The following is a 56,855-nucleotide window of genomic DNA, read 5'->3' as shown; positions in this document are numbered from 1 at the left end:
ACCCTCCTCGCCCGCATCGCCGAGCAGGCGGGTCTGCCGCACGAGGAGACGCTGACCGGCTTCAAGTGGATCGCCAGGGTCGAGGGCCTGCGCTACGGCTACGAGGAGGCGCTGGGCTACTGCGTCGACCCGGACGGCGTACGCGACAAGGACGGCATCACGGCCGCCCTGCTCCTCGCCGAGCTGGCCTCCGGGCTGAAGGAGGAGGGCCGTACCCTCCTGGACCTCCTCGACGACCTCGCCGTGACCCACGGCCTGCACGCCACCGACCAGCTCTCCGTCCGCGTCGAGGACCTCTCCCTCATCGCGGACGCGATGCGCCGGCTGCGCGAGAACCCCCCGGCCGAACTGGCCGGCCTGCCGGTCACCGAGGCCGAGGACCTGACCCGGGGCACGGACACCCTGCCGCCCACCGACGGCCTGCGCTACACCCTCCGGGGCGCCCGCGTCATCGTCCGCCCGAGCGGTACGGAGCCCAAGCTGAAGTGCTACCTGGAGGTCGTCGTCCCGGTCACCGCCCGGGACGACCTTCCCGCGGCCCGCACCGAGGCGGCGGCCCTGCTGACCGCGATCAAGCGGGACCTGAAGGCGGCGGCCGGCATCTGAGCGACCGGCGTGGGGACCACACGCCGGGGAACGCGCCGGAGAACGCGCGGGAAAGCACGCGGAAAAGCACCGGGAGGGGCTGCCGGATCCGGCAGCCCCTCCCGTCGTACCGCCCCTCGGTCGGTCGAGGTCCCTCAGCCGAGCCCCAGCAGGACCGCCAGCAGCACGGCGCCGGTCACCGAGGGGGCGATGATCTCGTAGGCCCACCGCACGCTCACCTCGCCCTGCGCGCTCGCCTCGCTCCCACGGCTCTCGTGCAGCTCACGCAGTTCGTCCATCGAGCGGTCGGTCTGCGCCCGCTCGACCGGCCGGTCCGAGACGCCCGCGGCGGAACTCCCGCGCCGGGCCGCGCCCCCTCCCAGGGAGGCCTCGGCACCCCGCCCCCGGCCCTCCGTGGCCCGCAGGTCCCGCCGTGACGCCCGCTTGCGGGCCCGCAGCGACACGGGCAGGGCCCACAGCTGGTACTTGCCGCCCTCGTCCGAGAAGACCTCGTTGGTGTAGCCGGAGCGCAGCGAGACCACCTGCCCCCAGGGCAGCGTGATCGTGCGGAAGGGGTTGCGGACGCGCAGCCGGTCCTCGTTGGCGTACACCGCGGGGACCAGGGTGTAGGCGGCCACCAGGGGCACGAGGAACAGCAGCGCGGCGAGCGCCAGCCACGGGGTGTCGCCCTCACCGACGACCACGGCGTCGACACCGAGCCAGCAGGCGAGCCCAAGGATCAGCACGCCGCCGACGAACCCCGAGGTCGACCGGTAGACCCGGTCGGCGTACTTGGGCTCCGACGCCGCCGGGCCCTCCGCCGCCGACGATCCCTCCGACGCCGCTGAAGCCGCTGAAGCCGCTGAAGCCGCTGCCGGAGAGTCCGCGGGTTCCGAAGCCTCCGGGGACTCCGACGCCGCCGAAGACTCCGACGGTTCGGAGGAGGTGGCGGAGCCGGCGGACTCGGCGGGTTCGGTGGACTGGGCAGGCTCGGCGGGCTCCCGGTCGGACGGCTGAGGCTCGGGGGTCGTCATGCCCCCGATTCTGCCCGACGCCCACATCCGCGCAGGCAGGCGGTGGGCGGGGACAGGGGCGGGGCCCGCACCTGTTTCCTGAACCGGCCGAGGGGCTGTACAGCCGCTACGCGCGTAGATATGCTCGGCTGGTGACCATGTCCTCCACTGCACCCACCTCCCCCCAGCCCTCACCGGCACCCGAGCGGGGCGGTGCTCCCGCCGCGCTGAGTGACGTCACCGCGTCCGACAGCGCGCTGCGCCGCTTCCTGCACGGACTGCCCGGCGTCGACGCGGTCGGTCTGGAGGCGCGTGCCGCCTCTCTCGGCACCCGCTCGATCAAGACGACCGCGAAGGCGTACGCCATCGACCTCGCCATCTCGATGGTCGACCTGACGACGCTGGAAGGCGCGGACACCCCGGGCAAGGTCCGGGCGCTCGGCGCGAAGGCGGTCCGCCCCGACCCGTCCGACCGTACGGCCCCCGCCGCGGCCGCGGTCTGCGTCTACCCCGACATGGTGGCCACGGCCAAGGAGGCCGTCGCCGGCTCCACGGTCAAGGTCGCCTCCGTCGCGACCGCCTTCCCGGCCGGCCGCGCCCCGCTCACCGTCAAGCTGGCCGACGTCCGGGAGGCCGTCGCCGCCGGTGCCGACGAGATCGACATGGTCATCGACCGCGGCGCGTTCCTCGCGGGGAACTACCGGAAGGTGTTCGACGAGATCACCGCCGTGAAGGAGACCTGCGGGACGAGCGCCCGGCTGAAGGTCATCTTCGAGACGGGCGAGCTGTCGACGTACGACAACATCCGCCGGGCGAGCTGGCTCGGCATGCTGGCCGGCGCGGACTTCATCAAGACCTCGACCGGCAAGGTGGCGGTGAACGCCACGCCCGCGAACACGCTCCTGATGCTGGAGGCGGTCCGCGACTTCCGCGCGCAGACCGGGGTCCAGGTCGGTGTGAAGCCGGCCGGCGGTATCCGCACCACCAAGGACGCGATCAAGTTCCTCGTCCTGGTCAACGAGACCGTCGGCGAGGACTGGCTGGACAACCACTGGTTCCGCTTCGGCGCCTCCTCGCTTCTGAACGACCTGCTGATGCAGCGCCAGAAGCTGGCCACCGGCCGCTACTCCGGCCCCGACTACGTGACGGTGGACTGATCACCATGACCAAGAAGACCAAGAAGACCAGGCAGGCAGCCGTCGAGGCGGCCGCCGAGGCCGACGGGACCACCGCCGCCGCCATGTCGGCAACCCGGACCACGCAGAGCGCAACGGCCACACAGACCTTGCAGGCCACACAGACCAGGCACGCCACGCCGAAGCGGCCGTCCGCGTTCGAGTACGCACCGGCGCCCGAGTCCCGCGCGGTCGTCGACATCGCCCCGTCCTACGGCCTGTTCATCGACGGCGAGTTCACCGAGGCGGCCGACGGCCGGGTCTTCAAGACCGTCAGCCCCGCCACCGAGGAGGTCCTCTCCGAGGTCGCGCAGGCCGGTGAGGCGGACGTGGACCGTGCGGTGAAGGCGGCCGGGAAGGCCTTCGCGGCCTGGTCGGCGCTGCCGGGCGCCGAGCGGGCCAAGTACCTGTTCCGCATCGCCCGGATCATCCAGGAGCGCAGCCGCGAGCTGGCCGTCCTGGAGACGCTGGACAACGGCAAGCCGATCAAGGAGACGCGGGACGCCGACCTGCCCCTGGTCGCCGCGCACTTCTTCTACTACGCGGGGTGGGCAGACAAGCTCGGGCACGCCGGGTTCGGTGCGGACCCGAAGCCGCTGGGCGTGGCCGGCCAGGTCATCCCCTGGAACTTCCCCCTCCTCATGCTCGCGTGGAAGATCGCCCCGGCGCTCGCCACCGGCAACACGGTCGTCCTCAAGCCGGCCGAGACCACTCCCCTCTCCGCCCTGTTCTTCGCGGACGTCTGCCGCCAGGCGGGCCTGCCCCGGGGCGTCGTCAACATCCTTCCCGGATACGGCGACGCGGGCGCCGCCCTGGTCGCCCACCCGGACGTGAACAAGGTCGCCTTCACCGGCTCCACGGCGGTCGGCAAGCAGATCGCGCGGACCGTCGCCGGAACGCGCAAGAAGCTCACGCTCGAACTCGGCGGCAAGGGCGCCAACATCGTCTTCGACGACGCCCCGATCGACCAGGCCGTCGAGGGCATCGTGAACGGCATCTTCTTCAACCAGGGCCAGGTCTGCTGCGCGGGCTCCCGCCTGCTGGTCCAGGAGTCGATCCACGACGAGCTGCTCGACTCCCTCAAGCGCAGGCTCTCCACCCTGCGCCTGGGCGACCCGCTGGACAAGAACACCGACATCGGCGCGATCAACTCCGAGGAGCAGCTCGCGCGGATCACCTCGCTCGTCGAACAGGGCGAGGCGGAGGGCGCCGAGCGCTGGTCGGCGGCCTGCGAACTCCCCGAGAACGGCTACTGGTTCGCGCCGACGCTGTTCACCGGCGTCACCCAGGCGCACACGGTCGCGCGGGACGAGATCTTCGGCCCGGTGCTGTCCGTCCTCACCTTCCGCACCCCGGACGAGGCCGTCGCCAAGGCCAACAACACGCCGTACGGCCTGTCGGCGGGCATCTGGACGGAGAAGGGCTCCCGCATCCTGGCCGTGGCGAACAAGCTCCGCGCGGGTGTCGTCTGGTCCAACACGTTCAACAAGTTCGATCCCACCTCGCCGTTCGGCGGCTACAAGGAGTCGGGATTCGGCCGCGAGGGCGGCCGCCACGGCCTGGAGGCGTACCTCGATGTCTGAGAAGACCGGCAAGAACGTGAAGACCGACACGGCCGACACGACCGAAACAGCCGACACGGCCGGCGGGACCGAGCAGCGGCGGCTGAGCGTCTTCAAGACCTACAAGCTGTACGTCGGCGGGAAGTTCCCGCGTTCCGAGAGCGGCCGGGTGTTCGAGGTGACGGATTCAAGGGGCAACTGGCTGGCGAACGCCCCGATGTCGTCCCGCAAGGACGCCCGTGACGCGGTGGTCGCCGCCCGCAAGGCGTTCGGCGGCTGGTCGGGGGCGACGGCGTACAACCGCGGTCAGGTCCTCTACCGTGTCGCGGAGATGCTGGAGGGCCGCCGGGAGCAGTTCACCGCGGAGGTCGCCGACGCGGAAGGCCTGTCCAGGGCAGAGGCCGCGGCGCAGGTGGACGCGGCGGTCGACCGCTGGGTCTGGTACGCGGGCTGGACCGACAAGATCGCCCAGGTGGTCGGCGGCGGGAACCCGGTCGCGGGCCCGTTCTTCAACCTGTCCTCCCCCGAACCGACCGGCGTGGTCACGGTCCTGGCGCCCCAGGAGTCGTCCTTCCTGGGCCTGGTCTCGGTGATCGCCCCGGTGATCGCCACGGGCAACACGGCGGTCGTGGTGGCCTCGGAGAAGTCCCCGCTGCCCGCGCTGTCGCTCGGCGAGGTCCTGGCCACCTCCGACGTGCCCGGCGGTGTGGTCAACATCCTGTCCGGCCGTACGGCGGAGATCGCCGCGCCGCTGGCCGCGCACCAGGACGTCAACGCGATCGACCTGGCGGGCGCCGACGAGGCGCTCGCGAAGGAACTGGAGATCGCCGCGGCCGACAACCTCAAGCGCGTACTGCGTCCACAGCCTGTGGACAACTGGACGGTGACGCCGGGCACCGACCGCATGACGGCGTTCCTGGAGACCAAGACGGTCTGGCACCCGACGGGTTCGCTGGGCGCCTCGGGCTCCGCCTACTGACGGAGAAGCCGCCGCAGCCCGGAGAGCCGCGCCCCGTCCGGGAGGGGCGCGGCTCTCCGGATGCTCCGGGTATTCCGTATGTTGCCGGTGAACACGCCGTGGCTCAGCCGCCCAGCATTCCGGTCGCCTGCCCGGCCACCGGAACGCCGTCGACCGACTCCGCCTGGGCCACCGGGCCGGTCAGGTCCTGGGAGGACACCGGCTTGAAGTCGGCGACCTGAGTGCCGACGCCGTTGTCGAGCGGGTCGACGCCCGTACCGGCCAGCGGGTTGGGCTTCAGACCGGAGACCGGGCCCGCGACATGGCCGACCGTGCCCGTCAGGGGCTGGACACCGGCCTGCGGGTCGACGGCGCCGAGCGACGCGGGACGCGTGGTGCGCGGCTCCTGGGATGCCTCCGAGTCCACCGCTGCCGCCGTCGTCGCGCTCGCCCCCAGGGCCACTCCCGCGGCCGCCAGGGCGACCAGGGCGCGCCGGGCGGCCGGCTTCCGGGGTGCTGCGTGTCGGGCCATCGCTGCTTCCACCTCTTGCCTTCGCCGATCACTCCCAGCAAGTAACCGGGTAGGTGCGCAGCGTAGTTGAGATGTGGTACGCGCCTCAAAACGGACCCGCACGGTCGTACAACACCCGTTCGATGCCTCAGACTGGTGTCCCGTGAGTTCCCAGTCGCCCTTCTTCGCGCGTGTCGTGCTGCTCTGCGGCCCCTCCGGCTCCGGCAAGTCCCTCCTCTCGGTCCGCTCCGGCCTGCCCGTGCTGCGGCTCGACGATTTCTACAAGGAGGGTGACGACCCGTCCCTGCCCCTCGTGGCGGGCAGTTCCGACATCGACTGGGACCACCCCGACTCCTGGGACGCGGACGCCGCCGTCGCCGCGATCGACCGGCTGTGCCGTACGGGTCGCACAGATGTGCCCGTCTACGACATCGGCCTGAGTGCCCGTACGGGCACGTCGCACGTGGACTTCGGCACCGCCCCGCTGTTCATCGCGGAGGGCATCTTCGCCGCGGAGATCGTCACGCGCTGCGGCGAACTGGGCCTCCTGGCCGACGCGCTGTGCCTGAGCCGGGGTCCGGTGAAGACCTTCCGTCGCCGCTTCCTGCGGGACCTCAGGGAGGGCCGTAAGTCCGTGCCGCTCCTGCTGCGCCGCGGCTGGCGGCTGATGCGGCTGGAGCGGTCGATCGTCGCCCGCCAGACCGCGCTCGGCGCCCACGCCTGCGATCGCGACGAGGCACTGACCCGCCTGGCGGCCGCGCAGGGCGGCAGCGGGCGGGCCGAAACCGGTACGGCCGCGGCTCATACGCCCGCGCCGCGTACGCCCGCACAGTCGGCGTAGCCCACACCGCGCCGGCCCGACCCACCGCACACGACCCGCCGCGCGCGACCCACCGCACACACAGAAGCGGGACCGGAAGGCCCCCCGGCCTTCCGGTCCCGCTCCCCTGTGCTCCCCCGTATCCCCTTGTCCCCTCGGGCTCCCCCCGGATCCCTTGCGGCTCCCCCGCTCCGCGGTGACGTCCCCCGACGTCCTCGCGTCCCCCGTTACTTGTTCCCCCGCATTCACCCGGTTCCCCTGGGATCCCCCGATCCCCTCGGTTTCCCGTCTCCCCCGTGCCCCCGTTTCCCCCGTGCTCCCCCCGTACCTTCAGGCGACCAACTCGCCGAAGGCGTCCTCCTCGTCACGGCCGAAGCTGAGAACCTCGTCGCCGCGCAGCCGGCGGAGCGACCGCCAGATGCTCGACTTCACCGTGCCGACACTGATGCCGAGGATGTCCGCGATCTCCGGGTCCGTACGGCCCTCGTAGTAGCGCAGGACCAGCATGGTGCGCTGGAGCTCCGGCAGCCGGGCCAGCGCCTGCCACAGCACCGCGCGCAGCTCGGTGCCCCGCATCGCGTCCGTGTCGCCCACCGTCTCCGGCAGTTCCTCGGTCGGGTATTCGTTCAGCTTGCGGCGGCGCCACGCGCTGATGTGCAGGTTGGTCATGGTGCGGCGGAGGTATCCGCCGACCGCGGCCTTGTCACTGATCCGGTCCCACGCCCGGTAGGTCGAGAACAGGGCGCTCTGCAGCAGGTCCTCGGCCTCGAAGCGGTCGCCGGTCAGGTGATAGGCGGTCGCGTACAGGGAGGCACGTCGCTCCTGGACGTAGGTGGTGAATTCCACCTCCGACAGCGAACGGCGCTCCCCCTGCTCCTCCCCGTACGCGTTTCCCCCGTGCGTTTCCCCCGTGTTCCCCGTGCCCCCCGTGGGCGCGTCGATCACCGTCATGAAGCCGGTGTGACGCCCGGTGCCGCGACCGCACCCCCGTTTGGTCGCGGCACCGGCCTTCTCGCCACCCCGGTGCACGTCGTGCAGACGCGTGACAACTGCGCTGGTGCTGATGCCGTGCAGCGTGTTCATCTCGCGCCCCCCGTCGTGGACTTCCGGTGTGTTCGCCTTGCGGTGCCGCTCGCTGTCCTGCTGATGACGAAAATCTTGCCCGGGCGACTTCATCGCCGTGTCCGCCGACTGTCACAGGCCTGTCACAGGAGCCGTCCGTGGCGCGGAGCCGTCGCCGCCCACACCTTCTTCACACGCGTCGGTGCACGTAGCCGCTCTTATCCGGTCCCAACGGGCATCTGCCCCCACGGGTCGGACAGGGAGCCCTCCATGGGCCAGAATGATGCTGTGCCTTCCCTGTTGCTGATCGAGGACGACGACGCCATCCGCACGGCCCTGGAGCTCTCACTGACGCGCCAGGGTCACCGCGTGGCGACCGCTGCCAGCGGTGAGGACGGTCTGAAGCTGCTGCGCGAGCAGCGGCCGGATCTGATCGTGCTGGACGTGATGCTGCCCGGCATCGACGGATTCGAGGTGTGCCGGCGTATCCGGCGCACCGACCAGTTGCCGATCATTCTGCTGACCGCGCGCAACGACGACATCGACGTCGTGGTCGGCCTGGAGTCCGGCGCCGACGACTACGTGGTCAAACCCGTGCAGGGCAGGGTGCTGGATGCCCGGATCCGGGCGGTGCTGCGCCGCGGGGAGCGGGAGTCCAGCGACTCGGCGAGCTTCGGCAGCCTGGTCATCGACCGTTCGGCGATGACCGTGACGAAGAACGGCGAGGACCTGCAGCTGACACCGACCGAACTGCGCCTGCTGCTCGAACTGAGCCGGCGGCCGGGCCAGGCGCTGTCCCGGCAGCAGTTGCTGCGGCTGGTGTGGGAGCACGACTACCTGGGCGACTCGCGGCTCGTGGACGCCTGCGTCCAGCGGCTGCGCGCCAAGGTCGAGGACGTGCCCTCGTCCCCGACCTTGATCCGTACGGTGCGGGGCGTGGGCTACCGGCTGGACCCGCCTCAGTGACACAGAAGCACCAAGAGCACCAAGAACACCAGGAGCGCCACGGCGGGTCCCGCGGCTGGTCCGCGGCGCGCAAGGGTGTCTGGTCCCGGCTGCGCTTCACCAGCCTGCGGCTGCGGCTCGTCGTCGTCTTCGGGCTGGTCGCGCTCACCGCCGCGGTGTCCGCGTCGGGCATCGCGTACTGGCTCAACCGCGAGGCAGTGCTCACCCGCACCCAGGACTCGGTCCTGGGCGACTTCGAGCAGGAGATGCAGAACCGGGCGGGTGCGCTGCCCGAGCAGCCGACGCAGGAGGAACTGCAGTACACCGCGGGACAGATGGCCAACAGCAGCCAGCGGTTCTCGGTACTGCTGATCGCCGAGGACCCCGAGGGCCGTACCGTGTACGGCGGTTCGGGCGGGCTGAGCGGCTTCTCGCTGCAGGACGTGCCGGTCTCGCTGCGCGAGGCGGTGAACGAGCGGCAGAAGATCACCTCGACCAACAAGTACGCGTACCACCTGTACTGGCAGCGGATCGTCGACGATGGCACCCCCTACCTGGTGGCGGGCACCCGGACGATCGGTGGCGGGCCGACCGGTTTCATGCTCAAGTCGCTGGAGCCGGAGGCCAAGGACCTCAACTCGCTCGCCTGGTCGCTGGGGATCGCCACCGGGCTCGCGCTGATCGGCTCCGCGCTGCTGGCGCAGGCCCTGGCGACGACCGTGCTGAAGCCGGTACAGCGGCTCGGGACGGCCGCCCGGCGGCTCGGCGAGGGCAAACTGGACACCCGGCTGCGGGTGTCGGGCACGGACGAACTGGCCGACCTGTCACGAACGTTCAACAAGGCGGCCGAGGCGCTGGAGAAACGGGTGGCCGACATGGCCGCCCGGGACGAGGCGTCCCGCCGGTTCGTCGCGGACATGAGCCACGAGCTGCGCACCCCGCTGACCGCGATCACGGCCGTGACGGAAGTCCTCGAGGAGGAGCTGGAGTTCGAGGGCGGCGGCATCGCCCCGATGGTCGAGCCCGCCGTACGGCTCGTGGTCAGTGAGACGCGGCGGCTCAACGACCTGGTCGAGAACCTGATGGAGGTCACCCGCTTCGACGCGGGCACCGCCCGTCTCGTCCTCGACGACGTCGACATCGCCGACCAGATCACCGCCTGCATCGACGCCCGCGCCTGGCTGGACGCGGTCGAACTGGACGCGGAGCGCGGCATCCACGCCCGGATCGACCCGCGCCGGCTGGACGTGATCCTCGCCAACCTCATCGGCAACGCGCTCAAGCACGGCGGCTCGTCGGTGCGGGTGTCGGTGCGGGAGGAGAGCGGGGACGAGGACGGGAGCGGAGGCGACCCCTCGGACGGCGCGGACGGTACCGAGACAGTGGCAGGCGAAGTCGCGGGCGACGGGGCGGATCCCGGGACCGGCACCGAAGACGGAGGCGGAGGCGGAGGCACGGTGATCATCGAGGTGCGGGACCAGGGTCCGGGCATCCCCGAGGACGTCCTGCCGCATGTCTTCGACCGCTTCTACAAGGCCAGTGCCTCCCGGCCGCGTTCCGAGGGCAGCGGGCTCGGCCTGTCCATCGCGCTGGAGAACGCCCATGCCCACGGCGGCGAGATCACCGCAGCCAACGCCCCCGGTGGCGGCGCGGTGTTCACGCTGCGGCTGCCGCGCGACGTCTCCGCGCTGATGGAGGAGGAAACCGAGGGCACAGAGGACGCGCGGGGGCGTGCGGGCGGCACTTCCCGGAAGGCCGGCGGTGGCAGGGGCGGCGCCCGGCGTGGGAACGCCGAGGGGGACGCCCGATGAACGGACGACCGATACGCATAGGCCGCTTCCCCGGGCTGCTCGGCGTCACCGCGCTCGGCGTGCTGCTCGCGGGGTGCGGTATCCGGGCCACCGAGGTGCCGACCGACTTCGGTCCGGCGCCCTCCCGGGTGCGCTGCTCGCAGACCGAGGCGGACGGGGCCTCACCGCCCGCGCAGGGCCTGCCGGTCCAGGTGTTCCTGCGCTGCGGCTCGTCCCTGGTGGCCGTCGACCGGACGATACGGATGCCGGAGGGAGCGGCGGACTCCGGGCAGCGGCGCGCCCAGGTGGCGCAAGGGCTGCTGGACCAGCTCTCGGCGTCTCCGACGCCCGCCGAGAAGGAGGCCGGGTACACCACGAACGTACGGGGCGGGATGACCATGAGCGGTCCGCGGCCCGGCGATCCACAGGACGCGTTGCGTCTGAGCGCTCCGCCGGAGAGCCTGACGTCCTACGCGCTCGCGCAGATCGTCTGCACGTTCTCCGACTCGGCGGCGGCCGAAGGGGACGGCTCGGTGGTTCTGGGCGGCCAGGACGACGAGCGGGCGCGCCGCTACCGGTGCACGGACGAGGTCCGGGCCCGTCCGGGCAGCGCGGAGCCCCCGTCCACGGCGGTCACCGACGGGTGAGGCTCCCCGGGGTGCGTCGGGTGCGCTCCGGGCACGTACGCGGCCTGTGGCCGCCCTGCGCGCGGCACTGTGGCGCATGCCTCACCCGACCGGCGGGGTCCCACGCGGAACCGATCCCGCCAGGGGCCGCGTCTAGGGGTTCGTGCAGCGTCAAGGCCCCGTCGGCGGCACCGCCGCGTTCCGTATCCGTGTGACAGGAGGGCTCCTCCTGGCCGCGTATCTCGTGTTCGTCGCCTGGTGCACGCTGCGCCCGCTGAACGTCCCCTGGGTGATGCCCTCCAATCTGCGTCCCTTTCACGGCATCCGGGCGGACTTCGCGCTGGGCTGGGCGACGGGGGCCCGCCGGGTCGCCGAGGGCCTGGCGCTGTTCGCACCGCTCGGTGTGCTGCTGCCGATGACGGGGGGCAGGCTGACCGTCTCACCGGTGGGTTCGCTGATCCGCACCATGACCGCGGCGGCGCTGTTGTCGCTGGGCATCGAGATGCTGCAGACCGGGGTGCCGGGCCGGGTCGTGGACGTCGACGCGCTGATGCTGAACACTCTGGGTGCGGCCCTCGCGCATGCCGCCCTGGTGCCGGCGGGCCGCGCCTGGCTGCGCCGCCGGGCCCCGCACCGCGCGGGGGCGGAGATCTACCGGGAGGAGCCGGCTCAGGGTCGGACCCCGACGATTGCCAGGGTCGGAATCGCTCCCTGGAGTGACGCTTTGCCCCCTTCGTCTCCGTAATGTGGAGTGCACAGGAACAGCCGCACGGAAGCCGGCCGGAACAGCCCCGGGCCCGGATCCGGGCCCAGGCCCGGCACCGGCCCCGGAGTCGTTCGCGGACCTCCGGCGCCCGTGGGCCACTCGGCAGCACGACCACGAAGGAGTTCACGATGTCCCGCCTCGCCCGTCCCACCGACAACCGCGTGATCGGCGGCGTGTGCGCCGCGCTGGCCCGCCGCTTCGGCACCTCCGCGACCACGATGCGGGTCGTCTTCCTGGCCTCGTGCCTGCTCCCCGGTCCGCAGTTCCTGCTCTACATAGCGCTGTGGATCCTGTTCCCGTCGGAGCACAAGGTCCGGACGAGCACCTGGTGAGGCCCGCACCCTCCCCGTGAGCATGACTATGGGGCGCCCCCGGGCCGTGGGCGCCCCATAGGTCGCGGTTCCGCCGGGGACGGGCCCGGGGCGGGACGGTTCTGCGGACGTCAGCCGATGGGGAAGCCGTTGACGGAGCCCTGCAGCGGCACGCCGCCGAGCAGGCCGGTGACCGGCTGCGCCGGGCCGGCGGCGAGCTGCTGTCCGGTCTCCACCGCCTGCCCCGCTTCCGGCAGCGCGCCGGAGAGCTTCTCCGCCGGAAGGGTCTGGGTGGCGGTGTCCAGCGCCGGAAGGGCGTCCGGGACGGCCGGGGCGGCGGTGGCGGCACCCGCGCCGGCGGCGGCGAAGGCGGCGCCGAGCGCGACGACACCGAGGGTCTTGGCAGCAGACTGCTTCATGAAGATGTTCCTCGAAATGGGATACGGGGATGTGAGCGGTTCGGTGACCGTAATCAGACGGAACCACCGACCGCAAACACCCGAATGCAGAGGAATGGTGAACACCACCCGCATTCCCGCTGCCCGAAATTCTCCCGCTCACCCTTCCAGGCCGACAGAACCGCTGGTGGAGGCGGTCTGCCGGAACAGCCATTCGGATTTCAGCTCGGCATAACCGGGCTTGATGACGTCATTGATCATGGCGAGTCGTTCATCGAAAGGAATGAACGCCGATTTCATTGCATTGACGGAGAACCACTGCATGTCGTCGAGCGTGTAGCCGAACACCTCGACCAGGTGCTCGAATTCCTGACTCATGCTCGTGTGCGACATGAGCCGGTTGTCGGTGTTCACCGTGGCCCGGAAGTGCAGCCGGCGCAGCAGGCCGATGGGGTGCTCGGCGTACGAGGCCGCCGCCCCGGTCTGGAGGTTGGAGCTGGGACACAGCTCCAGCGGGATGCGCTTGTCCCGGACGTAGGAGGCGAGCCGGCCGAGTTCGACGGTGCCGTCGTCGCGTACCTGGATGTCGTCGATGATGCGCACCCCGTGCCCGAGCCGGTCGGCACCGCACCACTGGAGAGCCTGCCAGATGGACGGCAGTCCGAAGGCCTCGCCGGCGTGGATCGTGAAGTGGTTGTTCTCGCGCTTGAGGTACTCGAAGGCGTCGAGGTGCCGGGTGGGAGGGTAACCGGCCTCGGCGCCCGCGATGTCGAAGCCGACGACGCCCAGGTCCCGGTAGCGGTTGGCGAGTTCGGCGATCTCCAGGGCGCGGGCCGCGTGCCGCATGGCGGTGAGCAGCGCGCCGACGCGGATGCGGTGGCCGTCCTCCCTGGCCCGCCGCTCCCCTTGACGAAAGCCCTCGTCGACCGCCTCGACGACCTCTTCGAGGGTCAGCCCGCCTTCGAGGTGCTGCTCGGGCGCGTAGCGCACCTCGGCGTAGACGACACCGTCCGCGGCCAGGTCCTCGGCGCACTCGGCGGCGACCCGCACCAGGGCGTCCTGGGTCTGCATGACGCCGACGGTGTGCGAGAACGTCTCCAGATAGCGTTCCAGGGAACCGGAGTCGGCGGCCTCCCGGAACCAGAGGCCGAGCTTGTCCGGGTCGGTCTCGGGGAGTGAGGAGTATCCGGCCTCGCGGGCCAGGTCGACGACGGTGCCGGGGCGCAGGCCGCCGTCGAGATGGTCGTGCAGCAGAACCTTGGGTGCCCGGCGGATCTGGTCCGCGGCCGGGGTGTTCGCAGTGCTCTGGCTCGTCATCTCGGCACTCTAACTCCTACGCGCGTAGATCACCCGGCGTACGAATGCGCCGATATCCAACGGTGACCGCACGGCAGGGTGGCGTACACCGTTGTTTCTGACACTGTTCTGCCATGGCACAGCAAGCGACGCCGGTTCGCGGGGCACGGCTGGGGAGGGCGCTCGGCCCCGAGCCGGGGGCGGTGGGCGGCGTGGTGGTGCTGCTGCCCGGCGGCGATCCGGTCTCCGGCCGCAGGCCGTCCCCCTTGGTGGCGACCGCCTCCGTACGCGCGCTGGGACGCCGTCTCGGCCGCGCGGGCCGGACCGAGGGACTCGCCGTCCATGTCGTCCACTACCGCTACCGGGGCTGGAACGGCGGCGAGGCGCATCTCGCGCGGGACGCCGCCTGGGCCGTCGACGAGACCGTACGGCGCTACGGGGACGTTCCCGTGTGCCTGGCCGGCCTGGGCATGGGCGGCAGGGCGGCCCTGCACGCGGGCGGCCACGAGGCCGTCGCCTCCGTGCTGGCGCTGGCCCCCTGGCTGCCCGGGGAGGACGCGCCCGCACCACCCGAACCGGTGAAGCAGCTGACCCGACGGCAGGTGCTGATCGTGCACGGCACACACGACACACGGAGCGACCCCGAGCTGTCCTTCCGACTGGCGGCGCGGGCGAAGAAGGCGAACCGGGACGTCTGCCGCTTCGAAGTCCACGCCGACGGGCACGGGTTGCGCCAGTACCGGGACGAAGTCCTCGCCCTGTGCGAGGACTTCGTGATGGGGTCGCTCTTCGGGCGGGCACTCTCGCGTCCGCTGCGGGACGCCCTGGCGGCACCTCCGCCGCTGGGGCTTCGGATGCCGCTGGCCTCGGGGTTCGGTTCGTCGTCACGGCGATAGGCGACCGGCGTACGACGGCCGCCGCACCACGACCGGCTACCGGCGTTACGGCGGCACAGCATTACGGCGGCACGACGGTACGACGGCCACCGGCGGCAAGGCGTTACGCCGGCGGGTAGCCGTAACGCCCCGGGGTGGTGGTCAGTCCGGGAGCAGGCGGCCGCGGCGCGACAGCAGGAACTGCTTGAAGGCCGTCACCGGCGGGGTGTCCGGCCGCTCGGCCAGCCAGGCGACACCGATCTCGCGGGCCGCCCGCGGGGAGGTGACGGTCAGTTCGACCACTTCGGGGCGGGGCACCGCCGGCGGGGGCAGCAGGGCGACGCCGAGTCCGGCCGCGACCAGGCCCCGCAGGGTCTCCGCCTCCTCGCCCTCGAAGGCGACCCGGGGCCGGAAACCGGCCTGGGTGCAGAGGGCGTCGGTGATGCGGCGCAGGCCGTAACCGGGTTCCAGGGTCACGAAGGCCTCGTCGGCGGCCTCGGCGAGGCGGATCCGGCGGCGGCCGGCGAGCCGGTGGTCGGCGGGGACGACCAGGCGCAGTTTCTGCTCGTCGAGGCGACGGGCGACGAGGTCGGGGGCGTCCGGGACCGGGGAGGTCAGGCACAGGTCGAGCTCGCCCGCGCGCAGGCCCTCCAGCATGGCGTCACCGTGGTTCTGGACGAGGCTGAAGCGGATGCGCGGGTGGTCGGCGCGGAAGGTGTGCAGCAGGCCGGGCACGGTCTCGGCGCCCATGGTGTGCAGGAACCCGAAGGCGACCTTGCCGGTGGCCGGGTCGGCGTCGGCCCGCACCTCGTCGGCGGCTCGCCCGATCTCGGCGAGGGCCCGTTCGACGGAGACGAGGAAGGCTCGGCCGGCGGGGGTGAGGGAGAGCGTACGGCCGTGACGGGCGAACAGGTCGACGCCCAGGTCCTGTTCGAGGCGGACGACGGACCGGGAGAGCGTGGACTGCGGGATCTGCATCTCCTGGGCTGCCCGGGTGACATGCTCCGTGCGGGCGACGCCGGCGAAGTGGACGAGACGCGGTGCGAGTAGCGCGACGATGTCTTCTGTGTCACTGGACGGTGACAGCCGGCCCTGCGACCTCTGTTGATGCTGCATGGGAACGATTATGGCGATTCCATGCATTGGACGGATGAGCGGAGCCGTCCGTAACGTCGAAGCATGTCTCCCGCCAGTACCAAGGCGTCCACCACCGTGGACGCCCGCACCCCCGTCACGTCCCCGGCCTCTCCCTCCTCTCCTCCCCCGAGCGCGCCGGGCGGTGCCGACTCCCGCATGTCCCCGGGCGGCCCCGGTTTCCGCCGGATGAGCTTCGCCCTGTTCCTGGCGGGTGTGGCGACCTTCGCGCTGCTGTACTCCACGCAGGCCCTGCTGCCGCTGATCTCCGGCGACCTCGGGGTGAGCGCGGGCGACGCGAGCTGGACGGTGGCGGCGGCCACCGGCGGTCTGGCGGTGTTCGTGCTGCCGATGAGCGCACTGTCGGAGCGGTACGGACGCCGTACGGTCATGACGGCCTCCCTGGCCGTCGCGGTGACCGTCGGGCTGCTGGTCCCCTTCGCCCCGTCGCTCGGCGCCCTGGTGGCGCTGCGGGCGCTCCAGGGCGCGGCCCTGGCCGGGGTGCCCGCGTCGGCGACCGCGTATCTGGCGGAGGAGGTCCGGCCCAGGGCCCTGGTGACCGCGATCGGACTGTTCGTCGCGGGCAACAGCGTCGGCGGGATGAGCGGCCGGGTCATCACCGGCTGGGTGGCGCAGGAGTGGGGCTGGCGGGTCGCCGTCGGCGTGATCGGGGTGCTCGCGGTGGCGTGTGCGGTCGCGTTCCGGCTGCTGCTGCCGGCGCCGAAGCACTTCCGTCCGGGCTCGCTGCGGCCGCGGGTGCTGCTCGGCACGGTCCGCGACCATCTCGCGAACCCGCTGCTGCGGCGCCTGTACGCCATCGGCGCCATGTTCATGACGGTGTTCGGCGGGGTCTACACCGTGATCGGCTACCGGCTGGCCGAGGCGCCCTTCTCCCTCCCCCAGGGCATTGTCGGCTCGATCTTCCTGGTGTACCTGGTCGGCACGGTGGCGGCGTCGGCGTCGGGCCGGCTGGTGGGCCGGCTCGGCCGCCGGGGCGCGCTGTACGCGGCGGGCGGCACCACCGCGGCGGGCCTGCTGCTGTCCCTGGCCGGCTCCCTGCCCCTGATCCTGCTGGGCCTGGTACTGATCACCGGTGGCTTCTTCGCGGGCCACGCGGTCGCGTCCTCGGCGGTCGGACGGACGGCCACCCGGGGCCGCGCCCAGGCGTCGGCGCTGTACCAGTCCGCCTACTACGTCGGCTCCAGCGTGGGCAGCACGGTCGGGGCGCTCGCCTTCCACTCGGGCGGCTGGGCCGGGACGGTGGGGGTCGGTCTGGTGGCGGTGGCCGGCGTCGTGACCATCACGGTGCTGGGCACCCGGGCGGCCCGGGTGGAGCGGGTGGAGCGGCGCGGGCTCGCCCCGGCGTGAGGCGGCCCGACGGGGCCGGCAGCCGGGAAGCGGGCGGAAGCTTTCGTTCCGCCCGCTGAATTCGCTTCCCCGACCTGCACGTTCGTCGACTCGGGGGCCGCTGTCAGTGGGCTGCGGTAGCTTCCGAAGTGCTGGGTGCGAAGGCGCGCCGCAGACAAGCCACAGGGGTGGGTGGACGATGACGAACGGCACGGCGACGACGACCGATCTCGACGCCAGGCTCGAGGCGCACCGCGTCGAGCTGACCGGGTACTGCTACCGCATGCTCGGCTCCTCCTTCGAGGCGGAGGACGCGGTGCAGGACACGATGGTCCGTGCCTGGCGCGGCTTCGACAGGTTCGAGGGCCGTGCCAGTCTGCGCTCCTGGCTGTACCGCATCGCGACCAACGTCTGCCTGGACATGCTGACGGCCGGCAACAAGCGGGCCCGCCCGATGGATCTGACGGAGTCGACCCCGTTGGCCCGCGCGGCCCTCTCGCCCCGGCCGGACCACACCTGGCTGGAGCCGATGCCGGATTCCCGGGTGCTGCCCGAGACCGCCGATCCCGCGGAGGCGGCGGTGGCCAAGGAGTCCGTGCGGCTCGCTTTCATGGCTGCGCTCCAGCATCTGCCGCCCAAGCAGCGGGCGGTGCTGCTGCTGCGCGAGGTGCTGGCCTGGAAGGCGAGCGAGGTGGCCGAGCTGCTCGGCACCTCGGTCGCGTCCGTCAACAGCGCGTTGCAGCGGGCACGGGCGACGCTCGCGGAGCGGCGGCAGCCGGGCGCCGAGGCGTCCGTCTCCGACCCGCTGGACGAGGAGCAGCAGAAGCTCCTGGAGCGCTATGTGGCGGCGTTCGAGGGGTACGACATGTCGGCGCTGACGGCGTTGCTGCACGAGGACGCCATCATGACGATGCCGCCGTTCGACCTGTGGCTGACCGGCCCCGGAGACATCACGGGCTTCATGACGACGCTGGGGGCCTCCTGTGCGGGCTCGCGGCTGCTGCCGGTCCGGGTCAACGGCCTGCCCGGGTTCGCCCACTACAAGCCGGACCCGGAGGGCGGCGGGTTCACGCCGTGGGCGGTCCAGGTGCTGGAGATCTCAGACGGCCGGATCACCGGGTTCCACTGCTTCCTCGACACCCGGCGCTGGTTCCCGCTGTGCGGGCTGCCCCTCCACCTCGAAGCCGAGACCGACGAGGTCGAGCAGGGAGCATAGGGCGGGGTCGGGGTCGCGCAGCCGTATCCGCCCGCCGGTCCGGCGGGCCAGGAGCTGGAGACGCGCCAGCAGGTTCACGGCGGCGAGCCCCGGCGGCCCCAGCCCGCCCACGTCGCAGACGACCACCCCGCCGGCCCCGCCGCCGTCGAGGAGTGCCCGCAGCGCGTCGCCCGGCCCGCTCGCCCCGTCCGGGGTGACGGGGCCGAGCAGGACGAGTACGGGGGGTGTCGTGGCATCCACGACCGGTAGACCGGGCGTGGCCGCGTAACTCATCGCGGGGGCGTGGACGCCTGCTCGGGGACGGGCGGCGGAGCCTGCGCCCGCAGGAGCGACGCGGAGATCACATTGACCCGGGCACGCCCCTCCCCCGAGGGTTGGCTGTATGCACCACAGATCACCTCCGTCCGCGCCCCCCGGTGCTCGCCACCCCGGCGAGGAGCCGTCGTGCAGGGGGTACTGAGCGGGTTCGCGGTGATCGCGGTCGTCATCGGCGTCGGCTATGTGATCGGCCGCCGGGGGTATCTCGGCGGGCAGGCCCGCGACGTGCTGACGAAGCTGGCGTTCCACGTGGCCTCACCGGCCCTGCTGTTCACCGTCCTCGCCGAGGCCGACCTGTCCCTGGTCTTCTCCGGCCGGCTCCTGGTCACGGCGCTGAGCACGGTCGCGGTGGCCGGCGTCTTCGTGGCAGTGGGTGTCGTACGCCGCTGGGGCGTGGGCCGCACCGCCATCGGTGCCCTGTGTTCCAGTTACGTCAACTCCGGCAACCTCGGCATCCCGATCGCGGTGTACGTCCTCGGTGACGCCTCGCTGGTGGCGCCGGTGCTGCTCTTCCAGCTCGTGATGGTCACACCGGTCGCGCTGACGATCCTGGACCTGGCGACCGCCGGGGAGAAGCAGCCCTTGTGGCGACGGCTGCTCACACCACTGCGGAACCCGGTCGCGCTGGGCTCACTGGCGGGGGTGGCGGTGTCGGCGAGCGGCGTCGACATCCCCGGTCCGGTCATGGACCCGGTGACCCTGATCGGCAACATGGCTGTCCCGGCTGTGCTGCTCGCGTTCGGCATCTCGCTGCGCGGCAGCTCCCTGCCCCTGCGGGGCGGTGAGCGCGGGACGGTCCTGCTGGCCGTGGCGCTGAAGTCGGTGGGCCAGCCGGTGGTCGCCTGGGCACTGGCGGTGGGGGTGTTCGGGCTGCGCGGCGCACAACTGCTCGACGTGGTGGTGACCTCGGCCCTGCCGGCCGCGCAGAACCTCTTCACGTACGCGAGCAGTTACCGCGTCGGCGAGACCCTGGCGCGGGAGGCGATCCTGGTGTCGACCCTGCTGTCGGTACCGGTGCTCGTGGTGGTGGCGACGGTGCTGGGGTGACTCAGGTGTCGGGGAACTCGCCGGTGTCGATGACGAGGTCGAACGGAGCGGGGAGCTTGATGGGCTCGCCGAACTTCACGGAATCGAGGGGACGGTAGACATCGCCGTGCGGTTCGCCGAAGAGTGTCACAGTCGGGCCGTCGGGAGCCCATCGGTCGACGAGGAGGTACAGCGGGATGCCCGCTGTGGCGTAGGCGGCGGGCTTGCTGATGCGGTCGTGGCGCGCGTTGGACTTCGACGTCACCTCGACGACGAGTTCGGCGAGGGCGGCGGGGATGTGGCTGTCCGACTCCGAGTGCTCTCGCACCGGGGTCACCAGGAGGTCCGGGATGAGCATGCCCAGACGGGACGGTACGGCGATGGCCAGTGTCTGGTAGACCCCCCAGTCCTCGGGAATCACCGAGTACAGGCGACGCTGGATTCGCTCCGCGATGACGTTGTGGCGAAGTGCGGGAGCAGGTGACACGGTGATGATCCCCTCGATGATCTCCACCTTGCTGCCCTCGGGCCATTCCATCTCCTCCCAAAACCGGACGAGGTCGTCCCAGCTCTGCTCGGGGTCCTGGCTCACGGTGAGTGCGCTCATGGCGGTTTCTCCTATCGGTGCGTCACCGACTACAGCATGCCGAACGGGACCGGTGGTGGTCCACCGGTCCCGTTCACCCAAAAGGGCCGTATCCGACAGCGGCCTCCGGCCGCGGGCTCAGGTCAGGCGATGCGTTCCCGTACCACCGGCGCCGCCGTGAAGGGCGTGCCGGGGGCCGCGATGTCGTAGGAGCCGGACACCGCGTCGAGGGCGTAGGCGAAGCGGTCCGGGGTGTCCGTGTGGAGGGTGAGCAGGGGCTGTCCCTCGGTGACGGTGTCACCGGGCTTGGCGTGCAGTTCGACGCCCGCGCCCGCCTGTACCGGGTCCTCCTTGCGGGCGCGGCCCGCGCCGAGGCGCCAGGCGGCGACGCCGATGTCGTAGGCGTCCAGGCGGGTCAGGACGCCGGAGGCACCCGCCGTCACCACGTGCTGTTCGCGCGCGGTCGGCAGGGGGGCGTCCGGGTCGCCGCCCTGGGCCGCGATCATGCGGCGCCAGACGTCCATCGCGGAGCCGTCGGCCAGGGCCTTCGCCGGGTCGGCGTCCTTCAGTCCGGCGGCGTCGAGCATCTCGCGGGCCAGGGCGAGAGTGAGTTCGACGACGTCGGCGGGGCCGCCGCCCGCCAGGACCTCCACGGACTCGCGGACCTCGAGCGCGTTGCCGGCGGTGAGGCCGAGCGGCGTCGACATGTCGGTGAGCAGGGCGACGGTCTTCACGCCGTGGTCGGTGCCGAGGCCGACCATGGTGGAGGCCAGTTCGCGGGCGTCCTCGATCGTCTTCATGAAGGCGCCGCTGCCCACCTTCACGTCCAGGACGAGCGAGCCGGTGCCCTCGGCGATCTTCTTCGACATGATCGAGGAGGCGATCAACGGAATCGCCTCGACAGTGCCGGTCACGTCACGCAGGGCGTAGAGCTTCTTGTCGGCGGGGGCGAGGCCGTCGCCGGCCGCGCAGATGACGGCACCGACGCCGTCGAGGACGGACAGCATCTCCTCGTTGGAGAGCAGCGCGCGCCAGCCGGGGATCGACTCCAGCTTGTCGAGGGTGCCGCCGGTGTGGCCCAGGCCCCTGCCGGACAGCTGCGGGACGGCCGCGCCGCAGGCCGCGACCAGCGGGGCGAGCGGCAGGGTGATCTTGTCGCCGACGCCGCCCGTGGAGTGCTTGTCGGAGGTGGGGCGCGAGAGCGAGGAGAAGTCCATACGCTCGCCGGAGGCGATCATCGCGGCGGTCCAGCGGGCGATCTCGCTCCGGTTCATGCCGTTGAGGAGGATCGCCATCGCGAGGGCCGACATCTGCTCGTCGGCGACCTCCCCGCGGGTGTACGCGTCGACGACCCAGTCGATCTGCTCGTCGCTGAGTTCACCGCGGTCCCGCTTGGTGCGGATGACGGAGATGACGTCCATGGCCATGGCTGGCATTCCTTCCGGAGTGCGAAGGGCGCGGCCCCTCGGGACGCGGCCCCTCCGGTCGGGAGTGAGCCGTGCGGAGGGGCCGCGGTGGAGCTACGGGGTGCGAGGTCCTACGGGATGCGGGATGCGGGATGCTACGTGTTGCGGGGTGCTACGTGTTGCGGGGTGCTACGGGGTTACTTGGCGAGGTGCTCCGGGCCGAAGGCCTGGGGCAGCATCGCCGACAGCGGCAGGACGCCCGATGGGGTTTCGAGGAGCAGTCCGGGGCCGCCGAACTCGTACAGCAGCTGGCGGCAGCGGCCGCACGGGACGAGGATCGCGCCCGTGCCGTCCACGCAGGTGAAGTGCGTGAGCCGGCCGCCTCCGGTGCGCTGCAGCTCCGAGACCAGTCCGCACTCGGCGCACAGGCCGAGGCCGTAGCTGGCGTTCTCGACGTTGCAGCCGGAGACCGTGCGCCCGTCGTCGACCAGGGCGGCGACACCGACCGGATACCCCGAGTAGGGGGCGTACGCGTGGGACATGGCCTCCCGTGCCACCGCGCGCAGCGCCTCCCAGTCGGTGTCCGCCGCGGCGGCCGGGGCGGGCGTCATCCGCCCTGTCCCTTCCGGTACGGGAGTCCGTCCGCCTTCGGCATGCGCAGCCGCTGCGCGGACAGGGCCAGGACCACCAGGGTGATGACGTACGGGGTGGCGGCGACGACCTGGTTGGGGACCTCGTTGGTGCCGGCGTACCAGGCGAAGACGAGCGCGCCGACGACCAGGGTGATGACCGCGTGCACGTACTTCTTGCGGATCGCCAGCCAGATCGCGCCGACGAGCAGCAGCAGCGCGCCGAGCAGCAGCAGGGCGTGCACGTTGGTGGAGCCGCCGCGCAGGTTGAGGCTGTCGGTGTAGCCGAAGAGTCCGGCGCCGATGGCAAGGCCGCCCGGCATCCAGTTGCCGAAGATCATCGCGGCGAGGCCGATGTAGCCGCGCCCGCTGACCTGGCCCTCCAGATAGAAGGGGTTGGCGACTATGGAGAGGAAGGCGCCGCCGAGGCCGGCCAGACCGCCGGAGATGATCACGGCGAGGTACTTGTACTTGTAGACGTTGACACCGAGGGACTCGGCGGCGACGGGGTTCTCACCGCAGGAGCGCAGGCGCAGGCCGAAGGCGGTGCGCCAGAGGATCCACCAGGTGGCGGGGATGAGCGCGATGGCGATGAGGGTCAGCCAGGAGACGTTGGTGACCAGGCCGCCGAGCAGGCCCGCGATGTCGGAGACGAAGAACCAGCCCTTGGCGTTGAGGTCCCGCAGCACGTCGGACAGCCCCGGCACGGTGAAGTGGCCGAGCGGTTCGATCGCCGGGGACTGCTTGGCGGAGCCGCCCTGGTGGCCTTCGAAGGCGAGCGGGGCGAGGTAGCGGGTGGCGCCGAGGGCGAGGATGTTGATGGCCACACCGGAGACGATGTGGTTGACGCGGAAGGTGACGGTGACGACGGCGTGCAGCAGGCCGCCGAGGCAGCCGCCGATGATGCCGACCAGGACGCCGGTCCACGGGCCCCACTGGAATCCGGCCCAGGCGCCGAACCAGGTGCCGAGGATCAGCATGCCCTCGAGGCCGATGTTGACGACGCCCGCGCGCTCGGCCCACAGGCCGCCGAGTCCGGCGAGGCCGATGGGGACGGCGAGCTGGAGGGCGGTGGACATCTGGCTGACGTTGGTGATGCCGTCCGCGCCGGTGACGATGCGGACGATCGAGACCAGGGCCAGGGCGCCGGCGATGACCAGCAGCAGCACGGGCCACGACATGCGGCGGCCGGTGGGCGCCGCAGGCTGCAGCGAGGGCTGGTTGACGTCGGTCGCTGTGGTCGGAGCGGTCATCGGCCAGCCACCTCCTTCGTGGTGTTGTTGTCGGCACCGAGGACGTGACCGGCGGCGAGTTCCGCGCCGACCCGGCGCTGCTGACGGCGCAGGCCCCACTCGCGGACGGCCTCGTAGGAGACGACGACCGAGAGGACGATCAGGCCCTGCATGATGACCGCGATCTCCTTGTCGTAGCCGTGGAAGTCCAGCTCGGGTGAGGCCTTGTCGAGCCAGGCCCACAGCAGGGCGGCGAAGGCGATGCCGACGGGGCTGTTGCGGCCGAGCAGGGCGATGCCGATGCCGAGGAAGCCGATGCCGGTGGGGAAGTTCAGGTTGTAGGTGTGGGAGTCGCCGAGCAGGATCGGCAGGCCCGCGAGACCGGCGAGACCGCCGGAGATCAGCATGGCGGTGAGCACCATGCGCTTGGGGTCGACCCCGCTGGCCGCGGCGGCGGTCGTGGAGGCGCCGGAGGCGCGCAGGTCGAAGCCGAAGCGGGTGCGGTTGAGGACGATCCAGTAGCCGATGCCGAGCAGCGCCGCGAGGACGACCAGGCCGTAGATCTCGCCGGCCTCGCCCATGTCGATGCCGGGGACCCAGCCGGACTCGTACATCTCGCCGGTGGTGCTGTTGTTGCCGATCTTGACGCCGAAGACTTCCGGCTTCCACAGGTAGACGATGAGGGACGTGGCGATCGCGTTGAGCATGATCGTGGCGACGACCTCGCTGACCCCGCGGGTGACCTTGAGGACTCCGGCGATACCGGCCCAGAAGGCGCCGGTGAACACGGCGGTGAGGAGCAGCAGCGGAAGCTGCAGCACGGCCGGCAGGTTCATGTGGGCGCCGACGACGGCGGCCATGATGGCGCCGAGCTGGTACTGGCCGTCGACCCCGATGTTGAAGAGGTTCATCCGGAAGCCGACGGCCACCGCGAGGGCGGCGATGTAGTACATCGAGGCCTGGTTGATGATCAGGACCTGGACGTCGGAGAACGTCGCCTGCTCGAACATCAGGGCGAACGGCTCGACGGGGTTCTTGCCCGAGGCGAGCAGCACGATCGCACTCAGGGCGAAGGCCACGGCGAGCGCGATGACCGGTCCGGCCACCGCGAGGAGCACGCGCTCCTTGTCGAACTTCTTCATCAGCGGGCCTCGTCTTCCGGAGACTCGGGGGCGGCGGCCGCGGCGCCGGGGGCACGGGCCCCGATGTTCCGGGCGTCGGCCGGGGTCTCGGGGGTCTCTTCGTGTTCGAGGTGGCCGGTGGCGGCACCGGTCATGGCGGTACCGAGCTCCTCCGGGGTGACGGTGGCGGGGTCGGCGTCCGCGACGAGCCTGCCGTCGTAGATCACCCGGAGGGTGTCGGACAGGCCGATCAGCTCGTCCAGGTCGGCGGAGATCAGCAGGACGGCGAGACCCTCGCGGCGCGCCTGACGGATGTGGTCCCAGATCGCGGCCTGCGCGCCGACGTCCACACCGCGGGTGGGGTGGGAGGCGATCAGGAAGCGGGGCCGGTGGCTCATCTCCCGGCCGACGATCAGCTTCTGCTGGTTGCCTCCGGACAGGGAGGCGGCGGTGACGTCGATGCCGGGGGTGCGCACGTCGTACTTCTGGACGATGCGCCGGGTGTCCTCCTGGGCCGCCTTCGGGGCCAGCCAGAAGCCCTTGGCGTTGGGCTTCTCGGTGACGTGGCCGAGGATGCGGTTCTCCCAGAGGGGTGCTTCCAGGAGCAGGCCGTGGCGGTGGCGGTCCTCGGGGATGTACCCGATGCCCTCCTCGCGGCGCTTGCGGGTGGCCCAGCCGGTGATCTCCTCGTCGGCCAGCCGGATGGTGCCGGAGTCGGCGGCCCGCAGGCCGATGAGGGCGTCGACCAGTTCGGTCTGGCCGTTGCCCTCGACGCCGGCGATGCCCAGGATTTCGCCCGCGTGGATGGTGAAGCTGATGTCGTCGAGCAGGGCCTTGCCGCCGGGGGCCGCCAGGCGCAGCGTGTCGACGGTGAGGACCGGACGGTCGGTGACCGTGGACTCGGCGGTCTGGGGGGTGGGCAGTTCGCTGCCGACCATCATCTCGGCGAGCCGGCGCGGGGTGGTCTCGGCGGGAACGGCCGTGCCGACGGTGGTACCCCGGCGGATGACGGTGATGTCGTCGGCGACCGAGAGGACCTCGCCCAGCTTGTGGGAGATGAAGATGACCGACAGGCCCTCCGCCTTGAGCTCGCGCAGGTTGTCGAAGAGCGCGTCGACCTCCTGCGGGACGAGGACGGCGGTGGGTTCGTCGAGGATCAGCGTGGTGGCGCCGCGGTAGAGGACCTTGAGGATCTCCACGCGCTGGCGGGCGGCGACACCGAGTTCCTCGACCAGCAGGTCGGGGCGTACGCCGAGGCCGTAACGGTCGGAGAGTTCCTTGATCTTGCGGCGGGCCTTCGCGCCGATGCCGTACAGCTTCTCGCTGCCGAGCACCACGTTCTCGAGGACCGTGAGGTTGTCGGCGAGCATGAAGTGCTGGTGGACCATGCCGATGCCGCGGGCGATGGCGTCGGCCGGCGAGGAGAAGGAGACCGTCTCGCCGTGGATCGCGATGGTGCCCTCGTCCGGCTTCTGCATGCCGTAGAGGATCTTCATCAGCGTCGACTTGCCGGCGCCGTTCTCGCCGACGAGGGCGTGCACGGTGCCCTTGCGGACCGTGAGGTGGATGTCGTGGTTGGCCACGACACCGGGAAAACGCTTCGTGATCCCGGCGAGTTCGACGGCGGTCACCGATTCGCTGACCGCCGCTCCGGCCGGAGGGCTGCTGGACGCGTTGATGGCGCACTCCTGGGGACGGGGGTCGTCTACGCGCGTAGCGCCCCTACGGCATCGAACGGGGTCGCACACCCGGCTCGACGGGGTGCGGGGAGCCTACTCCCCGCACCCCGCCGAGCGGTCACGACCCCAAGGGTTACACGCTGTACAGGTCCTGCCGGACTCAGCTCGACTGGACCTTGACGTCGCCGCTGATGATCTTCTTCTTGGCCGTCTCGATGACGTCCTGAAGCTTCGCGTTGTCCGCGAACACGGGGTTGGACTGCGCGAGGCCGACCTCACCCGTCGCCAGGTCGCCCCTGAGGACACCGGTGCGGGGAGCCTTGTCCTGGACCGACTGCGCCAGCTTGTACACCGACTTGGCGACGTCCTTCGTCGCGGAGGTGAGGATCGAGTCCTTGTACTTCGCCAGGGCTTCCTGCGCGTACTGGTCGGAGTCCACGCCGATCGCCCAGACCTTGTTGGCGGCCGCGGCCTCGATGGCACCCTGACCGGACAGACCGGCCGCCGTGTAGACGACGTCGGCCTTCTTCTCGATCTGGCCCTCGGCGGCAGCCTTGCCCTTGTCGGGACTGGAGAAGCCACCCTCCTCCGCCGTCTGCGTCAGGAACTGCGAGATGACCTTGACGTCCGGGTTCGTATCCTTGACGCCCTGCTCGAAGCCCGCGCGGAACTTGTGGATCAGCGGGATGTCCACACCGCCGATGAAGCCCACCACGTCGGTCTTGGTGGTCTCGGCGGCGGCGACACCGGCCAGGTAGGAGGCCTCCTCCTCGGAGAAGACCAGGTCCGCCACGTTGTCCAGCTCGACCGTGGAGTCGTCGACGATGCCGAAGGTGGTGTCCGGGTACTTCTCGGCGGCGCCCTTCACGGCGGCGGCGTAGGCGTAGCCGACACCGACGACCGGGTCGTAGCCCTGCTTCGCCAGCGAGGCCAGGCGCTGCTCCTTGTCCGCGTCGGTCTCACCGTCGGTGGGCTCGACGTCGGCGGTCTTGTAGCCGAACTCCTTCTCCGCCTGCTTCAAGCCCGCGTACGCGGCGTCGTTGAAGGACTGGTCGCCCCTGCCGCCGACGTCGTAGGCGATGGCAATGCCCTTGTCCTCCTTGGACTCGGACGAGCCGGAGTTGGAGGTCGAGGTGCCACCGCAGGCGGCGAGCGCGAGGGCCAGGGAGGCGGTCGCTGCGCCTGCGACCGTGATCCGGGAAATCCGGCGCATGTGTGGTGCTCCTTCGTACAAGCGCCGGAAGATCGGGGGACGGCGCAGGCTTCGCCGCAGATTAACGCGCGTAGACCTCCCTGGAAACCCTTTCTGTCCACCTTGTTATGCGGCCGTGCCCTACCCGCCCCCTACCGCGAGTAAACCATCGCCTATCGCAAACAGATCGTGGCACAGGGTGACATTCGGGCGATGTACGGCGTGAGGTGACAAGCACTGTGACATCCGACACGGTGCTCGCCGACCGGCGCACGCCGGGCATCGGAGCGGGTCGCCGGGTCTGCTGTCGGAAGGGTTCAGCGCAGCCGGCGCGCGCGCAGCACCAGGTCGTCGGTGTGGTGCGCGCCGGCGCCGCCGTCGGGTGCCACGCGGGGCCGCTGCTCGTCCGCCTCCACCACCCAGTCCTCGTCGAGCAGAGCGGCGACCATCGAGGGCCAGACGTAGTCGGCCGGGTCGAAGCCGCTCTCGTGCTCCTGCCGGGTGTCCATCCCCGCGTGGTGCACGAGCAGCAGCACGCCGCCGGGCGCGACGGCCGCGAGCAGCGCTCGCTCGGCCGCGGCGTCCGGGGTGCGCAGCAGAGCGGGGTACTGCGCGGAGACCAGGTCGAAGGAGGCCGGCGGGAGGGCCGCCTCCGTCAGCGAGGCGTGAACCCAGCGAACGGCGAGGCCGGCGTCCCGCGCGTGCCCGGCCGCCCGCTCCAGTGCCACGCCCGAGACCTCGAGTGCGGTCACGTCCCAGCCGCGGCGCGCGAGCCAGACGGCGTCCGCGCCCTCGCCGCAGCCGACGTCGAGCACCCGCCCGGGTGTGAGCCCGGCGGCCTCGGCCACCAGCGCGCCGTTGGGCCGGCCACTCCACAGTTGCTGTCGGTCGGTGTACCGGTTGTCCCACTCCGCCCTCACCGTGGGGTCTCCGACGTATCCGTCGGCGGGAAAGGGCGGGTCGAACGCGGGCGGTCCCGCCACGATGTCGTCGTTCATCGGCCCACCGTCGCCCAGCGTGTACCGGACACGCCACTCCTGTTGCCGGTCCGGCAAAACGGCGTCCAAAGGGCACGCAACACGGGCGGGCACCCACTGAGGTGCCCGCCCGGCTTCGTCACTGCGGTGCTGCGGTGCTGCGGTACTGCCGCGCCCCGCTCCCCTGCCGCCCTACTCCGTCTTGACGGTGATGGAGCCGTCGATGATGCCTTCCTCGGCCTTGGCCACGGCGTCCGTCAGGCCCTCGATCTCGGCCATCTTCGGGTTGCTGTCGGAGAGGCCGACGCCCTCCACCTTGAGGTCGAAGACCTGGGTGCCGGTCAGCGGCTTGCCGTCCTTGACGGACTTGGCCAGGGCGTACACCGAACCGCCGACCTCCTTGGTGGCGGAGGTGAGGATGAAGTCCTTGTAGCCGGCGAGGGCTTCCTGCTGGTACTGGTCGGAGTCGACACCGATCGCCCAGACCTTCGCCTTGGCGGCGGCCTCGATCACACCCTGCCCGGAGAGGCCGGCCGCCTGGTAGACGACGTCGGCCTTCTTCTCGATCTGGCCCTCGGCGGCGGCCTTGCCCTTGTCGGGGCTGGAGAAGCCACCCTCCTCCGCCGTCTGCGTCAGGTACTGGGAGACGACCTTGACCTTCGGGTCGGTCGCCTGCACGCCCTGCTCGAAGCCGGCCTCGAACTTGTTGATCAGCGGGATGTCCACACCGCCGACGAAGCCCACCACATCGGTCTTGGTGGCCTTGGCCGCGGCGACGCCGGCGAGGTAGGACGCCTGCTCCTCGGCGAAGACGAGGGAGGCGACGTTCTTGCCCTCGACCACGGAGTCGACGATGCCGAAGGTGGTGTCGGGGTACTTCGCGGCCACGGCCTCCATCGCCGCCGTGTAGGCGAAGCCGACGCCGATGACGGGGTTGTAGCCCTGCCTGGCGAGCGAGGACAGGCGCTGCTCCTTGTCCGCGTTGGTCTCGCCGTCGGTGGGCTCGATGTCGGCGGTCTTGTAGCCGAACTCCTTCTCCGCCTTCTGGAGCCCCGCGTACGCGGCGTCGTTGAAGGACTGGTCGCCCTTGCCGCCGATGTCGTAGGCGATGGCGAGACCGAGGTCGCCCTTCGCGGAGCTCTTTCCGCCGTCCCCGCCCTCGCTGCTGGTACCGCCGCAGGCCGTGGCGGCGAGTGCGAGCGACGCGACCCCCACCGCGACGCGAGTCAGTCTGGATATCCGACGCATCTGACGCTCCCCATTCTCCGAAGCCCCGCAGCGGCGCTCGGTTCGGCGACATTAACGCGCGTAGACACTCCTGGGAACGGGGTACAGCGGGGCCGTTATCCATTCGTGCCGATGGCCGGTTACACCCCGGTAAAGCAGAGGGCCGTACGGGATCGAAGGGACGGAAAGGGGCGACCGGAACGGTGCGCGGCCGAGCGCCACGCGCACCCCGCTTCCCCTCCCCCCGTCCGGGACGCGAGGGGAGCGACGGGACGGGGACAGAGGGGTGGAGGGGCGAAGGGGGCCGGTGGTCGATGGCCGGTGGTCGATGGCCGGTGGTCGATGAAGCGACCGGCCGGCCCGCCCGCTCAGCGCAGGGCGTCCAGGAAGGCGGCGGCGGTGAAGAGTTCGACGCCCACGGTGATGGCGTGCTCGTCGACGTCGAAGTCGCCCTGGTGCAGGTCGCGGATGGTGCGCTCGCCCGGGGGACGCACCCCGAGGCGGGCCATGGCGCCGGGGACGTGCTCGAGGTACCAGGAGAAGTCCTCGCCGCCGAGGCTCTGTTCGGTGTTCTCCACGGACTCCGCGCCGCGCCGGGCGATCATGGCGTCCCGCAGGAGTTCGGTGACGCCGGCCTCGTTGACGACCGGCGGGACTCCGCGCACGTAGGTGATCTCCGACTTGGCGCGGTGCAGGTTGGCCACCTCGTCGATGGCGGCGACCACGGTGTCCGGGGCCAGCCGCCAGGTCTCCAGGTCCAGGCAGCGCACGGTGCCGGAGAGCTCGGCGTGCTGCGGGATGACGTTGGGCGCGTGGCCGGACTCGACCCTGCCCCAGGTGATGGCGAGCCCGCTGCGGCTGTCGACCCGCCGGCCCACCAGAGCGGGCACGTCGGTGACGACCCGGGCGGCGGCGGTGACCAGGTCGGTGGTCAGATGCGGGCGGGCGGTGTGGCCGCCGGGTCCGCCGAGGGCGATCTCGAGACGGTCGCAGGCGGAGGTGATGGGGCCTTCGCGCAGCCCGATCCTTCCGGCGTCGACCCGGGGGTCGCAGTGCACGGCGACGATCCGCCCGACCCCGTCGAGCGCGCCGTCCAGGATGGCGTCGGCGGCCCCGCCGGGCAGCACCTCCTCGGCGGGCTGGAAGATCAGCCGCACCGGCCGGGGCAGCCGGCCCTGACGGTGCAGTTCGGCGAGGACGAGCCCGGTGCCCAGCACGACGGTGGTGTGCACGTCGTGGCCGCAGGCGTGCGCCCGGTCGGGCACGGTGGAGCGGTACGGGCACTCGCTCTTCATGTCGGGGATGGGCAGTCCGTCGAGGTCGGCCCGCAGGGCGAGTATGCCGGTGCCGGGGGCCGCTCCGGTGCCGGTGTCCGGGCCGGCGCCGGCGGGCGTGCCGTCCATCACCCCGATGTCACAGATGACGCCGGTCCCGCTGGAGAGTACGCGCGGGGCGAGGCCGGCCCGCTCCAGCCGCTCCTTGATCGCGGCGGTCGTACGGAACTCCTGGTTGCCCAGCTCGGGGTGCATGTGCAGGTCGCGTCGGAAGGCGACGAGCTCGGCGCGCAAGGCCTCGGGGAGCGTACCCGGAAGCACCGCCCCTCCGACCAGATCGACCTCGGACTCCTCGGACTCCAGTGACATCAGTTGCTTCACCCTTTGAAGGGTAGGACGCCGAAGCCCCCGACCGACCCCTGATCAAGAAAAATCAGCCTGTCAGCGGAAGAAAATCCGGCAGTCCCACGCTTAGCCGTGTTCTGTGATGGGTAAACTCGCCGCCCTCGTACGCGGACGAGCCCACACAGACCGCCGGAAGGCGCGCCGCTCGCAGCGGCCGCTTCCGGCACCGCACTCCACCTCTCCTCGGTGTACCACGCATCGCCCGCGCCACGCGGACCGGTTCGTCTGTCGGACACGGCACACCGCTGTCCACGGGTGCGCGGCCGCCGTCCACGCGCACGGGTGAAAGCGCCTCCGGCGCCCCGGGTTGCGCCGATGGGGTGCGGGGCCATGCGCGCCGACCCGCTGAAGTTCCCCGGCCGCCGTCCTCCGCCTTCTCCGCAGCTGTGCCGGCACATCGCACGGCTGTGTTTCCGCGCCGAGCGGCTCCCGCTCGGTGGTGTGCCGGGCGATGCCGCCGTACGGGCCGGGGAAGTGGGCGAAGGCGCTGTCGCCGGTCGTTCGCCGGCCCGGGGCCGGCTCAGTGTCCGCGTGCGATCCATTCGGCCAGGTACGGCGTCTCGGCGCCGATCGTGGTGCCGTCGCCGTGTCCGGTGTGGACACGGGTTTCCTCGGGCAGCGTGAACAGCCTGTCGCGGATGGACCCGATGATGGTGGGGAAGTCGGAGAACGAACGGCCCGTGGCTCCGGGGCCGCCCGAGAACAGCGTGTCTCCGGTGAACAGCACCTCGGCTTCGGGCAGGTGCAGGCAGACGGACCCGGGAGAGTGGCCCGGAGTGTGGATCACCTCGAGTGCGGTGCCCGCCACGTCGACGCGTTGCGTGTCGCTCGCGTGCCCGAAGGCCTGGCCGGGGTGGGTCATCTCCCACAGCTCCCGGTCGCCGGGATGCAGCAGGATCGGCGCCTGGAGCTCATGGGACAGCTGCGGCGCGACGGTGACGTGGTCGTTGTGACCGTGCGTGCACACGACGGCCACCACGTTCCGGTCCCCCACCGCCTTGATGATCGCCTGCTCGTCGTGCGCCGCGTCGATGATCACGACCTCGTCGTCGTCGCCGACGAGCCAGACGTTGTTGTCGACGTCCCACGTGCCGCCGTCGAGGGCGAAGACACCGGAGGTGACCACGCGCTCGATACGCAGGCCGTTCACATGACCACCACCGAACGCAGCACCTCGCCGGCCCGCATGGTGTGGAAGGCCTTCTCGACCTCTTCGAGTGCGATGCGCTCGGAGACGAACTTCTCCAGCGGCAGCCTGCCCTGCAGGTGCAGGTCGACGAGCATCGGGAAGTCGCGCTCCGGCAGACAGTCGCCGTACCAGGACGACTTCAGCGCACCGCCGCGGGAGAAGAAGTCGAGCAGCGGCATGTCCAGCTTCATGTCCGGCGTGGGCACGCCCACCAGCACGACGGTGCCCGCGAGATCGCGCGCGTAGAACGCCTGCTTCCACGTCTCGGGGCGGCCGACCGCGTCGATGACGACATCGGCGCCGAACCCGCCTGTCAGCTCGGCGATCGCGGTGACGACGTCGGCCTTGCCCGCGTCGACCGTGTGGGTGGCGCCCAGGTCGACCGCCCAGGCCAGCTTCTTCTCGTCCCGGTCCACCGCGATGATCTTCGATGCGCCCGCCAGCCGCGCCCCGACGACGGCCGCGTCGCCCACGCCGCCACAGCCGATGACGGCCACCGAGTCCCCGCGGCCCACCCCGCCGGTGTTGACGGCGGCGCCCAGGCCGGCCATGACACCGCAGCCGAGCAGACCCGCGACGGCGGGGTCCGCGGACGGGTCCACCTTGGTGCACTGTCCGGCGTGCACCAGGGTCTTGTCCGCGAAAGCACCGATGCCGAGCGCCGGGGTGAGTTCCGTCCCGTCGGTCAGGGTCATCTTCTGGCTCGCGTTGAACGTGTCGAAGCAGTACTGGGAACGCCCGCGCCTGCAGGCCCGGCACTGCCCGCACACGGCACGCCAGTTCAGGACGACGAAGTCGCCGGGCCGCACCGACTCGACGCCTTCGCCGACGCTCTCCACGGTGCCGGCTGCCTCGTGTCCGAGGAGGAACGGGAAGTCGTCGTTGATACCGCCTTCGCGGTAGGTCAGATCGGTGTGGCACACGCCGCACGCGGCGACCGCGACGACGACCTCACCCGGTCCCGGGTCGGGAATCACGATGTCGGTGAGCTCGACCGGAGCTCCCTTGGAACGGGCGATCACACCGCGGACCTGCTGTGGCATCTGAGTTGGTTCCCTCATCAGTCGGCCGGAAACGCATGCGCACCGGCGCATGCCCTCTACGACTACGACGTTAGCTCTGCGCCGAGGACGGACGACCTGTGCGACGGACCAGTAAAACCTCGACTTCCGACCAGCCGGCCGGACCGGCTACGGTGCGTGGAATGCTCGACATGAAGGCACCGCCAGAAGCGGATCTCCTCGCACTGCGAGAGGTCATCGAGGGTCCGCTGCACGAGATCGCACGCCGGTTCTCCCGCTTTTTGTCGGACCGGTGGCCGCACACCGCGCTCATCATCTTCACCAGGGAGTGCACGGGCCGGCCACGAAAGGTCACCGGCGCGACCGAAATGACCAGCAAGGTCACGATCGACGAACTCGAGCAGCTGAAGGCCCTTGTCGAGCCCGGTCGGCCGCTCAGCACCGCGGCGGCGATCGGCGGGACCACCCGCACCGTCTGGGCCGTCCGTGACCCGGTGGACACGCTGCTCGTCCTCGTGCCGCGCGCCTCCCGGAAGCGGCTCCCGCAGCCCGTCGTCCTGTCGGCCCTCTTCGGGATCGTCGCGACCTCGATCAGCCAACAGGTCACGCAGGCGAGCCCGGACTACCTCGCCGAGTCGCGCGCGGCCTCCAGTGAGCGGGCCCGCACCATCACCGAGATGGCGACGGCGCACGAGAGTGCTCTGGTGGCCATCCTGAACACGCTGCGCGCCACCGCACTCGACGATCACCGTGCCCGCGTGACCGCGACCGAGTCCGCCTCCGTCGCGCTGGTGGCGTTGCGCTCCGCCCAGAAGTCCGATCTGGCCCTGAGCGAGGAACCGGCCCCGGCCGCGTTCACGAAGCTGCGCAGGGACATCCGGCACCTGCTCAAGCATCACGAAGCGCGCGTCGAATTCGTGCCGCCGGACAGGACGGCACGGCCGTTGCCCGGAGAAGTCGCCTACGCCGCCCGTGCGATGACACGGACCGCGGTGCTGGCCTTCACCGCGCAACCGGGTCCGTCGCGCCTGCGCGTCGCCTGGACCTGTGACGGCACGTCGCTGCGGATCGACGTGCGGGAGCAGGAGTCCGGGAGCGTGGACGTGCGCGCGCTGTCACGCCAGCTCGAGGGCCGCGCACGCACGCTGGGCGCCACGGTCAGCCTCGACTCCGTGGCGGGCTGGGGGAGCCGGGCCGGCATCGCCCTTCCTTTCGACCCGCCGTCCGTTCGGACCGGTGAGACCAGGCTGTCGAGTCTCAACGCGCGGGAACGGGAGGTGCTGCACCTTCTTGCGCAAGGCAAGCGGAACAAGGCCATCGCGGACGCACTCGGGATCACCGAGAGCACTGTCAAGTTCCACGTCACCGGAGTACTGAGGAAACTCGAGGTCGGCTCACGGGGCGAGGCCGCGGCACTGGCCCTGAACGGGTACGAGCAGGGCTCGGTGGCCGGGGGCCGGGAGGGGCGGTGACCGTCGCCGTCCGGCCGGACTCCCGGTGAGTCGCCAGGCGCTCCGCGGGCGGTGACGCCACCGCTCACTTCCAGGAGGCGGTTATCGGCATCCGTTCACGCGGGCGCCACCGGCACCGCCGCCAGCCGGTGCGCGTCCCGTGCCGTCCCTGTCACGTTGGACAGGAAGCCCTGGGCGCGTGGGGAGGCGTTCTCGGTGAGCCAGGCCGGGTCGATGTCGCAGACCGCGATGCGGACCTCCGTGCCGGACAGGGCGAGGGGGAGGGTGTGGACGACGGTCGACGGGAAGCTGAGGACCGTGCGGCCGATGGGGCCCCGGCGGGCTATCAGCTCCAGGGGGAGTTCGGGGCGGACGATCTCCAGCCCCGTCTCGACCGCGAGCCGGTGGAGTTTCTCGGTGCTCTCGCGGCGGTGGGCGAAGTAGCGGGTCGCGCCGTGGGCCCTGGTGAGGGAGCGGACGGCCTCGACGTAGGCGTCGGCGTCCACTACTCCGGTCTCCACCAGGGACGTGCCCACCATGTCGGCGGTCCGGGTGATCCGGGGCGGGCCGAACCGCTCCCGGGTCCAGGCGAAGGAGTTGACGCCGACGGTGACGCCGGCCGGGATGTCGTCGACCGGCATCGAGGAGAAGACCTCCACCCGGCGCCGGCCGCCCGGGGTGAGCCTGCGCCGGGCGATGCCGGAGACCGGGGCGAGGAGCAGGTCGCGGGGGCCGCGGCGGCCGCCCTTGCGGTGCCAGCGGACCAGGCGTTCGCCGCGCGCGAGCTGGCCGACGAACTCCATGGTCGCCGTGCCGTCGTCGACGACGACGAGGTCGTGGGCGCGGGTGATCGTCAGCATGAGCTGCACGTACCGCGAGAAGGGGTCGCCGAGGACGATCCGGGAGGCACGGCGCAGCGGGCCGGCCAGGCCGGCGACGGTCTGGAAGGGTGCGCCGGCTCCGCCGCGTGCCTCCTCCCAGCGGACCTCGTGGCCCTCCTCGCGGGCGAGTTCGGACATGCGGCGCAACTGGCCGCGGGTCATGGGGTCGATGGGGGACAGCACCACGAGGGTGAGCCCCACGCCGGGCGCATGCGCGTGCGCCCACTCCAGCACGTTCAGCAGCTGTACCGGGCTCTCGACGAAGGCGAGAGTGTGGGGGCCGGCGGTCCCGGCGCGAGGGCTCATCGACGTACGACCGTTCCCGTCGTCAGGGGAGGTGGGTGGGAGGGAGGGTCAGACGGTCAGCGGCTCGCCGGCGGCCGCGGCGATCTCCGCCTCGGCGACGACGCCGGGGACCCGGCGCAGCTTCTTCATCGGGCCCAGCTCGGACTCGTAGACCTTCTTGACGCCGTCGCCGAGGGAGGCCTCGATGGTGCGGATGTCGCGGACGAGGCGGGTCAGGCCCTGCGGCTCGACGGACGCGGCCTGGTCGGAGCCCCACATGGCACGGTCCAGCGTGATGTGGCGCTCGATGAAGGTGGCGCCGAGGGCGACGGCGGCGAGCGTGGTCTGCAGGCCGGTCTCGTGGCCGGAGTAGCCGATCGGGACGTTCGGGAACTCCTGCTGGAGGGTGTTGATCATGCGGAGGTTCAGCTCCTCCGCCTTCGCCGGATAGGTGGAGGTGGAGTGGCAGAGCAGGATGTTCTCGCTGCCGAGGACCTCGACCGCGTGGCGGATCTGCTTCGGGGTGGACATGCCGGTGGAGAGGATGACCGTGCGGCCGGTGGCGCGCAGGGAGCGCAGCAGCTCGTCGTCGGTGAGGGAGGCGGAGGCGACCTTGTGGGCGGGGACGTCGAACTTCTCCAGGAAGGCGACGGCCTCGGTGTCCCACGGGGAGGCGAACCAGTCGATGCCCCGCTTCTTGCAGTAGGCGTCGATCTGGCCGTACTCCTCCTCGCCGAACTCCACGCGGTGGCGGTAGTCGATGTACGTCATCCGGCCCCAGGGGGTGTCGCGCTCGATGTCCCACTGGTCGCGCGGGGTGCAGATCTCCGGCGTGCGCTTCTGGAACTTGACGGCGTCGCAGCCGGCTTCGGCGGCGGCGTCGATCAGCTTGAACGCGTTCTCGATGTCGCCGTTGTGGTTGATGCCGATCTCGCCGGTGACGTACACGGGGCGGCCGGGGCCGGCTTCGCGGGTACCGAAGCTGCGGATGCGGGAGCTGGGGTTCACAGTGCTCATGACGGTGTTTCCTTACTTGGGGAGGGAATCGAGGGAGGGGCCGAGGATCCAGCCGGCGATCTCCCGGACGGCGCCGTCGCCACCGGGGACGGTGGTGACCGCGCGTGCGGCGCCGCGTACGACGTCGTGGGCGCTCGCGACCGCCACGGGCCAGCCCACGAGGGCGAAGCACGGGAGGTCATTGACGTCGTTGCCGACGTAGAGCACGCGCTCGGGCGCGATGCCCTGTTCCTCGCACCACTGCTTCAGAGCGAGGTCCTTGCGGTCGATGCCGTGCAGCACGGGGATCTTGAGCTTGCGTGCGCGGGCGGCGACGACCGGGTTCTGTTCCGTGGACAGGACGAGCATCCTCAGTCCGCTCCTGCGCAGGGCGGCGATGCCGAGTCCGTCGCCGCGGTGCACGGAGACGAATTCCTGTCCGGTGGCGTCGATCAGCACCCTGTCGTCGGTCTGGGTGCCGTCGAAGTCGAGGACGACCGCGTCGATGTCGTCGGCGGTCGGGAGGGCGCCGGGCCTCGCCGCGTCGAAGAGCGGGGCGAGGGCGCGGGCCCGGGCGAGGTCGTGCGGGTCGTCGATCTCCAGCACGCGTGCGGGGTCGGTGCGCACGAGTTCGGTGCGGCCGAAGAAGCGGTGCCGGTGCTCGCGGAAGCCGGCCGTGTCCATCGCGTAGGCGGCGCCGGTCTCCAGGAGGTCCTGGGGGCGGTCCTGGCGGCGGGGGCGGAAGGACTTGTCGTGGTTGACACCGAAGCCGCCGCTGCCGCCGTCTCCCTGAAGGGCGTCCGGCTCCTCGCCGGTCGCGTCCCGCCAGACGAAGCCGTGGAACGGGGCGACGGTCACGGCCGTGTCGGCGCCCTGCGCGGCGACCGCGCCGGCCACGCCGTCGATGTCCTCGCGGGTCAGGAAGGGGCTGGTGCACTGGACCAGCAGGACGACGTCCACCCGGGCGCCGTGCAGCGCCTCGTGGGTGTCCAGGGCGTGCAGGACGGCCGCCTCCGAGGTGGCGAGGTCGCCCGCGATGGCGGCAGGGCGCATCACGATCTCGGCGCCGGCCTGCCGGGCGGCGGCCGCGATGGCCTGGTCGTCGGTGGAGACGACGACGTCCGTGACGTGGCGTGCGGCGCGGCACTCGCGGACGGCGCGGGTCACCAGGGGCGCGCCGCCGACCGGCGCGAGGTTCTTCGCGGGCACTCCCTTGGAGCCGCCGCGCGCGGGGATCACGGCGAGCACCCGGCGTACCGGGGTGCCGCTTTGGCCCGCTTGCGGTTCGGTCATGGGATCAGCTCCTTGAGCAGGACGGGAAGGGATGCGGTCACGGCCGGCCGTGAGGGAGGCGCTCACAGCTCGCCCATCCGACGGATCACCGGAGCCACCCGCTGGACGCCGTGGCGGTAGGCGCCGCGCGCCGCGCGGCGCACGATCTGCCGGACCGGTCCGGGCTCCTTGCCGGCGGCGGGGGTGCCGGGCAGCGGGGTGCCGTCCGGGCCGAGGTGATGGCGGGCGAGCAGGCCGGGCAGATACCCGGGCGCGGTGACGGGCGTGTAATAGGGGGCCAGTTGCGGCAGGTCGCCGGGGCGGTCGAGCAGCTCGGCGATGCGGGCGCGGGCGGTGTCGAAGGCCGTCTCGTACGACCCTCCCCCGGAGGAGGCGTCCCCGGCGGCCACGCCCTGCCGGGACACCCACTCCTCGTCCGGTACGGGCCGGTGGCCGGCGTCGAGCTGGTCCCAGGAGGCGAGGCAGCCGGAGCCGACGAAGTGGTGGTTGCCGAGCGCCTCGCGTACGCCGAGGTCGGTGAGGACCGCGGTGGGGATGCGGCGGTGCAGGGACTCCAGGGCGGCCGTGGAGCTCACCGTGACCAGCAGGTCGGTGCGGTCCAGGACCTCGCCCATGTGCCCGTACACCAGGCGGAAGTTGGCCGGCGGGTCGAGCCGCTGGACCAGTTTCTGGTACGGCAGTTCCTCGATGTGCGTGGTGTGCTCGCCCGGCTTGGAGCGCAGCTTGAGCAGCACCTCACGCTCGGGGTGCCGACGGGCGTGCCCGACCAGCCGGTTCAGCAGGTAGGTACGGTCCCGGCGGTTCTCCGGCACGGAGGGCTGGGCGGCGAAGACGACCGTGCAGGGCCTGCGCCCCTGCTTCGCGGAGGGGTCGTGCTCGCCGGTGTAGGCGGCCCCGCCGAGGAACGGCAGCGCGACCTCCGTCACCGAGCCGGCGTCGGCGCCCACGCCTTCGTACACGGCGCGGAAACGTTCCGCGTCCTGACGGGAGTTGGCGAGGACGAGGTCGGCCCCGTGGCGCAGCAGCAGGCCGTCGGCGAGCTTCTCGTAGACGACTCCGACGTATCCGGTGACGACGACGGGCCGCTTCACCCGCTCTGCCGCGGCATCACCCCAGATCCGCCCGAGCCCGTGCAGCATCGCCTGCACCCCGCCGCCGACCAGGGCGAGGACCAGGAGGTCGTACGGCTCCTCCTTCATCGCGTGCAGGAACTGGACCGCGGTCACCTCGTGGAGGGCGTCCGCCCGGACGCCGACCTCGTCGAGCTGACGGGCGGTGGGAGTCGCACGGCCCCGCAGGAGATAACCGTCCAGACGGATGTCCGAATTCTCCGGGGCAATGCGGTTCGCGGTGAGCGCGCCCCATTTCCACCGGGTGTCGGAATCCGCGAGAACGGCGACTCGCAGGGACTTCGTTGCACTTGCTGGCACAACGAAGACGTTAGGAAGCAATTTCTAGGAGCGGCCCAACCCGAATCCAACAAATGGTGAACAGGAGATCGCCGAATGGGGGATCGACCCGCCCGCCCTCCGGAAAAATGTTCGCTTCACCGCTTCGCCACGCGTCGTTCACCCCGTATCAAGGTTCAGGTAAAGACGAATGACGGGCCGCACCCTAACGTCGAAGACGTGCCCAAGCTCTCCGTCATCGTGCCGTTCTACAACGTGCGCCCCTACGTCCCCGATGCCCTGCGAAGTCTGCGCGCCAACGCGCGGGACGACTTCGAATTCATTCTCGTCGACGACTGCTCGACCGACGGGACCGCGGACCTCCTCGCGCGTGCCGAGCGTGAACTGCCGGGGGCGGTGCTGGTCCGACACGAGAAGAACGGTGGCCTGGCCACCGCCCGCAACACCGGAATCGACCGGGCCCGCGGCGAATACCTGACCTTCCTCGACGGCGACGACTGGCTGGCTCCCGGCTACTACGCCCGGCTGGTCTCCGTCATCGAGAAGCTGGACTGCGACTTCGTCCGCACCGACCATGTGCAGTGCACCGCGCGGTCCCGTGCCGTCCACCGCGTCCCGCACGGCCGGCGCAATGTGGCGCTGAACCCGCGCGACGCGATCCTCCCCGCCCACCGGTCCACCTCCGTCGACTACGCCTACGCCTGGGCGGGCATCTACCACCGCAGGCTCGTCGAACGCGGCGTGCTGCACTTCACCGACGGGCTGCGCACCGCCGAGGACCGGCCCTGGATCTGGAAGCTGCACCGGGAGGCGGAGTCCTTCGCGGTGGCCGGCCTCCTCGGCGTCTTCTACCGGCGCGGCGTCTCCTCGTCGCTCACCCAGATCGGTGACGTCCGGCAGCTCGATTTCATTCGCGCGTTCGACCAGGTGATCGAGGAGACCGCGCGGGACGCCGATGCGGCGACCCTGCTGCCGAAGGCCGTCCGCACCTACTGCGCCATCATTTCCCACCACCTGGCAACCGTCGAAAGGTTCGAGCCGCCCGTGGCGCGACAGTTGAAGGCGATGAGCACCGCCGCGCTGCGGCGCATGCCTCAGGACGTACTCGACGACGCACTCGGCTCGATGGACGCCGAACGCGCCGGCCGGCTGCGGAGGCTGCGCCGCCGCCCCGTGCCGGTTGCGGAGGTCGCCGCGTGACCACGCAGATCTTCATGGCATCGACCCTGTACGGCACGGCCACGCTTGCCGCCGCCCTGGACTCCGGCTGCTTCGCGCCCGCCGACCGGCGGATCCTGCTGGTCTCCAACAACGCGACGACGCCCGAGACGACGCCCGCCGTCGACGAGATGCCCGGGTTCGAGCTGTTGCGGTCCCGGTTCGACGACGTGCTGTCGTGGAACGAGGCCATCTTCCCGTTCCACCCCGGCGGCTGGGCTCCACGGCTCGACGACGTGCCCATATGGGAGCGCTATCTGCGACTGCTCTGGAACCTGGGCGACGACGACCTGACCCTCGCCGTGGAGTCCATCCAGGTCAACCCGGCCCTCGGAATGACGCAGATCTTCACCGACGCGCCCGTCACCGTCTACGCGGACGGCCTGATGAGCTACGGCCCCACCCGCAACAAGCTCGACCCGCTGGTCGGCACCCGGGTGGAACGGCTGCTCCACCTCGACCTGGTGCCGGGGCTCGAACCGCTGCTGCTCACCGAGTTCGGGGTGACGCCGGAGGTGGTGGCGACCCCGGCGTTCACCAAGGTGCTGGCCGAACTGGCCGAGACCGGCGACGACCTGCCGGACGTGACGGAGCCCGCGCTGCTGCTGGGCCAGTACCTGTCCGCGCTGAACATCCTCTCCGCCGAGGAGGAGGAGAACCTTCACGTGCGGATGATGGAGGGCGCGGTGCACCTCGGTCACACGAGGGTGGTGTTCAAGCCGCATCCCACGGCCCCGGCACGCTTCACCCACACCCTGGAGGACGAGGCCGAGCGGCTCGGCGTCGACCTCACGGTGGTGGACACCCCGGTCCTGGCCGAGGTGCTGTACCAGCGGATGCGTCCGGCCCTGGTCGTCGGCTGCTTCTCCACCGCCCTGCTGACCGCGTCCGTCCTGTACGGGCTGCCGGTCGCCCGGGTCGGCACCGAGACCCTGCTGGACCGGCTGAAGCCGTTCGAGAACAGCAACCGCGTCCCGGTCACCATCGTCGACGCGCTGCTGCCGGAGCCGACGGACGGGGCGGCGGTCGCCGAGGGGCGCGGGCGCATGGACACCGACGCACTCGGCGACCTCGTACGGACCGTCGGGTTCACGATGCAGCCGAAGATCCTGCCGGAGCTGCGGCCCGAGGCCGAGCGATACCTGGCGACGCGGCTGGACGACGGAACCTGGCGGTACTTCAAGAAGCGGCGGCTGACCTCGCTGGGCCTGCCTGGCGGCATTCCCCAGCGCTTGTCGTTCCTGCCGCGCAACGCGACGGCGCGCAAGGTGGTACGCCGCGCCCGGTCTGTCCGTCGCGCGCTCAAGCGGTGAGGCACACGCCCGGCGGGGCCCGCGGGTCCGACGCGCGACCGTGTGGCCGGACCGACGCATGCGGACGGACAGCAGGCCCTGTACGCGCCACGGCGACAGGTCGGTCCATGGCCTTGCGACTGGGCCGGCACGGGACGAAGCGGAGACCGGCGCGCCACGGAGCGGGCGGGCCGACGCGTGGCCGGGCAGTAAGCACCGGATGACTGTTCGAAGGAAAGTGTTCACTCGTCGTCCGCTGGAAAGCCGCCCGCGAAGCGTCACGCTCGGGCACATTCGGCCTCCGGTCGGAGAACGGTGGAACGTATGACGAACCCCCTGGCGGGATTGTTCAAGGCACGACAGAAGGAGGCCGCCAGGCTGGATCTGTTCAACCGGGGCATGCGCCTGTGCGGCGAGCACCTCGCGGCACAGGGCGCCAAGCCCACGCCCCGGTTGACCCAGGCGATCGGCACCTTCGCGGCCTCCCTCGCCACCCCGTCCGCCGATCCCTTCGACGCCCTGCTCCAAGTAGGCAAGCGCGCTCTGGAGGCGGGGGGTGACGGCTCGCCGAACCTCGCCCTGGGCGTCGCCGAGACGTCGACCCTGATCCGGCAGCGGTCCAAGGGGGCCTGGCGGCTGCATGGTCTGGCCCTGGACAGGCTCGGCCGCGGCGACGAGGCGCTGGAGTCCTACGAGCGCTACCTCTCACTGCAGCAGAACGGCGGCGCGGCACCCGAGATCGCCCGCAGGATCGACACCCTGCGCCGCCGTCGGAAGTGCCTCGACGAGGCCATCGCGCTCTTCCCCGAGGCCGACTCCCCGCTGCGTGGCCTGCTCGGCGGGCCCACCTCGGCCACATCACCGGAATTCGCCGCCCACGTACGGGCGAAGGTCGCCGAGCACGGCGTGGGCGACCCCGCCGTGCGACGCCTGCTGGAGCTGTACGGCACGTATCGGCGGCTCGTCGAGCGGGACGGGATGCCCGACCCACTGCTCGGCGGAACCACGCCGATCGATGTCGGCGGCCTGCGCGGCCTGGTCGCGGAGCGGACGGTGTGTGTGGTCGCCGACGCGGAGGAGGTCGCCTCGAGCGGTCTCGGCTCCGAGATCGACGGCTACGACCTGGTGGTGCGCTGCGACTCGTTCCGGCTCCGCGCGGAGGGCACCGGTGAACGCACCGACCTGCACGCCGTTTCGCTGCGGGGCGACACCCCGTGGGACGGACCCGCCTGGACCGGGCCGGTCGGCGTCCGGCTCGTGTTCGGCGACCCGGCCGCCGGGTGGCGGCGCGCCCTGCGGCAGCGGCTCGTGTCCGGAGCGCAGGAGCATGTCGGCGACGCCTCCCTGCGCCGTCCCCTGGACGACCCGGCACTGCTGGGTGAGGGCGGCTGGGGCAGGGACACCACCACTGCCTTCACCGTCCTGAGGCTCCTCGACTTCCTGGACGTCAGCCCCCGGCTGGACCTCGTCGGTTTCACCCTGCCCGGCCGACTACGGGCCCGGGAAACCGAATGGGTCAAGGACCGCGCGACGCACATCCACGACAGCAAGATGAGGATCGCCCTGCGATGACCCGCTCCTCCGCGGACGACCGGAGCACGATCACCGGCAGACGCCGGATCGCCTTCGCCGTCCACACCGACCAGGACCGTATATCCGCTCTCCCCGCGCTGATACGCAGCCTGGTGCTGACCAATCCGGGCGTGTGCGAGGACTTCGTCGTCCTGCACCCGGGGCTGCCCGACGCCTCGTTCGACGCACTGCGCCGACTGCACCCGCGCGTCGTCGCACACCGGGCGGACAGCCGTCTGGACGTCCTCGGCCTGGACGGCTACGACACCGTCGTAGCCCTCAGCCCGGCCATGGTCGTCCTCGGCGACCTCGGTGATTTGCTGAGGCTGCGTCACGGGATAGGTGCCGTGTCGCAGTTGTTGCCCGACGGCGAGGGCGGGGAGCGTCGAGCCGTACTGCCGGACGGTCTTCTGGTCGTCCAGCGCACCGATGTGGACGACGCCGTGAAGGCCCGGCTCACCGGCCTCGGCATCACGGGTGACGGCGGTAACGGCCGTCCGAGCACTGCACTCGACGGGGTCCTGACCCCGGCCGACGCGCGGTACGACTTCCTCACCAGCCGCCTGTACGACGACACGCCGGTGCCCCCGCATGTCGCCGTCCTCCGTTTCACCGGCGCGTTCGACGAGCCCGGGTACGCCCCGGCCGCCGAGGCGCGGCGCCGCTTCGAGATGAGCGACGACGACTTCCGGGCCGCCTACTGCGCCCTGCCCGGCGACAAGCACCCCGACCTGCTGGCGCACTGCGCGCCGCCGCTGCTGGAGGCGCGACCCTCCCTCGACCTCGCCCGTACGGTCGCCGACGTGTACCGCCGGCAGAACCGCCACGACGAGGCCGTCGCCGTACTCGCCCCGGTCGTGGCGGACCGGCTGGACGCGCCGCGCTGCCAGGAGACGCTCGCCCTGAGCCTGATGGCGCTGTCGCGCTACGACGAGGCCGAGGCCCATCTGCTGCTGGCGGCGGCCTCACCCGACGCCGCCCCCCGTGCCTTCGCCCAGCTCGCGCGGCTGGCCTGGCTGTGCGGACGCGGGGAGGACGCACACGCCTACGCCCGCGACGGTCTGGAGGCCGATCCCACCGACTCCGGCTGCCACGGTTGGTACGTGCGTACCCGTCCGGCCGGCCCCGAGCCGCGGGAAACCGCTCCTGCCGCGGAGCAGTTGGCGCATGTGGCGCTGTTCGCGGAGGGCCGGGAGAACGCGGGGGACAAGGTCCTGCCCGAGGCCGTGCGGATGTGCTTCGACACCGACACCGGTCCGTACCGCTGGTACCAGCAGCCCGTGCACCGGCTGGTCGACGAGGCGGTGCTGGAGCAGCTGAACGCGCGGCGCGGGGTGGTCGTGGGCGGCGGCGGGCTCTTCCTCCCCGACACCTCCCCCAACGGCAACAGCCACTGGCAGTGGAACGTCCCGGACGACCTCCTGGCCCGGATCACCGCGCCGTTGGCGGTGTTCGCGGTCGGCTACAACGTGTTCGACGGGCAGCTCTACCGCCGGGGCAGGTTCGCCGAGAGCCTGCGCGTCCTGGTCGAGCGGTCGGCGTTCTTCGGACTGCGCAACCACGGTTCGATCGATCGGGTCCGCGAGCTGCTCCCCGCCGAGCTGCGCGACCGGGTGCGCTATCAGCCCTGCCCGACCACGGTGGCGCGGTATCTCGACCCGGGGCCGGCGGACCGGACGGAGCGCAACGACACCGTCCTGGTCAACTGCGCGTACGACCGCGCGGGGCTGCGGTTCGGCCACGACTACGGCCACTTCCTCGCGCAGATGGCCACCGCACTGCGGAATCTGCGGGACCGGGCGGACGTACGCTACGCGGCCCACATGCCGGCCGACGAGAAGTTCGTGCACGACCTGCGCAGGGAGCACGGCCTCAGCCTGCCCGTGGAGCGGCTGTACGACATGTCGAACGACCGGATCCGTGAACTGTACGGCCGTTCCCGTCTGGTGATCGGGATGCGCGGACACGCGGGGATGATCCCCTTCGGCTGCGGCACCCCGATCCTCAGCCTCGTCTCCCACCCGAAGCTCGCCTACTTCCTGTCCGACATCGGCCGCCGGGAGTGGGGTCTGTCCGTGCACGACCGGGAGCTGGGCCCGCGGCTGGCGGAGCGGGCGGGGGCGGTCCTCGACGACCACCCGGCCGCCGTGGCAGACGTCCACCGCGCCCAGGAATTCCTGTGGAAAACCACCAGATCGAACATCGACGAACTGCGGGGAACCTTCGACCTGGCCTGATACACCGGGAATTCACCTGGGCTGCGACTGGAGTTCGCACCACTGTGCCTCGTTCGAGACCGTTCCCTTCGAGTGCGTGGTTAGCCTGTTCTAATCCTTCACTCTTCCTTCGAACGTGAGAGGCCCGCGTGCCGCCGAAACTGTCCGTTGTCGTCCCCATGCACAATGTGGGAGCGTTCGCCGAGAGCACCCTGCGGAGTCTCGCCAACAACGCGGACCCCGACTTCGAGTTCCTGCTCGTAGACGACTGCTCCACGGATTCCACTCCCCGGGTGATGGGCCGCTGGGCGGAAAAGCTTCCCGGCGCCAGGGTGATCCGGCACGAGAAGAACATGGGCATAGCGCAGGCGCGCAACAGCGGTATCGACGCGGCTGCCGGTGACTACCTCACATTCCTCGACGGCGACGACTGGTACGGGCCCGGCTACCTTCCCGAACTGGTGCGTTCCATCGAAGAACTGGGCTGCGACTTCGCCCGCACCGACCATGTCCAGGCCACCGGCACCGAGCGGGTGATCCGGCGGCCCCCGGCCCGGATGCGCAACACCGTGATGGACCCGCGCGACGGAATAGCGCCGCCCCACATGGAGACGATGGTCGACTACCCCTTCGTGTGGGCGGGCATCTACCGCCGACACCTCTTCGACGACGGCGGAATGCGCTTCGCGACCGAACTCCGCACGGCCGAGGACCGGTTGTGGATCTGGCGCCTGCACCTGAAGGCGACGTCGTACGCGTCCCTCGGTCTGCACGGGGTGTTCTACCGGCGCGGGATCGCAACCTCGCTCACCCAGATCAAGGACTCCCGCCAGCTGGACTTCATCCCGGCCTACGACACCCTGTTGCAGGAGCTGCTGAAGGACTCGGAGGCCGAGCGCTTCCTCCCCAAGGCCGTACGGACCTACTGCGCCATGATCGCCTTCCACATCGGCAAGGTGAACGAGTACGAGGCCTCGGTTGCGCAGCGGCTCCGGCGGGAGGCGCGGGCCGCGCTCCACCGCATGCCCGAGCACGTGCTCGAGGAGACCCTCAGAACCATCGACAGCACTCGGAGCAGGTTGCTCAGCCGCCTGCGTGACGGGCGGAAGGCTGCCTGATCCATGTCGCACACGACCCAGATCTTCCAGGTCTCCACCCTGTACGGAGCGGCCACCCTCGCCGCGGCGCTCGACGCGGGCCTCTTCGGACCGCGGGGCGGCGCCCGGCGCATCCTGCTGGTCTCCAACAACGCCTCCGTACCGGAGACCGCGCTGCGCCTCGACGAGATGCACGGTTACGAGCCCATCGCAGGCCGTTTCGACTCGGTGGTCAGCTGGAACGAGACGATCGCCCCGCACCACCCCAGTTCCTGGGGTCCACGCGGCGGCGACACAACGCTGTGGCAGAAGGCGTTCCGCCGTACCTGGGGCATCGGCGAACGGGACCTGATCGAGCTTGCCGTCGAGTCGATCCAGGTCAACCCGGCCCGCGCCCTGGCGGCGATCTTCTCCGAGAGCGCCGTCCACGTGTACGCCGACGGGCTCATGAGCTACGGCCCGACCCGCGAGAAGCTCCCGCTGGCCATCGCGTGTCGCATCCGGCGGCTGCTCCACCTGGACCTGATACCCGGCCTGGAGCCGATGCTCCTGTCCGAGCACGGTGTCGGGCCCGAGATCGTCCCGGACGAGGCGTTCCGCGGGGTACTCGACGAGATCTCCCGGGACGCGGCCGACGATCCCCGGCTGGCGCCCGTCCTGAAGGAGAAGCCGACGGCCGTGCTGCTCGGCCAGTACCTGGCGGCGATCAACATCCTGAGCGCGGAGGAGGAAGAGGACCTCCACGTCCGCATGCTCACCGGAGCCGCGCGCGCCGGGCACCGGTCCGTGGTCTTCAAGCCCCACCCGACGGCACCCGCCGGCTACACGGTGGCGCTGAGCAAGGCGGCCGCGGACGCCGGCATACGGCTCACCGTGCTGGACGCGCCCCTGCTGGCCGAGACGCTGTACCACCACAGCACGCCCGAACTCGTCGTCGGCTGCTTCTCGACGGCCATGGTGACCGCCTCCGCCTACTACGACGTGCCCATCGCCCGGGTGGGCACGGCACTGGTGATGAAGCGGCTCAAGCCGTACCCGAACAGCAACCGCGTGCCCCTGGCCATCATGGACCACCTGGTGCCCGATCTGGAGGGCGGCCGGACCCCGGCCCTGGTCGGCGCGGCCCCCGGGACCCTGTCCCCCATGGTCCGGGCGATCGGTTTTTGCATGCAGCCCAAGACGTACACGGAGCTGCGGGAGCCGACGGAGGCCTGGCTGCGCGACAACCTGGTCGGCAGCCCCGGTTACTACTTCCCCGAGCAGCGGCTGACCGAGCTCGGCCTGCCCGGCAGCAGCCCGCAGTCGCGCGCGAAACTCCGGGTGCGGCGCGCCAAGCGCGTGGTGCGCAGGGCGGTACGGCGCGGCCCCGGCAAGGGCTGACAACCAAGGAGCACGGGGGTCGGTCGCGACCGGCCCTCTCACCCGCCCCCAAGGCCAAACGAAACCCACCCGCCACGGTGGAGCCGTTCGTTCTTCAATTTCCGTACACCGGACCCCCTGAGAGTTGCGCGGTGCCGAATCAGACAGCCGTACGACCGCCGCAGCAGAGCGGCGACATCCCTTCCGGGCAGACTCCCGCTCTGCGGGAACACCGCCTCGACATCGACCTGATGCGGCTGATCTGTTCCGCCACCATCATGTTGGGACACGTGGGCGCCCAGTTCATCAAGTCCACCGGCAACAACCCGGAGAACGGTTCCGGGTCGTACTGGGCGGGACACGTGGCGGAGGCGATCAACCCGTTCGCCGTCCCCATGTACTTCGCCATCGCCGGCTGGGCCGTGCTGGTAGGCGCGCCCCCGCGCGACAGCGCCCGGATGTGGCAGCGCATCGTCCGCAACGTCGTTCCGCTCTTCGTGTGGACGGCGGTCTATCTGGTCTGGGCCTGGCTACGGGACCGCAACGACGAGCCCATGACCGAGCTGGCGACGGACTCCCTCTTCGCGTCCGTACAGCCCGCCTACCACCTGTGGTTCATGTACAACTACATCCCGATCATCGCGCTGCTGGCCTTCGCGATGATGATCAAGGCCGGGAAGCGGCCCTGGGGACTGGGCGCGGCCCTGCTCGGCATCGCCGCCCTGCCGAGCGTACTGACCACGGTTGCCGAGGTCACGGGGCGCGAAATGCCTTCCTCGGCCTGGGGGTTCAGCACCTACTCGCTGGTGTACGCGGTCGGCGGCGCGCTGCTGTTCGCCCTTCCGGCCGGAACCGTGCGGGGGCGCCGGCTGCTGTTCGTCCTGCTGCCGCTCACCATGGTCGGGGCCCTCTGGTACAACACGCGGATCCATTACGTGATGCCCAACGCGCACCTGTTCGTCGCCGCCATGAGCATCTGCGTGCTGCTGCTGATCAGCAGGATCCGGGTTCCCGAGAAGTTCCGGCCGCTCCTTCGGAAGCTGGCCGGCGCCGCGCTCGGCGCGTACATGGTTCATGTGCTGTTCGTCGAGGAGATCGTCGCCCCCCTGGTGTCGCCGGACCTGAGCGGACCGGTGGCGGGGCTGCTGCTGGCCGGTCTGGTGTTCACGGTCATGGCCCTTTCGTTCGCCACCAGTCTGCTGTGGGGCAAGCTGAATCTGCGGCGGTTGCTCGGCTGACCCGGCCAAACGCCGATGTGCGTCGAGAGGCTCCGCCCCACCGGGACGACCGGGCTCACCAGGGGCGGGGCCTTCGTGCGCCCGGCCGCCTCCACAGCACCTGCAGCCCGTAACGGCTCCATACGGAGTTCGCCACTTGTTAACGCAGCGATCGGCTCCACACCCCTCCCCGCCGCGCGCGCCCACCTACCCTGTCCCCCATCCCGCGAACCGCACCACTCTCACCAGCCCTCGACGGATTGAGGTACCCGGTTCCATGAACAGCCGCGCCTTCCTTACCCATGCGACATCCCGGCGCCTGCTGCGCCCGGTCGCCGATCTCATCGACCAGCGCATCGACCGGCGCCTGCGCAAGGCCTCCGCCGCGGACGCGGCGGAGCTGAAGCGGCTCCGTGAAGCCGTGGAAGGCATGGAACGCCAGGCCCTCACCCTCGACCTGCTGCTCGGCTCCCGGGGCCGCGGGCTCTCCCGTGTTGTGAGCCCCGGCCCGCTGAACCGTCTGCACGCCGAGGTGGCCGAGCTGGCCGGGAACCGGGACGCGGCCGTCCGCAATGTCGCCACCGCGTTCCGGCTGCTGGTCGCGCTGGAGTCGCTCGGGGTCGGCCGGATCGCCGGCGGCACCATGAACATCTGCGGCAAGCTCGGCACGATCCCCCTGCTCGACCCGCCGAACGACGAGATCCTCGAGATCGGCACGCTCTACGGCATGTTCTCCACCGGACTGATCCGGATGATGGACCGCGACGGCCGCAGCCCGAACGTGACGATCGTCGACCCGTTCGCCGGTGTGCAGCTCCAGCCCGGCACGCCGCGGCGCAACGACCCCTCCGGCACCCCGGTCGACGAGCAGGCCGTCCGCACCAACCTCGCCCTGGCCGGTCCGGCGGGCGTGGCCGCCCGGATCCAGCGGGGCTTCTCCGAGGACCCCGACACCCGCGCGGCCGTCTCGGACCGCAGCTACGGCGTGATAGTCGTCGACGGCGACCACTCGGCCGAGGCCGTCGCCAAGGACCTCGAATGGGCGGAGAAGATCGCCGCTCCGGGCGGGATCGTCGTCCTCGACGACTTCGGCGATCCCAAGTGGCCCGGAATCAAGGAGGCCCTGGACAAGCACCTCACGGGCGACACCCGCTTCACCTATCTGGGCAAGGCGTCCCACTCGGCGTTCCTCCGGGCTTCCTGACACCCGGGCGGGGGGTGGGCGACGGCGCAGACGCCGCAGACGCCGCAGACAATACGAAGCACGGAGGATTACCAGCGTGACCGAGACGGCCGTCAGCCCGGCGCCGCAGCCCACCGCCGCAGCACCTGCTGGACCTCGGGACACCCCCGCCGTCCCGTCCCGGTCCAGAACCTCCGGCGGTCGTCTGCGTGCCCTGGACGGGCTGCGGCTGGTGGCCGCGCTGATGGTGGCGGCCTATCACTACGGCGGGCGCGGCGGCGATGTCACCACCGCCTGGGGAAGCTCCCCGAAGGACCAGTTCCCCACCCTCCACGAGTACTTCGCCTACGGCTGTCTCGGCGTCCAGATCTTCTTCGTGATCAGCGGATTCGTCATCTGCATGAGCGGCTGGGGACGGCCGCTGCGGTCGTTCTTCGCCTCCCGCGCCTCCCGTCTGCTGCCCGCCTACTGGGCAGCGGTCATCCTCGTGACGGCCGTGTTCGCCCTGCCGGTGGTCGTCTACGAGGCGGTCTCACCCAGCGACGCACTGGTCAACCTGACGATGCTCCAGCAGCCGCTCGGCGCGGACCGGGTGCTGGGGGTGTGCTGGACACTGTGGGTGGAGATCCGCTTCTACGCACTGTTCGCCCTGTTCGTGGTGATGCCCGGGGCGAGCCGGCAGCGGGTGATCCTGTTCTGCGCGGTGTGGACCATGGCCGCCGCGATCGGCGACGCCGCGAACGAGCCACTGCTCGACCTCGTCCTCATGCCCGAGTACGCGCCGTTCTTCATCGGCGGCATCGGCCTGTACCTCGTCCACCGCGACCGCAAGGACGCTTCCCCAAGCTCTCGGCTTCGCTCGAGCAGGGGAGACCCCACTGCCTGGGGCATCGTCGGGGTGAGCTGGCTGATCGGCCAGCGCTACGCGGTCCAGGACCTGTGGCACGCGCCGAGCGCGGACGCCTTCTCCAACCGGTCCTCGTTCGGCATCATCCTGATCGTCACGCTCGGGTTCACCGCGGTCGCCGCCATCGCGCTGGGCCGGCTGAGCTGGGCGGACTGGCGCTGGCTGACCGTCGCGGGCGCCCTCACCTACCCGTTCTACCTGGTTCACGAGCACCTGGGCTGGGTGGTCATCCACGGCCTGCACCGCGGCCTCGGCATCGGCTCGGCGGAAACCTTCGCCCTGACCATCGCGGCGATGCTGCTGCTGGCCTGGCTGCTGAACCGGTACGTGGAGGAGACGCTGACGCCGAAGATCCGGGCGGCGCTGTCCAGGGCGCGCTGAGCGTTTTTCAGTCCACGCCGTACCGCGCCGCGATCCCCGCGATCAGCAGCGCCAGTCCTTCCTCGAAGTGCCGGCCGTAGTCCTCGAAGATCTCCTTGCCCGCCTCGGCCGCCAGCGGGAAACCGGCCATGAGGCGGGCGCGCTCGGCGAGGTCGAAGCCCTCGCGGCGCTCTCCGGGCAGCGGCTCGACGCCCTGCTCCTCAGTGACGAACCCGAGCGTGTAGAGGTACGTCGTGTTCAGCGCGCGGGCCGCCTGGGGCAGGGTGAGGCCGGCGGCCGTGAGCAGGCGCAGGTTGTCCTCCATCTGCTCCGCGTGCACGAGACCGGTGAAGCGTGAGCCGCTGAACACCTTCGCGCCGTCGCGATAGCCGAGCAGCGCCGCGCGCAGTCCCCGGTTGGCCTTCAGCAATCGCTCCCGCCAGGTGTCACCGGCGTCGAGCGCGGCACCGGCCGCCATCCGCCGGTACATCTCGGTCGCCATCTCGTCGAGCAGCGCCTGCTTGTCCTTGAAGTGCCAGTACAGGGCGGGCGCCTTGACGTCCAGTTCCCTGGCGATGGCGCGCAGTGTCAGGCCGTCCAGGCCCACCTCGTTCAGCAGCCTCAGCGCCGCGTCGGCGACCCGTTCGCGGTCCAGGGGCGTGCGTCGTTCCGTACTCACACTTGACAACTTAACACCGTTAAGGCCACGCTCGGCAATGACAGTCACTTAACAGCGTTAAGGAGCGGATCGTGAACGACACCGATGTCCTGATCGTGGGTGCCGGCCCCACCGGCCTCACCCTCGGTATCGACCTGGCCCGGCGCGGGGTTCCCGCCCAGATCGTGGAACGGGCGGACGAACTGTTCCCCGGCTCGCGCGGCAAGGGGCTCCAGCCGCGCACCATGGAGATCTTCGACGACCTCGGCGTGTACGACGCGATCCGCGCGGCGGGCGGAACCTACCCTGCCGGGATGATCTGGCGGGACGGCGAGCGGGTCGGCGAGCACCGGATGTTCGACCCGGTCGGGGCGGACGAGGACTCGCCGTACACCGAGCCCTGCATGATTCCGCAGTGGCGCACACAGCGGATCCTGCTGGAGCGACTGGAGGAACTCGGCGGCAAGGTCGCCTTCGGCCGGAAGGTCACCGGCCTGACCCAGGACGAGGAGGGCGTGACGGCGCGCCTCACCTCCGGCGACACGGTGCGCGCCCGGTACGCCGTCGCCGCGGACGGCGGTCGTTCGGCGGTGCGCCGCGCGGTCGGCATCGCCATGACCGGGGAGGAGGTCGACCCGGGCCCCACGCTCGTGGCGGACGTGCGGATCACCGGCCTCGACCGCGACAACTGGCACATCTTCCCGCCCCGCGACGGCGGCGACGGAAACGGGGCGGGCAGCGACATTCTCGCGATCTGTCCGCTGGCCGGGACGGAGGACTTCCAGCTGATCACCCGCTTCGCGCACGGTACGGAGGTGGACCTTTCCCTCGACGGCATACGGCGGGTCGTCGCCGCCCGCTCCCACCTCGCCCCCGAGGACGTCACCGAGGTCCGCTGGGCCTCGGACTTCCGCCCGCGGGCCGCGCTGGCCGACCGCTTCCGCGCGGGCCGGGTGTTCCTCGCCGGTGACGCGGCACACGTGCACTCCCCGGCAGGCGGGCAGGGCCTCAACACCAGCGTCCAGGACGCCCACAACCTGGGCTGGAAGCTGGGCGCGGTGCTGCGCGACGGGGCTGTCGCGTCCCTGCTGGACACCTACGAGGAGGAGCGGCGCCCGATCGCCGCGCAGATGCTCAGCCTGTCCACCAGCGTCCACCGGGGCGAGACCAGGCGCGGAGCGGCCACGCGCCAACTGGGCCTGGGCTACCCGGCGTCGTCCCTCACGCGCGAGACACGTACGGCTCCCGGCCCGCTGCGGGCGGGCGACCGCGCCCCCGACGCCACGGTGGACGGCGTGCGCCTCTTCGACGCGTTCCGAGGACCGCACTGGACCCTGCTGGCGTTGGGGATGCCGGCTCCCGACATTGACGTGCCCGTGCGGACGGTGCGCGGACCGGCGCACGACTCCTACGGGACGGGGCTGTTCCTCGTCCGGCCCGACGGGTACGTCGGCTGGGCGGGGGACATGGCGGCGGCCGGACTTCCGGAGTACCTGACCCGGTTCGGCGCTCGTCGGCCGCCGGCCTGACCCGAACGAGAGGATCTAAGCGCTCGCGAGCGTCAGCTTCGCCGCGAAGCCCAGGAACAGGGCGCCGGCTGCCGAGGTGGCGCCCGCCGACAGGACACGGCGACGGCGGAAGGCGGCGGCGAGCTTGGTGCCGCCGAATATCAGCGCGCTGAGGTAGAGCACGCTGGCGATCTGCGCGAAGACGCCGAGGACGACGAAGGAGAGCGCCGGATAGGCGTAGGCCGGGTCGACGAACTGCACGAAGAAGGAGATGAAGAACAGGATCGCCTTGGGGTTGAGCAGGCTGATGACCAGCGCCCTGCGGTACGGCCGCTCCATCGGGGCCGCGTCGGCCGCGGCCGCCCCCGGGGCGTTCTCAAGGGCGCTCTGCTCGCGCCGGGTCCGCCACATGCCCCAGGCGGCGCGCAGCATGCCGATCGCGAGCCACGTCAGATAGCCGGCTCCCGCGTACTTCACGATGCCGAACAGCACGGCGTTCCCCTGGAGCAGCGAGGCGACGCCCGCCGCGGACAGCGTCATCAGCACGGCGTCCCCGCACCAGACTCCGGCTGCCGCCCTGTATCCGACCCGCACCCCGCGCCGGGCGGCTACGGACAGGACGTACAGGGAGTTGGGGCCGGGCAGCAGCACGATGAGGATCAGGCCGGCCAGGTAGGTGGGGAGGTCGATGACGCCGAACATGGGGGGAGTGTCGCACGGGGGTACGACACTCGGGTCCCGCTGTTCGCAGTATGGTCAGTCGTCACCGTCGAGGAGCGTGTCGACGGACAGGTCGAGGGTGATCCCGACGGACTCCGGGACGGGGACGGACCGGCCCCGCTCGAAGTGCTGAGGGTCGGGGTACTTGCCATCCTTCGGGTCGGTATAGAGCAGGACCTCGTCGTGGTGGCGGTCCGCGATGAGGTAGGCCGGGATGCCCGCCCTGGCGTAGGTCCCGACCTTGATGGCCGTGTCGTTGGACCAGTTGGTGGAGGTCACCTCCAGCACCAGGCGGAAGACGTGCGGCGCGTAGCAGTTCTTCTCCACGAGCGCGTCCCTGTAGTCGTCATCGACCACGGAGAAGTCGGGGACCGCGTAGTCGTCGGGTCCCGTCGGCAGCCACAACCCGATGCCACCGATGTATCTGAGGCCCTCCCGCCTGGCTCCGATCCGCGAGAACTCCTCGACGAGCCAGGTCAGCGACTCTTGGTGTGGACCGTCCGGCGGCGGTGTCACGACGATGCTCCCGTTGAGAATCTCTACCCGGTGGCCGGGCAGCTCCTCCCAGAGATGGTCAGCAGCATCGGCAAGCGACGACTCGTACAGCATCACAGCCACGGCACCCTCCTTACGGGAACACCCTCCACGAGCGTAACCGGGGATGTGCGGTTTTCACCCTCGATCACCCGTTTGAGGTAATGACCCAGCTCAGAAGGCGTCCGAGGGCACGTAAGTCCCCCACACATCCCGCAGCGCGTTGCACACCTCGCCCACCGTGGCCCGTGCGCGCAGGGCGTCCTTCATCGGGTACAGGACGTTGTCCTCACCCTCCGCCGCCTTCTTCAGGGCGGCCAGGGCGGTGTCCACCGCCTGCTGGTCGCGCTCCGCGCGGAGCCTCGCGAGGCGTTCGGCCTGCTGGGCCTCGATCGCCGGGTCGACGCGCAGCGGCTCGTAGGGCTCCTCGGCGTCGAGCTGGTAGCGGTTGACGCCGACCACGACCCGCTCGCCGGAGTCGGTCTCCTGGGCGATGCGGTAGGCGGAGTGCTCGATCTCGCTCTTCTGGAAGCCGTGCTCGATGGCGTCGACCGCGCCGCCGAGGTCCTCGACCCGCTTCATCAGCTCCAGCGCGGCGGCCTCCACCTCGTCGGTCATCCTCTCGATGACGTAGGAGCCCGCGAACGGGTCGACGGTCGCCGTCACGTCCGTCTCGTAGGCGAGGACCTGCTGGGTGCGCAGGGCCAGGCGGGCGCTCTTGTCGGTGGGCAGCGCGATGGCCTCGTCGAAGGAGTTGGTGTGCAGCGACTGCGTGCCGCCGAGGACCGCGGCCAGGCCCTGCACGGCGACGCGGACCAGGTTGACCTCGGGCTGCTGGGCGGTCAGCTGGACACCGGCCGTCTGCGTGTGGAAGCGCAGCATCAGCGACTTGGGGTTCTTCGCCCCGAACTCCTCCTTCATGACCCGGGCCCAGATCCGGCGGGCCGCGCGGAACTTGGCGACCTCCTCCAGGATCGTCGTCCGGGAGACGAAGAAGAACGACAGACGGGGTGCGAAGTCGTCGAC

52 protein-coding genes (2 of these 52 only partly in view) are annotated in these 56,855 nt (G+C 71.1%); 25 read left to right on the top strand and 27 right to left on the bottom strand.

Annotated features, from left to right (window positions below):
• Positions 1–606, top strand: the 3' end of a protein-coding gene (locus ACFYQA_RS02095) for a phospho-sugar mutase (protein ID WP_388910217.1). Its footprint begins 1,047 nt before the window's first position; only the last 606 of its 1,653 coding nucleotides appear in the window; the start codon falls outside the window, past its left edge; the stop codon is at positions 604–606.
• Between the two features lie 134 nt (positions 607–740).
• Here the strand turns inward: ACFYQA_RS02095 and ACFYQA_RS02090 are convergent, their stop codons facing one another.
• On the bottom strand, positions 741–1,619 hold the full coding sequence (locus ACFYQA_RS02090) for a PH domain-containing protein (RefSeq protein ID WP_388910210.1): 879 nt from the start codon (positions 1,617–1,619) through the stop codon (positions 741–743).
• 137 nt (positions 1,620–1,756) lie between these two features.
• Here ACFYQA_RS02090 and deoC point away from each other — a divergent pair, with 137 nt between their 5' ends.
• Genes deoC through ACFYQA_RS02075 form a run of 3 tightly spaced genes read left to right on the top strand, consistent with a single transcriptional unit; the run spans position 1,757 to position 5,314 of the window.
• Entirely contained in the window at positions 1,757–2,755 is a 999-nt protein-coding gene (gene deoC / locus ACFYQA_RS02085) for a deoxyribose-phosphate aldolase (protein WP_388910207.1), read from the top strand.
• A 5-nt stretch (positions 2,756–2,760) separates the two neighbouring features.
• On the top strand, positions 2,761–4,356 hold the full coding sequence (locus ACFYQA_RS02080; RefSeq protein WP_388910204.1) for an aldehyde dehydrogenase family protein: 1,596 nt from the start codon (positions 2,761–2,763) through the stop codon (positions 4,354–4,356).
• The gene (locus ACFYQA_RS02075; protein ID WP_388910201.1) at positions 4,349–5,314 is read left to right on the top strand and encodes an aldehyde dehydrogenase family protein; all 966 of its coding nucleotides are present in this window, start codon (positions 4,349–4,351) and stop codon (positions 5,312–5,314) included. The genes ACFYQA_RS02080 and ACFYQA_RS02075 overlap by 8 nt, the downstream gene beginning before the upstream one ends.
• A 103-nt stretch (positions 5,315–5,417) precedes the next feature.
• Here ACFYQA_RS02075 and ACFYQA_RS02070 read toward each other — a convergent pair whose 3' ends face one another.
• On the bottom strand, positions 5,418–5,825 hold the full coding sequence (locus ACFYQA_RS02070) for a hypothetical protein (protein WP_388910198.1): 408 nt from the start codon (positions 5,823–5,825) through the stop codon (positions 5,418–5,420).
• 142 nt (positions 5,826–5,967) lie between these two features.
• Here ACFYQA_RS02070 and ACFYQA_RS02065 point away from each other — a divergent pair, with 142 nt between their 5' ends.
• The gene (locus ACFYQA_RS02065) at positions 5,968–6,645 is read left to right on the top strand and encodes a uridine kinase (protein ID WP_388910195.1); all 678 of its coding nucleotides are present in this window, start codon (positions 5,968–5,970) and stop codon (positions 6,643–6,645) included.
• Between the two features lie 309 nt (positions 6,646–6,954).
• Here the strand turns inward: ACFYQA_RS02065 and ACFYQA_RS02060 are convergent, their stop codons facing one another.
• The gene (locus ACFYQA_RS02060) at positions 6,955–7,707 is read right to left on the bottom strand and encodes a SigE family RNA polymerase sigma factor (protein ID WP_386395168.1); all 753 of its coding nucleotides are present in this window, start codon (positions 7,705–7,707) and stop codon (positions 6,955–6,957) included.
• Positions 7,708–7,974: 267 nt separating this feature from the next.
• On the opposite strand from ACFYQA_RS02060, the gene afsQ1 reads away from it, so the two are divergent.
• The 5 genes from afsQ1 to ACFYQA_RS02035 all read left to right on the top strand — a co-directional run bounded on the left by afsQ1 (position 7,975) and on the right by ACFYQA_RS02035 (position 12,145).
• Entirely contained in the window at positions 7,975–8,652 is a 678-nt protein-coding gene (gene afsQ1, locus ACFYQA_RS02055; protein WP_029394402.1) for a two-component system response regulator AfsQ1, read from the top strand.
• A complete protein-coding gene (locus tag ACFYQA_RS02050) occupies positions 8,649–10,442 on the top strand; it encodes an ATP-binding protein (RefSeq protein WP_388910192.1) in 1,794 nt (597 codons plus the stop codon). Before afsQ1 ends, ACFYQA_RS02050 begins: the two co-directional genes overlap by 4 nt.
• A complete protein-coding gene (locus tag ACFYQA_RS02045) occupies positions 10,439–11,068 on the top strand; it encodes a hypothetical protein (protein WP_388910189.1) in 630 nt (209 codons plus the stop codon). The genes ACFYQA_RS02050 and ACFYQA_RS02045 overlap by 4 nt, the downstream gene beginning before the upstream one ends.
• A 142-nt stretch (positions 11,069–11,210) precedes the next feature.
• Positions 11,211–11,792, top strand: a complete 582-nt coding sequence (locus ACFYQA_RS02040) for a VanZ family protein (protein ID WP_388910186.1) — start codon at positions 11,211–11,213, stop codon at positions 11,790–11,792.
• A 149-nt stretch (positions 11,793–11,941) separates the two neighbouring features.
• Complete coding sequence (locus ACFYQA_RS02035; RefSeq protein ID WP_388910183.1) at positions 11,942–12,145, top strand: PspC domain-containing protein; 204 nt, start codon at positions 11,942–11,944, stop codon at positions 12,143–12,145.
• Positions 12,146–12,255: 110 nt separating this feature from the next.
• Here the strand turns inward: ACFYQA_RS02035 and ACFYQA_RS02030 are convergent, their stop codons facing one another.
• Both ACFYQA_RS02030 and ACFYQA_RS02025 read right to left on the bottom strand, forming a co-directional pair.
• Positions 12,256–12,543, bottom strand: coding sequence for an ATP-binding protein (locus ACFYQA_RS02030; RefSeq protein ID WP_388910180.1), 288 nt, complete (start codon positions 12,541–12,543; stop codon positions 12,256–12,258).
• A gap of 138 nt (positions 12,544–12,681) precedes the next feature.
• Complete coding sequence (locus tag ACFYQA_RS02025) at positions 12,682–13,839, bottom strand: adenosine deaminase (RefSeq protein WP_388910177.1); 1,158 nt, start codon at positions 13,837–13,839, stop codon at positions 12,682–12,684.
• Between the two features lie 113 nt (positions 13,840–13,952).
• On the opposite strand from ACFYQA_RS02025, the gene ACFYQA_RS02020 reads away from it, so the two are divergent.
• Positions 13,953–14,714 carry an alpha/beta hydrolase gene (locus ACFYQA_RS02020; RefSeq protein WP_388910174.1) on the top strand — a complete coding sequence of 254 codons (762 nt, stop codon included), beginning with the start codon at positions 13,953–13,955 and terminating at the stop codon, positions 14,712–14,714.
• A gap of 141 nt (positions 14,715–14,855) precedes the next feature.
• Here the strand turns inward: ACFYQA_RS02020 and ACFYQA_RS02015 are convergent, their stop codons facing one another.
• On the bottom strand, positions 14,856–15,809 hold the full coding sequence (locus tag ACFYQA_RS02015; protein WP_388910171.1) for a LysR substrate-binding domain-containing protein: 954 nt from the start codon (positions 15,807–15,809) through the stop codon (positions 14,856–14,858).
• A gap of 63 nt (positions 15,810–15,872) precedes the next feature.
• On the opposite strand from ACFYQA_RS02015, the gene ACFYQA_RS02010 reads away from it, so the two are divergent.
• Complete coding sequence (locus ACFYQA_RS02010) at positions 15,873–17,195, top strand: MFS transporter (protein ID WP_388910168.1); 1,323 nt, start codon at positions 15,873–15,875, stop codon at positions 17,193–17,195.
• A gap of 178 nt (positions 17,196–17,373) precedes the next feature.
• Positions 17,374–18,390, top strand: coding sequence for a sigma-70 family RNA polymerase sigma factor (locus ACFYQA_RS02005; protein ID WP_388910165.1), 1,017 nt, complete (start codon positions 17,374–17,376; stop codon positions 18,388–18,390).
• Here ACFYQA_RS02005 and ACFYQA_RS02000 read toward each other — a convergent pair.
• Positions 18,274–18,663, bottom strand: coding sequence for an STAS domain-containing protein (locus ACFYQA_RS02000; RefSeq protein ID WP_388910162.1), 390 nt, complete (start codon positions 18,661–18,663; stop codon positions 18,274–18,276). The two genes, ACFYQA_RS02005 and ACFYQA_RS02000, sit on opposite strands and share 117 nt — an antisense overlap.
• A 171-nt stretch (positions 18,664–18,834) precedes the next feature.
• On the opposite strand from ACFYQA_RS02000, the gene ACFYQA_RS01995 reads away from it, so the two are divergent.
• The gene (locus ACFYQA_RS01995) at positions 18,835–19,755 is read left to right on the top strand and encodes an AEC family transporter (RefSeq protein WP_388910159.1); all 921 of its coding nucleotides are present in this window, start codon (positions 18,835–18,837) and stop codon (positions 19,753–19,755) included.
• Position 19,756: 1 nt separating this feature from the next.
• On the opposite strand, the gene ACFYQA_RS01990 is transcribed toward ACFYQA_RS01995, so the two are convergent.
• The 12 genes from ACFYQA_RS01990 to ACFYQA_RS01935 form a co-directional block, all read right to left on the bottom strand.
• Positions 19,757–20,341, bottom strand: coding sequence for a Uma2 family endonuclease (locus tag ACFYQA_RS01990; protein WP_388910156.1), 585 nt, complete (start codon positions 20,339–20,341; stop codon positions 19,757–19,759).
• Between the two features lie 122 nt (positions 20,342–20,463).
• Entirely contained in the window at positions 20,464–21,741 is a 1,278-nt protein-coding gene (locus tag ACFYQA_RS01985; RefSeq protein ID WP_388910314.1) for a thymidine phosphorylase, read from the bottom strand.
• 182 nt (positions 21,742–21,923) lie between these two features.
• On the bottom strand, positions 21,924–22,337 hold the full coding sequence (locus ACFYQA_RS01980; RefSeq protein WP_388910153.1) for a cytidine deaminase: 414 nt from the start codon (positions 22,335–22,337) through the stop codon (positions 21,924–21,926).
• Positions 22,334–23,608: an ABC transporter permease gene (locus ACFYQA_RS01975; RefSeq protein ID WP_388910150.1), complete on the bottom strand. Its 1,275-nt coding sequence runs from the start codon at positions 23,606–23,608 to the stop codon at positions 22,334–22,336. Before ACFYQA_RS01975 ends, ACFYQA_RS01980 begins: the two co-directional genes overlap by 4 nt.
• On the bottom strand, positions 23,605–24,729 hold the full coding sequence (locus ACFYQA_RS01970) for an ABC transporter permease (protein ID WP_388910147.1): 1,125 nt from the start codon (positions 24,727–24,729) through the stop codon (positions 23,605–23,607). The genes ACFYQA_RS01975 and ACFYQA_RS01970 overlap by 4 nt, the downstream gene beginning before the upstream one ends.
• A complete protein-coding gene (locus ACFYQA_RS01965; RefSeq protein WP_388910144.1) occupies positions 24,729–26,339 on the bottom strand; it encodes an ABC transporter ATP-binding protein in 1,611 nt (536 codons plus the stop codon). Before ACFYQA_RS01965 ends, ACFYQA_RS01970 begins: the two co-directional genes overlap by 1 nt.
• A 208-nt stretch (positions 26,340–26,547) precedes the next feature.
• Positions 26,548–27,600: a BMP family protein gene (locus tag ACFYQA_RS01960; RefSeq protein WP_388910141.1), complete on the bottom strand. Its 1,053-nt coding sequence runs from the start codon at positions 27,598–27,600 to the stop codon at positions 26,548–26,550.
• A gap of 296 nt (positions 27,601–27,896) precedes the next feature.
• Positions 27,897–28,577, bottom strand: a complete 681-nt coding sequence (locus tag ACFYQA_RS01955; protein ID WP_388910138.1) for a class I SAM-dependent methyltransferase — start codon at positions 28,575–28,577, stop codon at positions 27,897–27,899.
• 171 nt (positions 28,578–28,748) lie between these two features.
• A complete protein-coding gene (locus ACFYQA_RS01950; protein WP_388910135.1) occupies positions 28,749–29,804 on the bottom strand; it encodes a BMP family protein in 1,056 nt (351 codons plus the stop codon).
• 347 nt (positions 29,805–30,151) lie between these two features.
• Entirely contained in the window at positions 30,152–31,426 is a 1,275-nt protein-coding gene (locus ACFYQA_RS01945) for an amidohydrolase (protein ID WP_388910311.1), read from the bottom strand.
• A 556-nt stretch (positions 31,427–31,982) separates the two neighbouring features.
• Positions 31,983–32,612 carry an MBL fold metallo-hydrolase gene (locus ACFYQA_RS01940; RefSeq protein ID WP_388910132.1) on the bottom strand — a complete coding sequence of 210 codons (630 nt, stop codon included), beginning with the start codon at positions 32,610–32,612 and terminating at the stop codon, positions 31,983–31,985.
• Positions 32,609–33,694 carry an S-(hydroxymethyl)mycothiol dehydrogenase gene (locus tag ACFYQA_RS01935; RefSeq protein ID WP_388910129.1) on the bottom strand — a complete coding sequence of 362 codons (1,086 nt, stop codon included), beginning with the start codon at positions 33,692–33,694 and terminating at the stop codon, positions 32,609–32,611. Before ACFYQA_RS01935 ends, ACFYQA_RS01940 begins: the two co-directional genes overlap by 4 nt.
• Before the next feature lie 161 nt (positions 33,695–33,855).
• On the opposite strand from ACFYQA_RS01935, the gene ACFYQA_RS01930 reads away from it, so the two are divergent.
• Positions 33,856–35,145, top strand: coding sequence for a LuxR C-terminal-related transcriptional regulator (locus tag ACFYQA_RS01930; protein ID WP_388910127.1), 1,290 nt, complete (start codon positions 33,856–33,858; stop codon positions 35,143–35,145).
• Positions 35,146–35,240: 95 nt separating this feature from the next.
• On the opposite strand, the gene ACFYQA_RS01925 is transcribed toward ACFYQA_RS01930, so the two are convergent.
• From ACFYQA_RS01925 to ACFYQA_RS01910, 4 genes are all read right to left on the bottom strand, one after another.
• A complete protein-coding gene (locus tag ACFYQA_RS01925) occupies positions 35,241–36,311 on the bottom strand; it encodes a hypothetical protein (RefSeq protein ID WP_388910125.1) in 1,071 nt (356 codons plus the stop codon).
• Between the two features lie 48 nt (positions 36,312–36,359).
• On the bottom strand, positions 36,360–37,307 hold the full coding sequence (locus ACFYQA_RS01920) for an N-acetylneuraminate synthase family protein (protein WP_388910122.1): 948 nt from the start codon (positions 37,305–37,307) through the stop codon (positions 36,360–36,362).
• Positions 37,308–37,319: 12 nt separating this feature from the next.
• Positions 37,320–38,579: a cytidylyltransferase domain-containing protein gene (locus ACFYQA_RS01915; RefSeq protein WP_388910120.1), complete on the bottom strand. Its 1,260-nt coding sequence runs from the start codon at positions 38,577–38,579 to the stop codon at positions 37,320–37,322.
• Between the two features lie 62 nt (positions 38,580–38,641).
• Entirely contained in the window at positions 38,642–40,009 is a 1,368-nt protein-coding gene (locus ACFYQA_RS01910; protein WP_388910117.1) for a DUF6716 putative glycosyltransferase, read from the bottom strand.
• A 198-nt stretch (positions 40,010–40,207) separates the two neighbouring features.
• On the opposite strand from ACFYQA_RS01910, the gene ACFYQA_RS01905 reads away from it, so the two are divergent.
• The 9 genes from ACFYQA_RS01905 to ACFYQA_RS01865 all read left to right on the top strand — a co-directional run bounded on the left by ACFYQA_RS01905 (position 40,208) and on the right by ACFYQA_RS01865 (position 52,430).
• The gene (locus ACFYQA_RS01905) at positions 40,208–41,188 is read left to right on the top strand and encodes a glycosyltransferase family 2 protein (protein WP_388910114.1); all 981 of its coding nucleotides are present in this window, start codon (positions 40,208–40,210) and stop codon (positions 41,186–41,188) included.
• Positions 41,185–42,519 (top strand): alpha-2,8-polysialyltransferase family protein, encoded by a 1,335-nt coding sequence (locus ACFYQA_RS01900; RefSeq protein WP_388910112.1) that lies wholly within the window; start codon positions 41,185–41,187, stop codon positions 42,517–42,519. Before ACFYQA_RS01905 ends, ACFYQA_RS01900 begins: the two co-directional genes overlap by 4 nt.
• Positions 42,520–42,822: 303 nt before the next feature.
• Entirely contained in the window at positions 42,823–44,070 is a 1,248-nt protein-coding gene (locus tag ACFYQA_RS01895; RefSeq protein WP_388910109.1) for a hypothetical protein, read from the top strand.
• Positions 44,067–46,307 (top strand): polysaccharide pyruvyl transferase family protein, encoded by a 2,241-nt coding sequence (locus tag ACFYQA_RS01890; protein WP_388910106.1) that lies wholly within the window; start codon positions 44,067–44,069, stop codon positions 46,305–46,307. Before ACFYQA_RS01895 ends, ACFYQA_RS01890 begins: the two co-directional genes overlap by 4 nt.
• A gap of 128 nt (positions 46,308–46,435) precedes the next feature.
• Complete coding sequence (locus ACFYQA_RS01885) at positions 46,436–47,404, top strand: glycosyltransferase family 2 protein (protein ID WP_388910103.1); 969 nt, start codon at positions 46,436–46,438, stop codon at positions 47,402–47,404.
• A 3-nt stretch (positions 47,405–47,407) separates the two neighbouring features.
• Positions 47,408–48,763 carry a polysialyltransferase family glycosyltransferase gene (locus tag ACFYQA_RS01880; protein ID WP_388910100.1) on the top strand — a complete coding sequence of 452 codons (1,356 nt, stop codon included), beginning with the start codon at positions 47,408–47,410 and terminating at the stop codon, positions 48,761–48,763.
• Between the two features lie 131 nt (positions 48,764–48,894).
• Positions 48,895–49,980, top strand: a complete 1,086-nt coding sequence (locus ACFYQA_RS01875) for an acyltransferase (RefSeq protein WP_388910097.1) — start codon at positions 48,895–48,897, stop codon at positions 49,978–49,980.
• Between the two features lie 256 nt (positions 49,981–50,236).
• On the top strand, positions 50,237–51,163 hold the full coding sequence (locus ACFYQA_RS01870; RefSeq protein ID WP_388910094.1) for a class I SAM-dependent methyltransferase: 927 nt from the start codon (positions 50,237–50,239) through the stop codon (positions 51,161–51,163).
• A 76-nt stretch (positions 51,164–51,239) separates the two neighbouring features.
• A complete protein-coding gene (locus ACFYQA_RS01865) occupies positions 51,240–52,430 on the top strand; it encodes an acyltransferase family protein (RefSeq protein WP_388910091.1) in 1,191 nt (396 codons plus the stop codon).
• Between the two features lie 7 nt (positions 52,431–52,437).
• On the opposite strand, the gene ACFYQA_RS01860 is transcribed toward ACFYQA_RS01865, so the two are convergent.
• On the bottom strand, positions 52,438–53,088 hold the full coding sequence (locus ACFYQA_RS01860; protein ID WP_388910088.1) for a TetR/AcrR family transcriptional regulator: 651 nt from the start codon (positions 53,086–53,088) through the stop codon (positions 52,438–52,440).
• Between the two features lie 71 nt (positions 53,089–53,159).
• Between ACFYQA_RS01860 and ACFYQA_RS01855 the strand changes: the two genes are divergently transcribed.
• Positions 53,160–54,596 carry an FAD-dependent oxidoreductase gene (locus ACFYQA_RS01855; protein ID WP_388910084.1) on the top strand — a complete coding sequence of 479 codons (1,437 nt, stop codon included), beginning with the start codon at positions 53,160–53,162 and terminating at the stop codon, positions 54,594–54,596.
• A gap of 15 nt (positions 54,597–54,611) precedes the next feature.
• On the opposite strand, the gene leuE is transcribed toward ACFYQA_RS01855, so the two are convergent.
• From leuE to ACFYQA_RS01840, 3 genes are all read right to left on the bottom strand, one after another.
• Positions 54,612–55,277, bottom strand: coding sequence for a leucine efflux protein LeuE (gene leuE, locus ACFYQA_RS01850; RefSeq protein WP_388910081.1), 666 nt, complete (start codon positions 55,275–55,277; stop codon positions 54,612–54,614).
• A gap of 54 nt (positions 55,278–55,331) precedes the next feature.
• On the bottom strand, positions 55,332–55,904 hold the full coding sequence (locus tag ACFYQA_RS01845; protein WP_388910308.1) for a Uma2 family endonuclease: 573 nt from the start codon (positions 55,902–55,904) through the stop codon (positions 55,332–55,334).
• A gap of 99 nt (positions 55,905–56,003) precedes the next feature.
• On the bottom strand, positions 56,004–56,855 hold the 3' portion of the coding sequence (locus ACFYQA_RS01840) for a methylmalonyl-CoA mutase (protein ID WP_388910078.1). The gene runs 747 nt beyond the window's last position; only the last 852 of its 1,599 coding nucleotides appear in the window; its start codon lies off the right edge, out of view — the gene reads right to left on this strand; it ends in the stop codon at positions 56,004–56,006.

Source organism: Streptomyces sp. NPDC005774, from assembly GCF_042871645.1.
GTDB lineage: Bacteria > Actinomycetota > Actinomycetes > Streptomycetales > Streptomycetaceae > Streptomyces > Streptomyces pratens.
The sequence above is the reverse complement of the archived record's forward strand: the minus strand, read 5'-3'. Positions and strand labels throughout refer to the sequence as shown.

Coding starts and splice junctions, on each gene's coding strand:
- ACFYQA_RS02090 (WP_388910210.1), bottom strand. CDS start 1,619: ATGACGACCCCCGAGCCTCAGCCGTCCGACCGGGAGCCCGCCGAGCCT.
- deoC (WP_388910207.1), top strand. CDS start 1,757: ATGTCCTCCACTGCACCCACCTCCCCCCAGCCCTCACCGGCACCCGAG.
- ACFYQA_RS02080 (WP_388910204.1), top strand. CDS start 2,761: ATGACCAAGAAGACCAAGAAGACCAGGCAGGCAGCCGTCGAGGCGGCC.
- ACFYQA_RS02075 (WP_388910201.1), top strand. CDS start 4,349: ATGTCTGAGAAGACCGGCAAGAACGTGAAGACCGACACGGCCGACACG.
- ACFYQA_RS02070 (WP_388910198.1), bottom strand. CDS start 5,825: ATGGCCCGACACGCAGCACCCCGGAAGCCGGCCGCCCGGCGCGCCCTG.
- ACFYQA_RS02060 (WP_386395168.1), bottom strand. CDS start 7,707: ATGAACACGCTGCACGGCATCAGCACCAGCGCAGTTGTCACGCGTCTG.
- ACFYQA_RS02045 (WP_388910189.1), top strand. CDS start 10,439: ATGAACGGACGACCGATACGCATAGGCCGCTTCCCCGGGCTGCTCGGC.
- ACFYQA_RS02035 (WP_388910183.1), top strand. CDS start 11,942: ATGTCCCGCCTCGCCCGTCCCACCGACAACCGCGTGATCGGCGGCGTG.
- ACFYQA_RS02030 (WP_388910180.1), bottom strand. CDS start 12,543: ATGAAGCAGTCTGCTGCCAAGACCCTCGGTGTCGTCGCGCTCGGCGCC.
- ACFYQA_RS02025 (WP_388910177.1), bottom strand. CDS start 13,839: ATGACGAGCCAGAGCACTGCGAACACCCCGGCCGCGGACCAGATCCGC.
- ACFYQA_RS02020 (WP_388910174.1), top strand. CDS start 13,953: ATGGCACAGCAAGCGACGCCGGTTCGCGGGGCACGGCTGGGGAGGGCG.
- ACFYQA_RS02015 (WP_388910171.1), bottom strand. CDS start 15,809: ATGCAGCATCAACAGAGGTCGCAGGGCCGGCTGTCACCGTCCAGTGAC.
- ACFYQA_RS02010 (WP_388910168.1), top strand. CDS start 15,873: ATGTCTCCCGCCAGTACCAAGGCGTCCACCACCGTGGACGCCCGCACC.
- ACFYQA_RS02005 (WP_388910165.1), top strand. CDS start 17,374: ATGACGAACGGCACGGCGACGACGACCGATCTCGACGCCAGGCTCGAG.
- ACFYQA_RS02000 (WP_388910162.1), bottom strand. CDS start 18,663: ATGAGTTACGCGGCCACGCCCGGTCTACCGGTCGTGGATGCCACGACA.
- ACFYQA_RS01990 (WP_388910156.1), bottom strand. CDS start 20,341: ATGAGCGCACTCACCGTGAGCCAGGACCCCGAGCAGAGCTGGGACGAC.
- ACFYQA_RS01985 (WP_388910314.1), bottom strand. CDS start 21,741: ATGGACGTCATCTCCGTCATCCGCACCAAGCGGGACCGCGGTGAACTC.
- ACFYQA_RS01980 (WP_388910153.1), bottom strand. CDS start 22,337: ATGACGCCCGCCCCGGCCGCCGCGGCGGACACCGACTGGGAGGCGCTG.
- ACFYQA_RS01975 (WP_388910150.1), bottom strand. CDS start 23,608: ATGACCGCTCCGACCACAGCGACCGACGTCAACCAGCCCTCGCTGCAG.
- ACFYQA_RS01970 (WP_388910147.1), bottom strand. CDS start 24,729: ATGAAGAAGTTCGACAAGGAGCGCGTGCTCCTCGCGGTGGCCGGACCG.
- ACFYQA_RS01960 (WP_388910141.1), bottom strand. CDS start 27,600: ATGCGCCGGATTTCCCGGATCACGGTCGCAGGCGCAGCGACCGCCTCC.
- ACFYQA_RS01955 (WP_388910138.1), bottom strand. CDS start 28,577: ATGAACGACGACATCGTGGCGGGACCGCCCGCGTTCGACCCGCCCTTT.
- ACFYQA_RS01950 (WP_388910135.1), bottom strand. CDS start 29,804: ATGCGTCGGATATCCAGACTGACTCGCGTCGCGGTGGGGGTCGCGTCG.
- ACFYQA_RS01945 (WP_388910311.1), bottom strand. CDS start 31,426: ATGTCACTGGAGTCCGAGGAGTCCGAGGTCGATCTGGTCGGAGGGGCG.
- ACFYQA_RS01935 (WP_388910129.1), bottom strand. CDS start 33,694: ATGCCACAGCAGGTCCGCGGTGTGATCGCCCGTTCCAAGGGAGCTCCG.
- ACFYQA_RS01930 (WP_388910127.1), top strand. CDS start 33,856: ATGCTCGACATGAAGGCACCGCCAGAAGCGGATCTCCTCGCACTGCGA.
- ACFYQA_RS01925 (WP_388910125.1), bottom strand. CDS start 36,311: ATGAGCCCTCGCGCCGGGACCGCCGGCCCCCACACTCTCGCCTTCGTC.
- ACFYQA_RS01920 (WP_388910122.1), bottom strand. CDS start 37,307: ATGAGCACTGTGAACCCCAGCTCCCGCATCCGCAGCTTCGGTACCCGC.
- ACFYQA_RS01915 (WP_388910120.1), bottom strand. CDS start 38,579: ATGACCGAACCGCAAGCGGGCCAAAGCGGCACCCCGGTACGCCGGGTG.
- ACFYQA_RS01895 (WP_388910109.1), top strand. CDS start 42,823: ATGACGAACCCCCTGGCGGGATTGTTCAAGGCACGACAGAAGGAGGCC.
- ACFYQA_RS01890 (WP_388910106.1), top strand. CDS start 44,067: ATGACCCGCTCCTCCGCGGACGACCGGAGCACGATCACCGGCAGACGC.
- ACFYQA_RS01880 (WP_388910100.1), top strand. CDS start 47,408: ATGTCGCACACGACCCAGATCTTCCAGGTCTCCACCCTGTACGGAGCG.
- ACFYQA_RS01870 (WP_388910094.1), top strand. CDS start 50,237: ATGAACAGCCGCGCCTTCCTTACCCATGCGACATCCCGGCGCCTGCTG.
- leuE (WP_388910081.1), bottom strand. CDS start 55,277: ATGTTCGGCGTCATCGACCTCCCCACCTACCTGGCCGGCCTGATCCTC.
- ACFYQA_RS01845 (WP_388910308.1), bottom strand. CDS start 55,904: ATGCTGTACGAGTCGTCGCTTGCCGATGCTGCTGACCATCTCTGGGAG.